A 57,671-nucleotide genomic window follows, 5' to 3' on the forward strand; every position below is an offset into this window, starting at 1 on the left:
GACCTGACCGGTGCAATCACTCACTACGCGCTGGAGCAGGCTTTTCTCAACCCCGGCGGTTTTGCCGAGGTGGGGCCGACAGCCATTGCCCTGGGCATGACCCGGCAGATCAGCAACGAAATCGACGAATTCGTGACCCCGGCCCTGCAACAAGGCTTGCTCGGTCAACCGCTGGACCTGGCGACCATCAACCTGGCTCGTGGTCGCGACTTGGGCCTGCCTACCCTGAACCAGGCGCGTCAGCAGATTCACGATGCGCTCATCGAGGAGAGGGCGTCACCGGCGGGCGCGCAGCATCACACGAACCTGATCGTGGATGGCTTGACGCCCTATATCAGTTGGAGTGACTTCGCCAACAACATGATTCACCCCGAGTCACTGGTGAACTTCATCGCTGCCTATTCATTTGATGGTGACGTGGCCCATGCCCAAGCCATCATCGATGCCGACACCTCAGGTGTTACCACCAACTATGCCGGTGGCAGCGTCACGGCTGAAGAGGCGGCCTATTTCCTTTCCGGTGCGGCAGATGCCAGCGGCAATCATGTGGCCGGTTACGACGGCTACAACGCGATTGATCTGTGGATCGGTGGCCTCGCGGAAAAACACGTCTACACCGGGCAACTGGGCACCACCTTCAACGCTATCTTCGAGGATCAGATGGAACGGTTGATGGATGGCGACCGTTTCTATTACCTGTTCCGCCTCGACCTCGGCTTGCCGGCGATGACCAACCTCAACGAACAGGTAGTGACCGAGCAATTCAAGGACATCATTGAACGTACCACCGATGCCCGGCACCTGGCCGGTGATGTATTCGGTTACGCCGACAGCTACATCGAACTGAGCAACACCGACTCCGGCGCCAGTGCGACGGCGTACAAGAGCGAGCACAAATACGGCACGCTGATTACGGCGAACCATGTCGGCGTTTACTCAACCGGTGGCGCGGGCGGGATTGGCGGTAACGGCTTGCTGGTCAGCCTGACCAATCCGGAAACGCATACCGCTCAAACCTATATCCGTGACTACCGTCCGGACCAGGGCGAGAACCCTGATGGCACTGCGGCAGTGGGCTACAACTCGCACGAAGTATTGTCTGGCACCGACTACAACGACTGGCTCGACGCTGGCGATGGCGACGATACGATCTATGGCGAAGGTGGCGATGACATCCTCGATGGCAAGGCCGGTGCCGACCATATCTATGGCGGTGACGGCAACGATGTGATCTACGGCGGTGATATCGAAGACTTCCTCGATGGCGGGGAAGGGGACGACACCATCTATGCCGGGACCAGCGCAGGTGCCCTCGATGTGGTGATTGGCGGTAACGGTAACGATCACCTCTACGGTGAAGCCGGGATCGACGAGTTGTTCGGTGGCGCTGGCAATGACTACATCGATGCCGGCGGCGACACTGATCTTGTGCATGGCGGTGACGGTAACGACGAGATCTACGGTGGCGACGGCCCGGACACTCTGTTCGGTGAGGACGGCGATGACATCATTTCCGGCGGTTCCACTGGTGACCAGGAGTTCGGAGGTGTCGGTGACGACATTCTGTTGCCTGGCCTGGGTGGCGCTCCGGGTCAAGGTGACGGTGATGAAGCCCTCGGTGACGTGGGGTTCGACATCGCGGCCTTCAGCGATGTGAACATTGCCCTGGATGCGGCGGCAGACCTTAACAATCAGAATATCGTGGCGGCGCCGGGCACCGCTGTGCTGTTCCAGCCGTTCAACGCCTTGCTGGCAGACATTGAGGGTTTGATCGGTTCACGCTTCAGCGATAGCCGTGCAAACACGACGACTGCGGCCAACCCTCTGGCGGGTCTGATCGGTAATGCCACAGAAAACTGGTTGATAGGCGGCAGTGGCGATGATGTTTCCCAAGGTAATGGCGCAAATGACGTAATAGTAGGCGATTCGATCAAACTCGCCGATCTGAATCACTTGCTCGCCAGTCAGGGGTTCGCTCAGCACTTTACTGGCCTGCAAGCGACCCGTCCGGACTTCATTTTGGGTGACAACCACGCAGCCCCAGGCACGGCCGACGGCGCAGCCGATGAAGCGCTGTACAGTGGCAATTTTGCCGACTACAGCATCACCAAGTTCACCGACACCCGGCCGGGTGGCGAGTTGATCACGGCGTTCAAAGTGGTGGATTTGCGGGGCGGCGCGGCGAATGTCGATGGCACCGATATCGTGACTGGCATGGAAAAACTGCGTTTCGCCGATCGCACAGTCAACCTGAACATCACCAACAATCTGCCAACCGGCAATGCGGTGCTGTCGGGGTTTGCCACTGCGCCGACCACACCTGGCCGTCCGGTGCCGGCTCAATACCGGCTGACCGCCAATACCTCGACCATACAGGACGCCGACGGCTTGCCTGGGCCAAGCGGGTTCACCTTCCAATGGCAAGCACTGGTGGGCGCGGCCTGGATCAGTATCGCTGGGGCGAATGCTTCGACCTTTGCGCCCACCTCGGCGCAGTTCGGGCAGCAGCTGCGAGTCATCACCACTTACACCGACAACAACGGCACAGTGGAACAACTGACGTCCGACCCTTCGGAAGCGGTAGGGCGCTTCATCGAAGGCACCAACTTCTTCGGCAACACGCTCAATGGCACCAACTATCAGGACATCCTGATGGGCTACTCGGGCAATGACGTCCTCAACGGCGGACTGGGTTCCGACTTGCTGGACGGCGGCAGCGGTAACGACACGATGCGGGGTAACGCCGGCAACGACACTTACATGGTGGATGCCAATGGCGATGCGGTTCAGGAAAATCTGAACGAAGGTACCGACACGGTCATGTCCTCGGTCAGCTACACCCTGGGTGCCAACGTCGAGAACCTGACCTTGCTGGGGGCGAACAACAGTAACGGCACGGGTAACGGGCTGGAAAACGTTATTCATGGCAACAGCGGTAATAACCAACTTAGCGGCCTGGCCGGCAACGACACCGTCTTTGGTGAGGCAGGCAACGATACGATGAGAGCATCGCTGAACGACGGCAACGACCACTATGACGGCGGCACGGGCACCGACACCTATGACTTGTCGGCCACATCGGCGCCGGCCACGGTCGATTTGCTCGTCGGCACGTCAACCAGCACCCAGACTGGCAACGACTCCCTGACCGGTATAGAGAACGTCACCGGTAGTTCTGGCGACGATCACATCCAGGGCGACGGCGTCAGCAACCTGTTGCAAGGCCAGGGCGGCAACGACTGGATGGACGGTGGCAGCGGTGACGATATCCTGATCGGTGGGCAAGGCCTGGACAGCCTGTTTGGTGGTCTTGGCAACGATACCTTCCGGGCGTCGGCCAATGACGGCAATGACAGCTACGACGGTGGTGGCGACACCGATACCTACGACCTGTCGGGGACCTCGGCCAACGCCACGGTCAACCTGTCTACTGGCCTGGCGAGCAGTTCGCAAACCGGTAACGACACCTTGAGCGGCGTCGAGAATGTCCTCGGCAGCAACGGCACCAACAGCTTGACCGGCGATAACGCCAACAATGCCCTGACCGGGCAAGGCGGCATCGACACCCTCAGTGGTGGAGGCGGTGCTGACACGCTGACCGGCAATGGCAACCGCGACATTTTGACCGGTGGGGCGGGGGCGGACATCTTTATGTTCAGCGCAATGAACGACTCCGGCACTTCGACCGCAAGCCGTGATGTGATCACCGACTTTGCGCAGGGAGCTGACCACATCGATCTGTCGCTGATCGATGCCCGGACCTCCGGCGCGGGTTCCGCCGGTAATCAGGACTTTGCCTTCCTCGGCGAGTGGAATGGCGTCGGCACTGAGTTCAGTAACCAAGCGCAATTGAAGTACCACTTCGCCAACGTCGGCGGGGTTGATCACACGTATGTGGAGGGCAATGTCAACAGCGGTAATGGCGCCGATTTCCAAATTGATCTGGTCGGGCATGTCGCCCTGACAGCGAGCGATTTCGTCGGCGTGGTGTAAGGCTTTAAACCAAAAACGGCGCCCTCCTTTGAAGAGGTGCGTCGTTTTTACTATGGAGGTGCGAGCTAGACCACTGCGCCAAACAAATATCCCTCCAGGCGGTATCGGTGGGGCGACCAAAACAAAGAGTACTCCTGCGGAGTCCTGGCCGCGCAAATCCCTGACGGACATCCGCAAGGCCCGCAACCAGGCCCGCGCGCTCATCGATGAGCAGAAGTTGCTGACCTGGGCATTCGTGTTTTCCGTAACCGAGCTTTCTTTCCCGAGCCACTGGATATCTTGAGTACCCGACGGTTCGGGATGCAGCGATGCCTACATTTGAGGCATACATTGGATGAGCTGTTGAGTAAGCGACGGGCGTTGGTGCGAGATATGTTGAGTGGCGCATCGGAGATCCTGGCTTTGGATTTTGAGGCGTTGCTGGGCACGCGGTGAGGAGTTTTTTCAGGAAGCGTTTCACCGATTCCTTACCGTGAGTTTGCCCAAGCGCAGATCGCCGCTGACCAAGTGATCTCCGGCAAGGTGTCAGATCCAACCGGCGGCGCTACTCACTGCTATGCGACCACGATGCCAAAAGCTCCGTCGTGGGCTGCTAGCGCTCAGAAGGCACTGGTGCTTGGCTGACACCTATTTTTCACTAATGTGCAGTGAGCCCAATTTGGCTTAACCGAACTGTGGGATGAGGCTGATGTGCCGACGATGGCTTGGCGGCGCATAGCCGTAAACCCATGAGCAGGCAAACAACTCAAAATGACTGGTTTCGTGCTGATGGATGATGGCAATTTGCCTCTCGAATGCGGATGGCTGCTTTTCTTTTTTTAGGGTAGCCGTTATTCTGAGAAATATTTTGAAAACTGTTGCTGTTCAAGCCAGGAACTACGTATGTATCGCGGAATTATTAATCCCATCGGCTTTGCATTGGCGCCTTTGTTGGCTCTTTGTTCATGGATTTCTTTGAACCCATATTTTCTGTGGGGGGCGCAGAGACATATGGCTTTTGCAGGGATGGTTTCCGGTGTTTTGGCGGTTGCCGCATTTGCATTGGGAGATCGGCCGCGTCGTAAGGAAGTAGTTGGTTTTGCTCTTATTGCCTTGTTTGTTTTTTATATCAGCGCGCTTCCAAAAGTAGATGGGACTTTGACCCGTTGGTATTTTGTTTTGCCAACGATGCTAGCTCTCGCTATTTATAGTGACGAACGGCGTAGAAAAGTATTGGAAAGTTTTTCTTGGATTTTCGCGATCAGCTTGGTACCGGGCATTGTGATGTCGATTGGCAGTATTGCTGCCCTACCGATAAATTTCGAGCACCTGCCTCTGGCAAACCCTGTAATGGCGGCGGCCAACGGCTATTACCTGCAGGTTCCCGGAGCACTATTATTGGGCGGCAATAGCACTATCCTGCCATGGGGTGGCGTATTGTATCGACTTTGTGCTGTTTACGATGAGCCTGGTATGGTGGGAACCATCGCAGTTCTATTGCTAGCAGCCAATCGGTTTCGATTGAGCTCTCCTGTATTTTTCGTGATCTTCATAGGCGGCGTACTTTCCTGTTCGCTTGCATTTTGCTTAATGGCGGTCGCTGGTTTCACCTTCAGATCGGTAGTTGCGAGGTCCTTTAAATCCTTAGTGCCATCCGGGGTTGCGGGTCTTGTAGGATTGTTGGTTGTCGGTTTTATTACTCTCCCACCTCCCCGCGCCCCCGAAATCCTTGGGCCGGATGCTCAGATAGAAGCGTTCCCTGTCACAGGTCTGACGGATTCTGAAATTCAGGGAGAGGCGATTCCTGGCGTAACCCCAAACTCATCTAGAGCTCGCCCGGAAGCTTGGCTCGAAAATACCCCAAGATCTAATGAGGTACAGTTAAAAGCCGCTCCCGATAAGATTCACCAAACGGAGAAAGTTAGTGTCCCAGACATCCCGCCTCCAGTGCTAAGACAAACAGAGCATATCAATAACCGTTCATTGCCGGAAATGCAAAAACTGGTCGCAAGGTACTGGGGATCAGACGTGAGAACGATTTTGTTCGGCGTTAGTTCAGACGCAAGCGTCGTGTATGGTGGAGTATCACAAGTCGCGACTCGATTACTCACAGATTTCGGATTGATCGGTGCGCTGCTTTTCGCGAGCGGTTTAATAAGTTTGGCCTTCGCTATTATGAAAAATGCAGAGTCTAGGTTGTGGGTGTTGCTGTTCTTTGCCTTGTTTGCACTGAGCATCTATCAGCGTCCAGTAGTCTGGATGCCATACGCTTTTACGTTCTTTATATGCTGCTCTACGTTTGCGGGTCTAAAATCTTTACGGTCAGCAAAAGTCAGTCCATCCTTCACCGCGCAGCTTAAATATTAAATTGAGATCAATAATGGAAAAAGCAACCTATGCGGTTTATGGGGTTTTTTAGTGTGTGATATGGGAATGACTTATTCACTGCATTTATCTGCCCGCGCGATTCAAGAGGGCGCTCTCAGCTGTTTGAAGCTCGACGATTCCCAACAAGATAAGTGCTTTGAAAAAATAGGTCGTCTCGCCGCCGGTCTCAAAATCGACGCCGTGACTATTTCTGTTCTATAAATGTTTTTAGCCCCCCTGCAAGCTTGGGGTGCTAGGGGTCGAGTGTTCGAATCACTCCGTCCCGACCATATTATTCAATGACTTAGGCCAATGTTCACAGCATTGGCCTTTTTCATGTGCGTGAGATTTACGTGACGCCTCGATTTTTCACGCTCGTTTCCTTTCAAGATTGTTAGCTGGCGGCTGCTAGTTTCCACGTAAGCGTCCAGCCAACACACCTTCCGAACTCCAGCATTAAGGGCGATGGTGTCCGCGTATTTTTAAGCGGACGCGATAGCCCTTAACGTCAGGATTTCCATGCGCCAACGAAGCGAAGCAGAGCAGAAAAACCTGGCACTGCAAACTGCCTTTATTCCGGTCAAGGCATCGCCGTCCACATCACCTCAAGCTCTCGCTGCCAATATCCGCATCGAAGTCCCCCACTTGAAGGGGGCGGTCGTTGTGAGTTGGCCGGCGGATAATGCAGCGGCGTGTACCGCTTTTCTCCGCGACTTACTGCGATGATCCGCATCGATTCGATCTGGCTCGCCACCGAGCCGATGGACATGCGCGCGGGCACTGCCACCGCAGTTTCCTCGCACGCTGATCCATCATGAACCGGACAACAGCCACTGCCAGTGCGGCTGCGCCCTGAAGCGTATCGGCGAAGATGCCAGCGAAAAGCTCGACTACACGCCCGGCGTGTTCACCGTCGAGCGCCACATCCGTGGGAAATGGGTCTGTGAACAATGCGAAACGCTGATACAGGCGCCGGTACCGGCGCACGTCATCGACAAGGGCATCCCGACAGCGGACCTGCTCGCCCACGTCATGGTGGCCAAGTTCGCCGACCACCTACCGCTGTATCGCCAAGAGAAAGCCTTTGGCCGCGCCGGGCTGCCCATCGCCCGTTCGACCTTGGCGCAGTGGGTGGGCAACTGCGGCGTGCAATTACAGCCGCTGGTTAATGCGCTGCGCGAAGCCGTGCTGACGCACGGCGTCGTCCACGCTGACGAAACGCCGGTACAAATGTTGACGCCTGGCGCGAAGAAAACTCATCGCGCTTACGTTTGGGCCTATGCCTCCAGTCAGTTCTCCGATCTGGCGGCGGTCGTTTACGACTTCAGCCCGAGCCGTGCTGGCGAACATGCTCGAAACTTCCTTGGCCACTGGAATGGGAAGCTGGTCTGCGATGACTTCGCTGGCTACAAGGCAGGCTTTGAACTGGGCGTCACGGAGATCGGTTGCATGGCCCATGCACGCCGAAAGTTCTTCGACTTGCATGCGACCAACAAGAGCCAGATCGCCGAAAAAGCGCTGCACTACATCGCGGCCTTGTACGAAGTTGAACGAGAGGCACGCAAGCTGGAACCGGGTGTCCGGCAGCGAATACGGCAGGAAAAAGCAGCGCCGATCATCGACGCACTTCATACCTGGATGATCGCCCAGAGGCAGCTTGTGCCTGAGGGATCGGCCATCGCCAAGGCGTTGGACGGCACTGGCTCGATATCTCGATGACGGTGCTGTGCCCATCGATAACAACTGGTGCGAGAATCAAATCCGGCCGTGGGCACTTGGGCGCTCGAACTGGCTGTTCGCTGGCTCGTTACGTAGCGGTAAACGTGCGGCGACGATCATGAGTTTGATCCAGTCGGCGCGGCTCAACGGGCATGATCCGTATGCTTACTTGAAGGAGGTTCTTACACGCCTGCCGACGCAGCGTGCGAGTGAGATTACCGAGCTGCTACCGCACAGGTGGGCGCCCGTTTAATCACGCAAGGTGTGTTAGGCGGACGCTTACTGATTGAGTAGTAATCACATCGGTGAATCCGAATGCGTTTTGGTTGCAACGAACTGCTCATCGGATTTTTAAGATGCTCACTTGATCTAGTGGCTAGTAGCCGCTATTCCTTAAGTCACTGACATGTGGACACTACAGGGAAAACCAATATGGCGAGATTCGTTGTTGTCCCCTCGATTCCAAAGGAAACCGGATCAACCCGTAGTGGGGCACGCTTCTACTGCACGACGGCGCCTATAGATTTCGACATCTACGATAATGAAGGTAAGTGCAGGCTAAAAATCTGCTATCCGACACGAATTGAGGCCAATGCAGAATGCGAACGGCTGAATTCGGAAATTCTTGAAAGCACGCTTGCTGAATACTCATGCGTTAACTAATCATGATCTTCGACACCCAGAGCAGCAACGGCGTCGCCAGAGTGAACGCTGTTCATGCCCGGCGCTTGTTCCCGATTATAGATCAGTGCTGTGCTAAAGCATCCACTTCATCAGGATATGAGAGGCGATCCAGGGTGAAGCCTCGGCTACGCACCATGCAATTGTTAGAGTGACAGACAAGTAAGCTGCGAAAAACTTGATCACTGCACGCGTTTCCATCGCCCTCATCCCCTTGATGCGATTCATTTCCGTTGGACGCAATTCAACGCTCGCGGTTCAATACCGGTCATCGCGGGAATTCGGGGCGTGCCTGATTCCATGTTCATCCGGTAAATGGCATCCGCTAAAGCGTCGCGAATTCGCAGAGGGGCACCTGCGTGGAATACAAGCGGGTAGGGGATAGGGAGTCCGAAAACAAAAAGCCCGCACATGGCGGGCCTTCTGTATGGGGTCAAATCCTTTTGTTTGCTCAATCTGCGCTCCATTATGTGAGCGCTTCGTGAAAAGTATGTCGCAGGAACGAAAAAGCCCGGCGCAGTCGCCGGGCTCTTCATGTACGTAGCCAAATCCTTTTGGCTGATCGCATTGTGCCGGGTGGATGTGACGACGGTGTGACAGGGTCAGAAATTGAGCAATTCGATCTGCGCCGCGAAACGAAACGACGTTGCCAGGTGCCTCTTCGGTAGATGCTGATCAGTCGGTGTCAAAACCAGCTGCGATCATCCTCCAGCTCCTCTCGGCACTGCTTGAGCTGCGCATCGAAGTTCTTTGACTGCTGCTCTACTTTGCGTGCCACCTGCATCAACCATGGCTTGCTGCGATAGGTGCCACGACGAAAGCCGCCACGCCCTTCATGGTAAGCCAGGTACTGGTTGTAGGCGTCCGCTTTGGAGATTCCAAGCTGGCTGTGGGTGCCAGTGGTGTACCAGCCGATAAACATGATCGCGTCATCATAGTTGTCCCGTGAGCCGCCATTGCCGGTCATATCCTTATACTCACCCCAGACAGGGTCTAAGGCTTGTGCATAACCATAGGCAGAACTGACTCGCCCCCAGGGAATCACTCCAAGCACGAAGTCACGGGGAGGCATTGCATCGGAGACGAAACTGCTCTCCTGCTTCATGATCGCCATCGCAACGTGTTGAGGTGTGCCCCATTCTTTTTGCATCTCTAGAGAGTCTTCGTACCAGTCAGGGTACTCACGATAAATATTGCACAGATTATTCTGATCTTTTGGCGGTGCCGTCGTGCAGCCCGTCAAGATCGCAAGTACTAGTAACAGTGCCCAAATTCGCCCTTGTTTCATCCATAGCCCTCAGAATAAGGGCGTTAGTAGCCCTCCGCTTGCAGCACAGAACCTGTGTAAAGCAGACCATTCGATGTCACGGCGCAATTGATAGGGCGCCAGCGAATGCCGACTGCCGGAATGGCAGATTTGCCAGTGGTGACGCGCGGCACGACAGGGCAAGTCCGGCGAGGATGATGGTCTCAGGGTGTGCGTTGAGCGACCCGCATGGCCGCTCAATGCAAGTTGGCGTTAAAAGAGAATAAAAGCAGAGGCCGTTGTTTGATTCAGGTTGATGTCACCGACCTCCAGTACTTCATATTCAGCGCGGATACCAATGTTGCGAAACACATCAAATTCAACACCGGCACCGTAGGTCAGATCCACCCCAGTGTCATCATCGCTGGCATTGCCGTCAGCATCCCAGGCATGAGCTCCGACGCTGCCGTAAAGGCGTATCCGGTCTCCCAGCGGAAAGCCGACATGGGCGCTGGCCTGGACAGATTTGCCATCGAAATCAAGATTCTTGTCTTCGAATTGGCCGAGATCAACGAAGGCGCCCTCGAAGGCCAGATAGCCGTTGAGACGATAGCCGGCAAAAATTTTATAGCTGGAGTCTTCATCGCTCAGATGGGATTTGTCGGTTTCAATGTTGCTTACGCCAGCTCCAAGATACAAACCTTTGTCATCCGCGAGTGCCTGAAAAGACAGCAACGAAAGCAGTGAAACGAAGCCAAGGTTTCGGAATAGCATGTGAGGTGGAGTCCTTCTACTGGTTGTCGATTGTGAGGTGTTCGCCGAGAATTTGAGTGATCGCGAAGACTGATAGAAGTCATTGATTTATATTTTTGAGTCACTTCAATCAGTGTGGGGACTGATGTTCGCTGGGAATTGAAAATACCGTCTTGCCAATGCACGAACAGGGAGCTCTTTGGAAAACAACCAGCCTTGCGCCAATAACACACCTTCTGAAGTCAAGTGCGGTAGTTGCTGTTGATTTCCGACGCCCTCGGCGACGACATTGATTTTTAGAGTCCTGGCGATTTTGGCAATATGTCGCCACAGAGCATCCTTGGCAGCGATGGTGTCGTGGTTGATGAATGTAAGATCTATTTTCAGTATGTCGACAGGTACTGATTCGATGAGCGAGAGGCGGAAGTAGTCGGAGCCGACTTTATCAATGGCAATACGATGCCCGCATGCTCGAAGTCTGTGCAACTGAGCCGATGCGATTTTTTGGTCTAACAAGACTTTTTCGGTAACTTCAAAGACGATGGCGGTGGCTGGCAAGTTGTACGCTGCCATGATGTTGGCCACAAAGTCTGGAAAGGTGGGATCGAGAATGTCTTGAGCGGAAAGACTGACTGTGATGTAGAAATCCTTGCACGCCCAAAGATAGGTGCAGTAATCCTCCGCAACCCGGCGTATGACCGAGCGCGTAAGCTCGCAGATCAAGTCGGACTGCTCTGCCGCCGCGATGAATACGTCCGCCGGAATGGTGGCTCCGTTAGAGTTCCAGCGAGACAGCGATTCGGCACCAACCAGGTTACCCGTCTGCAAATTAACTATAGGTTGGTAGTGAACATCCAGCTCATTCGCCCTTATGGCCTTGCGAAGCTGAATGGCGGTTGAGGTGTAATACCTTTCAATCTTCCGTGCACTGTAGAGCAATGCCCCCAGCATAAACGCCAGGGTAATGAATAACTTCCATCCGAGAGCCAGGTGCTCAGCAAGACTCCCGGTACAAAACCATGCGACCGAGCCCGCCGCAGCCGTTACGCATAAAGCTACCGTTTGCCCTCTAAGCAAAGCTTTATATGCCGCAATCATAAAAACTCCGAAACACATGGTTTCAACTTGGTGGGTGGTGGTCTGAGGGATTAAAGGTGCGCCTGTTAATAGTCAATCAACCAGGCCAGTGCCACACCACATAAATAGGCGAGAAGACAAAAGATGATTTTTTGCTTAAGCGGCAGTGAATTTAATCGATAACGCATGCTTACCCCCTTGAATTAGAAGTAAGCAATGTTGGTGGTTCAGATGGATGGATGAAAATTATTGATTGTTATTTTTGGGAATTACGTCGTCTAGGCGGTGCGCTTGTTGCAGTGAATGAAAAGCGCCTGCAGCACCCCGAATGAGTAGCGTCACCTTGCCATTTATAATACTCAGCAGTTGGGCGCCGCCAATTTTATAGCGTTGCGCCTGGTGGTTTCGGAGGGAGTCACTCCATAAGCATCCTGGTAGGCCTTGGAAAACCGACTTAGATGCTGGAAGTTCCAGTGCATTGCAGTTTCGGTAACCGTTGGCCATGTGTTACGGATCAAGTCTCGGCGGACATTGGCGAGTCTTAAATTTCGAATGTAAGCGATTGGCGAAATGCCAAATGTTTCGACGAATCCATGATGCAAGGTGCGAGTTGTAGTCTCAAGCTGTTTTACTAGCGCCTTCATGCAGAGCGCCTTTTTCAGGTTGTCATGAATGTATTCTATCGCTGCCATCGCGACCTTTCTTCTGGTCGGGATTTTTAGCGAGGAGCGACCAGCAGGTGTCAGTACCCGGAGTAGAGAAATCAGCAGCGCACTTTCAATGGCTGAGGTATCAGAGCGGTCGCGCTGTTCTAAAGGTGGATTATTGACGTCGTTAACACACGCGTTGATGGCTTGGATGGCAGATTGAATTAATTTGAAATTTGCAACCTGAAAGCGGTATTCCTTTCGCTTTGCAAGCACATCGATAGTTGAGTTTCTTTCCCGGCACTGTTTATAGTGATCTAAAGTTGTGGTGAGTGTGAAAAGAGTTTCATTCGGCTCGCAAGTGTAATGCACGGGCTCGTCGCTAGTCAGTACGATGATTTCGTTAGGTCGTAATTCATGATTATTTATAGTGGGTCGACCAACGGAAGCCTGTGAAATGGCAAAGATGACATAGCCATGAGGTACAGAGCTGATAATAGTCACCGCTGAATCAAACTCCAGTCGACTGCATTGGAGTTTGGGGCTATTAATGAGCTTATGCTGTCGAATGCTTGCTTCACGCTCTGATGGGACAAAGCTCATCACCCATCGGCCAATTGTTCTATGGGATTTGTCCGCAGGCGTAGAGGTTACACGAAAGACTTCATCGGGGATGCTCATGGAGTTGAACGCTCTTCAGCTAAATGGATAGTGCTAAGCAATGTGTGTCAACGACTGTGGTGTCGGCCGTTAATGCAAATCAGTCGGGAGAGTTTTACGAGCTATCCATTTGATCGCACCTTGGCAGTGACGTCCATAAAAAATAAGCGCTGAGTGTAACAACTCTTTTACTTCTAGATTTTCACATTCAGCGTATTGAATATGACGCAAACGCGCCTGACTCGACTGTAGCGCTGTTGTCATTTTTTTCTGTCAATGACTCCGGCATCAGCTCCAACGCCGCTGAAAAAACGTACACATCGCTCAATGGTATATCCAATAGGCTTTGAAGTTTGCACGGCGCTATTTTCGAACCAAAGATGGCCGTTTTTTGACTTGTTGGACCGATGGCTGCAGCATCAAAGGCAAACAAGTCATTGACACGATAGTTGGTGCAAATTTTATATCTGGCTTTTTCATCGCTCAGTTTTTTTTTGTTGCTTTCAATACGTGTCAGGTCGGCACTATGAGGTTCGTCTTCATAGGCCATGGCCTTGACAGAAAGCAATACACCAAACGATACGGTTGCGATGTTTTTTAGCTGCATTGACGTGCTTTCCTTATTAATGGCTTTTCAGGCAGAGCATAGTGTCAGCCGCATCACTGCCACGGCTTGGCCTGTGAATAGTCTCGCTCCAACGAGGCTTATCAAAGTCAAAAACTCATATTTTCGGAGTGGCCGCTCTATTTGCAGATGACGTAAGGGGCGGCTTTCACTGTATTGAGAGGCTACGCAGCCAGAAAAAATTATTATCAAAGTGGAATGAGTGAAAAATCTTGACGCTCATTAGTCGTATTTTGGGGTGGGGAGGGGCGGTGGTCGTTTGTCGCCTCCTCCTCCTCATGGAACTCATTTTCAGAGTAGATTTTCAGACGCGACAATTTTAGTTTCTCATTCGGACTCAATTCTATTTCATAAATCTCGATTTCCGCGCTACCGATAGAGTATTCATTGTGGGCAATCGAATGAAAGGGTATTGCAGCCAGAGATAGAGCTACCAGGATCTTGGGTATCATCGATTTTACGGCTCGCAAAAAAATGTTTGTTTTCATCTACCACCCCAGGAAAAGTTGTTTTGAAGGAGTATGAAGCTGAAACATAACTTTATAGACTGTCATGAAATTTATTTGGAGAAGCCGGGAGCCGGTTTTTGTGCTGAGAGATAGCAGGCACGGCTCCGGAACTATAGAGGAGAGACTTTGAAGGGAAAGGGCGCTTGACTCAAATTAGTAATTATTATTTTTTGTTTGAGTCGGCTTTCGCGACGCAAGGAGTATCAAGTCCTGTTGTCTGGCCGAATGTGCGTGACGTGATTGGCAACAGATGGTTTAGTGATTCATGCAGCGCAAGCGGCCAAAGTCGTGCACATAAAAGCATACGGTTTTTTTATCGTTGGTAGGGATTAATTCGTAGTTTAGAACAGCGCCTTCTTGCAGAGCGAATTGGCGTCTGAAAAAGAGATCGGGTGTTTTTTCAATGGCGAATAGCTCGTCATCCTGGCTAAGTTTGACGTTACTTACTTTTATCTGAACGTGATGATAGCTTTCTCGGATGACATCAGCCGTGATCGTAGCGTTGCGAATCTTTCCGTTCAGGCTTTCCAGAGTGGTTTGCGTAAGTCGACCGTGCCCGATGGTCAGATATTCTTCAGAGTTGAGTTGATTTAAATCTTCGAGCCATTGTCGAGTAATAGTTTGATAACTGGTATTTTCCATGTAATAAGATGGCGAATACATCAAAGAGAAAATACAGGCAGCGTTGATAATTCCCAACACTATCCAGTGAACAATTGAAGGTATTGTTAGCTTCATGGCGTTGCTTCCAAACATTGTTGGATCATCAAGGCGAGGTCTTTTTGGTCGCTATTTAACTGTAAATTTGCAGTGCTTAGGTCCGGACGAACGCACGAAACGGAATAGTTTGTTTTAAAGAGATTCAACCAAACCTGACCCTTTAAATTTGGCGAAAGCTGTTGAACCTGTTTAGCCGAAAGATCCCGCAGTGATTGAGCTTCTGCGACGCTGTTACCTACTGCATGGATGACTAATTCGTTCACTTGTACACTGGAAATTTCTATTTTTGGTGTGTCGAAGCCCGAATGGAAACCAGTGTAGGCGCATACTCCCAAGGTCAAGATATAAGCGACTGACAGGGATTTTTTAATGTAAGTTGATTTTATGGTTTTTCCTGAAGTCTCCAGGAGACCATCAAATTCGGTTGGCGGAAGCGCTTCAATGGCGGGCACAGAAGGTTGCACGGCTTCATCGGAAGGCGTCGGCATGTCTGTTTGTGCATCGACAACATAGTGACGGTTGAAGCAATAGCCTCTTCGAGGAACCGTCATCAAAATCTCGTGATCTCGACTGTCATTCAAAATGTTTCTAAGTGAGAAAACGGCCTGATTCAAACTGCCGGAGGCGACGACGCGGTCATTCCAGGTGTAGTCGATGATTTCCTCACGGCTTTTAGTCTGACCGGGTTCCATAAGGAGCAGGTCCAGTAGACGCGATTCAGCTCTACCTATCGTGGTGTTTTGCACATCTCCAAAGGGTGTCGTGATGGAAAGCAAGGCGGTGTCTGGGTCAAAAACGGCCATGGCACCATTTTTCAACTTGAAGGCGTAACGCATGAGAATCCTTCGTTCAGGTGGATCTGGCTGGCTATTAAGACAGTTTTGATAGGCTGGATTTGACGTAATACATATTTGTCAGGGGATGGGCTACGAGCGGGCATGAGCGGAAGGTGCAGAGAGAGCCACTAGACAATGCTGGGACAGCCTATCAAAAATCTCACTGGAATCAAGCAAGGGTAATCCACGGGGGTTCAATCGAGGTCCATGATGATGCTCGGTACGAATAATGTGCGCTATCCGAAAACTGCAAGGCAGGGGGGTTGAGACTGAGTTCTATTTGACACACAAGCCTGCGGTTTGGCTGAACTGATTCCCATTTGCTGTCGGGATGTTTTTGACCCTCAAGCAGATTGCAGCCATGCAGTTGAGTGAGATACAGGCGAGGGCAGGGGATAAGGGAAGTGAAGTGACTTCAGAGGCAGGGCGAACTTAAATTGTTGATCGCATAACTGGGTAATTACATCGGCACATCAATTAAGTTATCCGGGAAAATTGTCAGTTCGCAACGTTGATATCGGGGCATTCGAAGAAGAATAACCGTTGGGATCAAGGCAAAACGTTGTAGCCACGCTGTTGCAGGCAACTGCTGTACACCGAGTTGTTGGCGGTGATGCTTTGCTCGGTCGCTCCACTGTTTTGTCTGCGCTCCTGGCGTTGTCTTGATGCCCCGACCACCGCGCCAGCTACCGCTGCGCTGTGCGCACGGTTCTGGCGATAGTCTTGCTTGATATCGTCGTCGATCTGGTCATAGACGTTGTCATGTTGCCGGCCCCGAACTTCCGCTGCCGTGGCCCCGGCGACCGCCGCAGTGGTAGCGCCTTTGACTCGACCACCGGATGGCACTGTGTTTTGTATCGGGAATTGAGCATTGGCCTGTGATTGGCAAGTGCTGGTGTCTTGCTGAATTGTCTGGGACGTTTGCCCTTTTAGTGGAACCACCGTCACCGCCAACGCGCCAGAACTGGCGAGCAACACAAATGACGATAAGGTAAAGGTCAGTATTTTCATCAAGTCGGACTCTCGTTAGAAATCGTTACGTGGCCTAACCGTTTGTGTAGAGAGACGCGGCTCAAACCCCATGCTCGCGATGCAATCCCATGACAATGGATGGCAGGCAATTCAACGTTTGCAATGGGGTATAACGCGGTTATTACTGCTTGGAAAGCAGTGCCTGCATGTCGCTCGTCATCTCTTTGAGTGCGGCCTTGAAGTCATTGGCAGCTATTGGCTGGCTGGCATTATCCAATGTCTCGCCGAACACCTTGCGTACCACCTTGACGACCGGCAAACCGGTTTTTGCATCGATCAGGTCGGCTTCGATATACATTTCGGCTGTCTGATCGCGATGCCCGGTGGCTGCTTGTGTTGCCCCGACAATTGCAGAGATCGGTACGGCCTCATACCAATGCATGCCCTCGTTGGTGGCGCTGACTTCGGTGATCGCCGCATGCAAGATCAATGTCCGCGAAGCAGAGGGTGCTTGCTGTGCATCCGAGACGATTGTGTAGGTGGGGGCAAAGGCGCTCTTGACGCTGTTGCTGGCCATGGTCTGAACGTCTTGCAGGGTTTTCAGGTTGATGCGATCGCTCGGCTTCGGCGCTGGATACAGCTCTACCTGCTTGAACACGACAGTGGAATAAGCGTGGGGATCAAACCCTGGCTTTATCCAGCGCAGCACCTTTTTTTCGCTCGGCGTAGTTTGCTCTTCCAGTCCCTGATAATTGGCCAGGAAGCCTGAATATTGCTCCTGCTGCGTGACCTTCGAGACACAGCCGACCTGCAACACGCTACTCAAAGCAATACCCACAATCCATTTATTCGACATGCCCATGTGTTCTGTTCTCAAGTGATGAAAGTTGTTATTCAGTTTCCGACCTGGTCCCAGGTGCTGACCTGAGCTACGCAAAGCGCGAGCTTGTACGTCGGTCAATGCGGGGCGCATCCTGCCCGCAGTGGCTGGATAATCCGAATCAATAACCCTCAAAAACTATTAAACTGAACCGCCAGAGTGTGTCCGTCCCGCAGCCCCCTATGGCAGGCGGCTATTCGCGCAGAACGTATCGGTCTGCTGAGTAAGCCCTGATCGCAAAGGCGGCAGGTCATTGTTGCCGCATCATGTCCATTAATATCTGTTGACCAGCAATTCTCCTGTCAGGCGATGCCGCGCGCATTGATGCAGAGGCTGAACCACCATCGCCCGACCATCCGCCACAGGCATCCATATCTCGCAACACCGGGCCTCTGTCACGAAATGAAAAGCCATTGTCGTCTGATGAGAAGCGGCTCCAGAGGCAGCATCCTACAGTCCAATCAGCGCAATTCGACGCAGCAAGCCAACATTGCAGATTGGAGAATAAGAAATCATGGCCAAAGCCGTTCGCTTTTACGAAACCGGTGGTCGAAGTCCTTCGTTATGAAGACGTCGAAGTCGGCGATCCTGGTCCAGGCCAGGTTCGTCCTCGTCATGTAGCGGTTGGCCTGAACTATACCGACACCTACTTTCGCAATGGCACCTACCCGATCCCTATGCCAAACGGCATGGGCGTTGAGGCTTCCGGCGTGGTCCAGGCCATCGGCGAAGGCGTGACCAACGTTCAAGTGGGTGATCGCGTCACCTACTTACCAGAAGGATATTGCCCGGCTGGCAGGTGAGCATGTCAACGATTCGGTAAGTGAAACTGCGGTAGAGGTGAAGGTGTGAGTGGTCGTTTACGTATTGATGTGTTTTTCGATTTTATCTGCCCTTGGTGCTTGATCGGAAAACGCCAACTGGAGCGCGCTTGAGTTGCTGCGCTTGCAGCAACCGGAGGTGCTGGTGACCACGGTGTGGCATGGGGTGCAGTTGCTCCCACACATACCGGCACAGGGTGAACCGTTCGCCGAGTTCTACCTCAACCGTCTGGGCGCGGGTCGCGTTGCTTCTGCCGGTGATCGTCTGTGCGGCCATGGTTACGCGCATGCAGGGCGCCGACACCGCAGGCAAGCGACCGCCACTGCTGCCGTGGTTCGCCGTCGGTTTTCTGCTGCTGGCTTGCATCAACAGCACGGGATGGATAGCGCCCGCCGTGCAAGGCACGGTCAATGAACTATCGCGCTGGTGCCTGGTGGTGTCCATCAGTGCCCTGGGCATGAAGACTCAGCTCAAGGAACTGGCCTCCATCGGCATCAAGCCCATCCTCCTGATGGTGGGGGAGACGGTGTTCCTCGTCGTCCTGGTGCTGCTGTTGCTGCACTGGGGGTTCTGAGCCCGACCTGAATCGGTTTACGGCAGTGCCGCATCGCGTTTGACTCCTCAGCGCTTTTCGGCACTCGGTCGGTGTCACAAACACCGGCTTTTTGCGGCGACTGTACAAGCAGTCGCCGTTTTTTATGGACCGGATTCAGAAATAAAGACAGGACTTGAATGATGCCTTCCGGCGTCAGCCCCACATTCAGGGCTGCGCTCGGGTTGACGGTTAATTCAGGGGGATCGTTGATACGACCCGCTCAGAATTCTTTGGTGTTGGAGAGAGGTTTTGAGGTGGTTTGCTTTTGCGCGCGCCAAGTGGCAGGCGGCATGCCGAACTGGGTGATAAACCAGCGTGTGAAGGAACTCGCCATGGAATATCCGAGCATGTCGGCGATACGCCCCAGCGAATAATTCGGATTCTCCAGATAACGCTGGACCAGATCGCGGCGCACGTCGTTGATCAGGTCGTTGAAGGCGCATCCGTCGTCTTTCAGGCGACGTTGCAGCGTCCGCACGTTCATGCCCTGGGTCTGGGCGATCTGCTCAATGGTGGCGCGCCCCATTGGCAACAGCACGTAAATGGCTTTGCGCACCTCGAACAGCAACGACGGTCCTTCATCGCTCAGCAACGAGTCCAGGTAACTCTGCGCGTAACGTGCCATGGCCGGGTCAGCATGGGAGTTGGTCGCGGCCAGGCTGGCATTGGGGCAGACGATGCCGTTGAACTCGCTGCCGAACTCCAGCGTGCAGCCGAACAGGCGACGATGCAGTTGCAGATTGTCCGGAGGCTGGTGCGTGAAATTGACGCTGTAGGGATGCCAGTGCGCGCCGAGCAAGGCCGCGCACAAACGGAACATGACACCGATGGCCAGTTCGTTGGCTTGCCGGGAGGGCATGGGCGTGTCGGTCACCACCTCCTCGCGAATGATCACCATCTTGCCGGCCTCTTCAATGAAGATCGCCAGCGAGTCGTTCATCAAGTGACGGTAATGCACCACGACCTGCATGGCGTCCCGCAGCGTACGCTGGTGAGTGAGCAGCAGGCTGACCACCCCGAAATCCGAGAGGTGGCGCGACTCGGCCATGCTCAGGCCGAAGCTCTGGCAGCCACTGGCGGCGGCTGAGTCTTCCAGTACGCGCACAGCGGAATCGATGGGAATCCGATGTTCCGGTGCTAACAATTGAGCCCTGCTCAAGCCACTGGCTGCCAGTACATCGCGCGGGTTAAACCCCAGGTACTGGGTGACCTCCAGGTAGTTGGTCAAGACGGCGGCGCGAACAAGCTTGGTCATGCGTGGGTCTTCCCTGGGCCGCTGAAGGTGGAAATGAGCGTGGCGACTTTATCCAGCACGTCATGAAATGGAAAGTTGTTGCGTAAGCGCCGGCGAGCGCCCGTTGCTTCCTCTAATCGCCCCGTCTCATCGAGATAAAACCGCTCACGTATTGATTACAGTGGCCTTGGGCAAACCTGCTGTGGTTTTCGACCAGCGGGCACCTCATGTCGGCACCGTGAAATTTGTCATGAAAAGAAAAGTGACTGACGTCCAATGAAAAGCGCCACTTCCTGGAAAACCGCCAGTCGCTGCGTGGTTTGGGCAACTCGGTACGCGTGGTGGTGGAAAACACCCAGGGCGACATTTTCGACCCTGAATACCTGGACGTGCTCAAACAGGTCAACGATCAGTTGTTCCTCACCGAGGGCGTCGACCGGGCCTGGATGAAGTCGTTGTGGAGCCCGTCGGTGCGCTGGACCGAAGTCACCGAGGAAGGTTTCCAGGGTGGCTCGGTGATGCCCGACACCTACCAGGGCAACCCCGAAGAAATCGAGCAACTGCGCCAGAACATTTCCCGTGCCGGTATCGTCGGCAGCCTGGTGGCCAGCGACTTCAAATCCAGCATGTTGATCGTGCCGCTGATGGACAAGGCCTCGGCCACTGGCCAGAGCATCTACTACCATCAGTTCTCGCAGATGCTCGAAGAGCAGTTGCGCGACAAGATTGAATATGGCTGTGACAGTGCCGCGCGCAAGTCCGGTGAAGAAGGCAAGGGCCACTACAAGGTCCGGGTGATCGGTTTCGCCAAATTGATGGGCGACCTGATCGATGGCCTGATTCAGGTGATGATGTTCTTCGGCCTGGCCGTGATCACCTCGCTGATCATCATTTACGCCTAAACCCGTTGCGTGCACAGCAGCGATCCCCAAGCAGTTCAAATTCGTCGCCGAGATCCCCAAGACCAGCGTCGGCAAAATCAACAAAAAGCTGATTCAGGAAGGCGCGTCGAATTGAAGGTAGAAACCGCCGGATCCTGCCAGGTTCTGGCCGCCTCCTGAGGTAGAAAAACAAACGTGGCGTGAGGGAAACCTCACGCCACGTTTGCGTTTTGGCCGGCTTGTTGTTTGTTGATGCATATTTAAGGATTTTCCCTACAGGCATCGCCTACTTCTCTGACTTCTTTCCTGACTGATCCCCTGCAAAGTCTCGCGCGCCCCATTTTCTGCGCGAGGGATTGCTCATGTTCGACCCGATTTTTCACTCCACTCCATGCCGTTCGGTGCGTTGATGACCCACATCGCCCGCATCGAGCAGGAACTAGACAGTTTTCCGGACACGCTGACGCTTTACCGCGAACAGCTGAAGCATTGGTTTAACCAGAAGGCGGACCAAGCCAGTCGTGCGGCTGACTTACCGTCGCTGATGGGCATGGAGCGGGTGATAAAACTCGGTAATACGACGACTGCGGTGAGCAGTGGCGACGATGAATTTTTATCCAGTGTTGCGCGGTGTCCAGACGGCGGGATTCTGGAGATCGAGAGCAAGTTTGAGTCGGTTTATGACATTCCGTTGGGGAATATTTCGGTTGATGTGATTGCTGTTGATGGCGGCGAGAGCACACCGGTTTCGCTCGATGAAAACGGAAAAGGACAGTTCGAAGGGACTCCCGGCAAGTTCTACCGAATTCATGTTCACAGCGAAGTTACCCCGACGCAAATCGAAGACCTTTTCTCCTCTTATGACGGCCTGACCAAAGAATTGGACGGCTGGCTGCGCGGTGAGTGGGCAGGGTTTAAACCGCAGTGGTCGCAATCGACCTTTGCGGCCGCCGGTAACGGAATGCGCGCCGGGAGCTGGGCGGCGGTGGTCGGAGTGTGGGACAGCCTCAGCCTGCTCTCGGACATTCTTCAGGACCCTCGAAAGTTCGCTGAGCGGTTGGGCAGCGGTGCGGACCACTTGGCCGAACTGGCTGAAAAATTCCCGGCCGCGATGGAGAAGGTTCAGCTGCTGGCGAGCGACGAAGCGGCGCTGTGTTTGTTGTTGCGCACCGCCAGCCTGTGGCTGGAAATGCTGCCACCCAGCGAGGTCGCCGGTAAAACGGCCGAAGCGGTTTCAACGGCCGTGGTGCAGTTGCTCATCGATATTCTGATCGGGATTGTCCTGACTTTCGCCGGTGCGGGGGCGGGCGTTGCCTATCTGGGGATGCGTCTTGCCCACTATGGCGCCCGGATCGTCAGCGCCGTATTGGGTTTCGTCAAAGCGATCTTCACGATCATTAACAGCTTCATTTCCTACGTCGATCGTTACAAAACCGTCGCCGCGCGCGGTGTCGCATCGGGCCTCAAAAAAGGCCGCATGCAACTGCGCTGGGATGCCAAACGCAACACCACGCTCAAGCAAAACGAACACCACGACAACGTCCCGGATCAGGCGAAAAATCCCAACGGCGACAGCACCGACTTCGCTGCTAAAACCGCGACCAACAAATGCCCGGTGTCGATGGTCACCGGCGAAGAACTGCTGACCCTCACCGACGGTTCTCTGGACGGCGTCCTGCCGTTCGACTTCACCCGGCTCTATCGCACCAGTGCCGCCGAGATCGATTGCGGCCTCGGTTTCGGCTGGAGCCATTCGCTCTCCCATCACCTGGAAATCGACGGCGACAGCGTCATCTGGATCGACCACGAAAACCGTCGCACCACGTTCCCGCTGCCGTCCGCTGAACGCCCGGCCATTCACAACAGCTTGTCGCACGCAGCGATTTATCTCGGGGCTGAACCCGAAGAACTGATCCTCGCCCAGGCCGGTGACGACGCGCAGTTTTATCACTTTCGCAACGGTCGACTCACGGCGATCAGCGACGCCTACGACAACCGCCTGCGCATCAGCCGCGACCGCCAGGACCGCATCCAGCGCCTCGACAACGGCGCAGGCCGCGCCTTGTGTTTGCGCTATGAACGCAGCCATCTGGTCGCCATCGACTACCAGGTGTTTGTTCCGGCGCCGACCCTCGAGGCGTGCTGGAAGACCGAGCAAACCCTGGTCAGTTATGCCTACGACGAACGCGCGCAACTGATCGAAGCGAGCAACGCCGTCGGCGAAAGCGAGCGCTACGACTACGACGACCAACACGTCATCCTCCAGCGGCAACTGGCCGGTGGGGCGAGTTTCTTCTGGGAGTGGGAACGGTCCGGCAAAGCGGCGCGCTGCATCCGCCACTGGGCCTCGTTTGCGCAGATGGACGCGCGCTATGTCTGGGATGACGCGGGCAGTGTCACCGTGCACAACCTCGACGGCAGCGAAGAGGTTTACGTCCACGACGAGCGGGCGCGGCTGGTGCGCAAGGTCGAACTGGATGGCGGCGAACAGCTCAAGGCCTACGACGATCAGGGGCGGCTGGTTGCCGAACAGGATCCGCTCGGCGCCGTCACCGAATACCGTTACGACAAAGTCGGTCGCCTTGTCGCGCTGATTCCGCCAGAAGACGAGCCGACGGCCTACGAGTACCGCAACGGTTTCCTGCACGCACGCTATCGCGGTAAAGCGGTCTGGACCTGGCAGCGCAATGCTCAGGGGGACATCACCGAAGCAACTGACCCCGACGGCCAAATCACCCATTACCACTACGACGACAAAGGCCAGCTGCTGTCGATCCGTTATCCGGACACCAGTCGGCATGTCTTCGTCTGGAATGGCTTGGGGCAACTGCTTGAGGAAACGCTGCCGGACGGTGGGCAGCGGCGCTTTTCCTACGATGCCTTGGGGCGGCAGATTACCCGTCAGGACGAACACGGCGCCGTCACCAAGTCGCAATGGGATGCCGTCGGCCGACTGATCCAGACGATCCTTCCCACTGGGGCGAGCCGCGCCTACAGCTACAACGCCTACGGAAAAATCACCGACGAACGCGACGAACTCGGCCGCATCACGCGCTACGAATACCTCGACGATCTGCACCTGGTCAGCCGCCGGCTCAATGCCGACGGCACCCAGCTGCAATACCGCTACGACAACGCGCAGCTGTTACTCACGGAAATCGAAAACGAATCCGGCGAGCAATATCGGCTGGACTACACACCCGGGGGATTGATCCGACGGGAAACCGGTTTCGACGGCCAACGTACGGCGTACGCCTACGACCTCAATGGTCAGCTGCTGGAGAAAACCGAGTTCGGTGCTGACGGTTCGCAGCTGATCACCGCTTACGAGCGGGACCCGGCGGGGCGGTTGCTGTTCAAGACGCTACCCGACGGCATCAAGGTCGAATACCGCTACGACAGCCTCGGCCGTCTGATCGGTGTCGACGACGGCCATGACCATCCGCTGGAATTCGAATACGACCAACAGGACCGGCTGATCACCGAACATCAGGGCTGGGGCACCCTGCGCTATGGCTACGACGCCTGCGGCCAGCTCAATCGCCTGCGCCTGCCGGACGGCAGCAAACTCGACTACCACCACGCCAAGGGCGGCGCGCTCACCGCCATCGACCTCAACGGCGCGCGGCTTACCAGTCACCAATTTGCCTTCGGGCGTGAGCAGCAACGCCAACAAGGCCAGTTGCTCAGCGACTATGCCTACGACGATCAGGGGCGTCTGCAGGCTCACGCGGTCAGCCAACAGCAGCAACCGCTGTATCGCCGCGACTATGCCTACAGCACCAACGGCAACCTCGACAGCATCGCCGACACCCGCCACGGCCAGCGCAACTACATCTACGACCCGCTCAACCGCCTGACCCGCGTGCGCCACACCCGCGACACCCCACCGGAATCCTTCGCCCACGACCCGGCCGGCAACCTGCTGATGCAGGACCGCCCCGGCGCCGCGAAAGTGCAGGGCAATCGCCTGCTCATGCAAGGCGACCGCCACTACGACTACGACGCCTTCGGCAACCTCATCCGCGAACGCCGCGGCACCGGGCAAAAACTCGTCACCGAATACCGCTACGACTGCCAGCACCGCCTGATCGGCGTCACCACCCCGGATGGCCGCTGCGCCAGCTACCGCTACGACGCCTTCGGCCGCCGCATCGCCAAAACCGTCGACGGCCACACCACCGAGTTCTTCTGGCAAGGCGACAACCTCATCGCCGAAAGCAGCCGCGAACACCACCGCAGCTACGTCTACGAACCCGGCAGCTTCCGCCCGTTGGCGATGCTCGACGGCAAAGGCCCGCGCAAGGCCTGCCCGTTTTACTACCAACTCGACCACCTCGGCACGCCGCAGGAACTGACCGATTTTGGTGGCGAGATTGTCTGGTCGGCGAAGTACAACGCCTACGGCAAAGTCACGCATCTGGCGTTCGGCGGGGGCGAACAGCTTGAGCAGCCGCTACGGTTTCAGGGGCAGTACTTCGACGCCGAGAGCGGCCTGCACTACAACCGGCATCGGTACTATGATCCGCAGGTTGGACGGTACCTGACGCCGGACCCGATCAAGTTGGCGGGTGGGCTGAATCAGTACCAGTACACGCCGAATCCGACGGGGTGGGTTGATCCGTTGGGGTTGAGCGGGAATTGCCCGCCACCGAATAAGCCTGGGTGTAGGGCGCCGGATGATACGACTGGGGTTAAGGTTGATGAGGGTGAGACGCCGCTGCCGAAAATGGCGGCTGAGCAGCGACGAGCAAGAATTGATGAGTTATCAGAGTCGGTTTTTTATAGGCGCTTGAAGGAAATGGAAGAATCGATTGATGGTGCCCATTTTCAGCAGAAACATGGAGCACAAACAACCTTGCAATCCCAGTTTGATCGGGTGAAGGAGGGCAGAAATCCCACGACAGGCGAAATAGAAAGGTACGAGAAAGGAAAGAAAAAAGGCGAGCCCGTCATTCCTTCAGCCGCGACGCGTTTTCTCAGTCATCGTGATCAATTTAATGCAATACAACGTGCTCAGTTAATTTTTAGGCAAAGTGGTATAGATGCTTCACGACAACCTATTGATATGGGTAAAAAAATAGGTGAAGGGTTTAAAAGGGAGGGATTGCAGTATGGTGAGCAAACTAGAGCGGTCGTCATATTGGACAAAAATGGTAAAGCTAAAACTTCATACACGGAATTTGACTGATGAATAGGCCCTATACACTGTGGAGTATACGAGGTCTGCTTTTTGTTTTTGATATTGAAAATACGCATGATTTGGAGCGGGAAGAGATTATCGTTTCGAAGAATGTGAATGATGATAAAGAACTTGCCGAGCTTTTTGACGCCTTGCTACGCACGGAATTTTTTATTTATAGTGAGCAAGAGCGCATTTCATTAATCGAAACTTTGTCTTATTTTTTAGAGGTGGGTAATAGTTTTGATGAAATTTTTTCAAAAATGGACACGTATTTTGATGATGAGGTTAAAGATCAAAGGCGGTTTATGACAGTTCTCATTAATTGTTTGGAACGGTATCAAGATCAAGGAAGTGGCGATAATTAATTCCTAAAGAAAGAAAAAATATGGTGTCTGAACCGCTTTTTACCAAAGGGGACTGCGAAGGGGCGGATTTATTTTGTTGCCAGCTTCGAAGGTGTTGTTATAGATCAACAAATAAATCCGTCCCCTTTTTGCTATATTCCGGATGGAAAAGTAACTGGAACACCAAATCAGACTCCATCCAGGCTACCTAAGTAGATGCTAATGAAAAAACTATTACTCGATGGCCAATACATATACAACAAAACCCCGTGGCTAAACTGGGCTGAACTTCTCTATGGGTTCGAGCACGGATTTATAGATGAAAAAGGAGTTTCGGAATACGCATGCGAAGCCTTAACTACTGAATCCTCACAAGAAGCTATTGAGCTGGCCTCACTGCTACTTGAAGAAAAATATTTGGTAAGCAAGCTACTTAAATCAATGGTAAACAAAGAGCCGTCACCCAAAACGGAAGAACCTGCAAAGCCTTGGATTTTTTTATTGCTTTCGTTTCTATTTGAGCATCAAGATGAGTATGAAGATCCACTTGAAATAGTGGGGGAGCTGTACGCAGACTTCGATTATCCAGTAGAGGTCTCCTCTATAATTAGGTATATGCCTCCTCCTGAAGGACTAGAAGGATCTGAAGGGCAACTATTTGAAAATTGGAAAGAGGTTATTCTCACCTACAAAGTTTTTTTTGAACAACAAAATAGATTCACCTAGCAACGATAAATATAGAAAATGTAAATAAATCTGTCCCGTTATTTTTCAACACTAAATGAAGATCTGAATTGGTTTGAAGTTAAGTTCGATAAGAATAATGTGCTACGGCCTTTTACTGGTTTTCCTTCGGAGAGAAAATGATGTTGCGAGATCCATTTCTAAATGAAGAATTCCAACCCGGTTTGATGTGGTTTATTGGCGTCTTTGATGTTTATGATCGCGAGGAAACTCGGGGTGCGGAACTGGAAGTATTTAGTCCTAATGATCGCTTTGACAGAGCGGAGCTGATCAAAAGATACAGCTTGAATCTAGGTTATTTGTCCTATCGACATAAGCTCGTGCTACTGGATTTTCTAGCGGAAAAGCTAAGCGATGCGTCTTGTGATTTTCAGAGTTTGTTTGATATAGATGAAGAAGATGCAGGCAGTTGGCCGCGTGGTGAGTGGTATGCATTGGAGGATCCCCGCGGATTTCTTCAAGATGTCTATTTGTTGGCTCAGGAGATCTGGAAGGAAGATGTTCTTTTAGCGAGCGTTGAAGATCGGGCCAGTTGGTGATGGAGAAGGTGGCGCCTGTCAGTCTGGAATCCCACCCTTCGACATTCTCAATGACAATTGCCAGCACTACGGAATGTTTAAGTGTTGTGTAAAGACCTCGTAACTATTACGAAATTTCCGGGCAAGCTCATCGGAAGTTTCCTTCAAGTTGTGGCGGCTTCCATGAACTGGTGGGCGATGGGTTGCAGGGATAGTCTTTGGCTGTCACCGCGCAAGTGGTGGCAGGGTGTAGGAGCCCTCTCTCATGATGCAACAGCTCTGTCGTTTGATTGCGGCACTTAACTCGTGTCCATATGATCGTTCGCGGCGGCTGTGCGCGGGACACGCTTCGGCGTGACCGAGGTTCATGAGTGCTCGGTACTCCTACTCCTACTCCTGCGCATGGCTGCCACCCAAACCTGTAGGAGGGTGTGTTTGGCAGCTCATTTTCATACTCATGGAATTTACAAATGACGACGCTAACGCCAGATCCACCCTACGAAAAACCAATCCCCCACCCCAAAAACCGCTTCATGGCCCTCACCAGCAACTGCACCGATATGCCCACGCTGTTCGTCGATACCCACGCGCCGCTCGATGTTTTATACGACGCCGCCAACTATCGAATCCGCGCCGTCACGCAGGTACTGGAGAACATGTCGATGCGCGGTTCAGTCGAGTGCGAATCCTTCATCCTCAGCGACTTTGCGCTGCTGTGCGCCATTCCATTGCGCGATGGCTGTGATGTGCTCGATGTAATTGGGCGACGGTTGCGGGACCGGCCTTCGGAGTAACGCTGCAATGATCGTTCCCGCGCTCTACGTGGGAATGCAGCCCCTGACGCTCTGCGTCAAATCGGTGCCAGGCTCGACACTGGCGTTGTAGCTGAAACGCGGAGCGTCCTTTGAGGCATTCCCATGCGGAGCGTTGGAACGATCAACATGTAGGCGCGGACGGTCGCCACTTTAGTGATCGCGAAATGACGACTAGGCTTAGCAGTGAGGCTTTCAGTGAGGTAGGCATTATGGATACTTACATCGTTTCCCACGCGAAAAAGGACCATGCCGGCAAATTTGTCGAGTTCACATGGAAAAAGGTCGATGGACACATGCACGCGGTCGGAGCCAGTGAGGTAGTCAGCTTTGACGAAGTCTGCAAAGCCCTGGCTAAAGGCGATGAAGTATTTGTTCACGATACGCTTGGGGGCAATGGAACGCGGGCATTCCTTGGCAACAATGCTTCGGGTGAGACAACGATCGAGCTTGAAGCCGATGTATCGGAACTTGAGCAAATCGGCGATATGCCCAGGTTCTGAACCCGGGCGAATGTTTTTCTGATGCACTGCATCAGTGCGCAGGAAGTGGTCACCAACCGGTTAGTGCCACTCCTCGCCAAGCAGGCACAGTCAGAGCAAGTAACCCGGTGTCTGTCCCAGGTGGTTGTCCTGCGCCCCAGCGATCAAGTGCAATGGAATGTGCTGCTGGTGTTCTTCCATGACGGGCACTTCGAAGCTACCGACAATTTGAATCTGTCGCTCACTCAATCCGGTCGACTCTTGTGCCTGTAATTTAGCCATTCTCGCGTGGTTCGCTGCGATTTCACTGAGGGTTGACACGTTAAATCTCCGGTGACTCACCAAGCGTTTCGCTGGGGTCCTTGAATGTTGAGTTGAATGTCGCTGCGTCAGAATAATGTCGTTTCCGGGCGACTACGACCGGCCTTTGCAAACCCCACGCCAGACGCTTTGACCATTTCGTCAAAGATTTGCCTATACGACGAATGGTTGTAAGTATCTTCGCAACCTGGATAACTCATATTCTAAAAAGGAATAAATAGATAATTATTTATTCCTTTTGTTGTTTGTGCAGGTGGTGCACTTTGAGGGCCTGCGCATCCGCACGGATGCGTCCGCCACCAGACAGGAAGCCTCATCATGACCATCAAAGCGATCAACGTCCGCAACCAGTTCAAGGGTGTCATCAAGGAAATCGTCCAAGGCGAAGTGGTGTCCGAAATCGACGTGCAAACCGCCTCTGGAATCGTCACCTCAGTGATTACCACCCGCTCGGTGCGCGACCTTGAGTTGAAAGTGGGCAGCGAAGTGATTGCCTTCGTGAAATCCACCGAGGTCTCCATCGCCAAGCTCTGAAGCCGCCGGTTTGTCATCAATGATCAGCGGCCTCGGCCGCTTTTTTTCGGCGTCCCCGTCACCTTGAGGTTTTCATGACGACACCTTTCAAGCGCAGCGCATTGAACCTGTTGGCCACTTCCGTGGCGGCGCTGAGTGCGTTACTTAGTCCCGTCGTTCAGGCCGAAGGCACAATCAGCATTGCCCAGCAATTTGGTATCGGTTACCTGATTCTGGATGTGGTACGCGACCAGCAGCTCATCGAGAAACATGGCAAGGAGCAGGGCCTCGACATCAAGGTCGACTGGAACAGCATTTCCGGTGCAACAGCAATGAACGAAGCGCTGCTGGCCGGTGCGCTTGATGTGGTGTCGGCAGGCGTGCCGCCGATGTTGACGATGTTGACGATCTGGGACCGGACCGTGGGCAAACAAAACGTCAAGGCCATCGCTTCGCTGGGGTCGATGCCCAATTACCTGTTGACCAACAATCCGAATGTGAAAAGCCTCAAGGACTTCACCGAAAAGGACCGCATTGCGGTGCCGGCGGCGGGTGTCGGTTTCCAGTCGCGCACTTTACAGATCGAAACGGCCAAACAGTTTGGCGCGGACAATTTCAAAAAGTTTGACGACATCTCGATCAGCCTGGCCCATCCCGATGCGACATCGGCGCTGATTGCTGGCGGTTCGGAGATCAACTCAAATTTTTCCAGCCCGCCGTTCCAGTATCAGGAATTGCAAAGCCCCAACGTACACAAGGTGCTGAGTTCCTACGACGTACTGGGTGGCCAGGCCACGTTTAACGTGCTGTACACCACTGAGAAATTCCACGACGAAAACCCGAAAACCTACAAGGCGTTTTACGCGGCGCTGGCCGAGGCCGAGAAAATCATCAAGGCCGATAAGCCGGCGGCAGCCCAGACCTATATCCGCGTGGAGCAATCGAAACTATCCTTACCATTGGTTGAGAAAATCGTCGGCGACCCGGAAATCGACTTTACCGTGGTGCCACAGCGAACCTATATCTACGCCGAGAAACTGCAGGCGTTAGGTGTGCTGAAAAACAAGGCTGACAGTTGGAAAGATTACTTCTTTGAGGAAGCACATGGCGGTGCAGGCAGTTGAGAAAAAATCACACATCATGCAAACACCGACCTATCAACTGCTGGAAGTCGCCCACGGCAAACCGATCAAACTCTGGACCGAAGGCGTCCCGGTAGAAAACGAAGCCAGGCAGCAGTTGATCAACACCGCGAAGATGCCGTTCATCTTCAAGCACCTGGCGGTAATGCCAGACGTGCACCTGGGCAAGGGCTCCACCATCGGCAGTGTGATTCCGACGGTGGGCGCGATCATTCCGGCTGCCGTCGGGGTCGACATTGGCTGCGGCATGATCGCCGCGTGCACCACGCTGACCGCTGCTGATTTACCCGACAACCTGCATGGCTTGCGCTGCGCCATCGAGAAAGCGGTGCCCCACGGCCGCACCATGGGTCGTGGCATCCGGGACAAAGGCGCCTGGGACAGTGTTCCGAAACAGGCCAATCACGCCTGGGCCGCCCTGGATTCACGGTTCAAGGCGATCACCGCCAAGTACCCGAAACTCGCCAACACCAACAACCGCGTGCACTTGGGTACGTTGGGCAGCGGCAACCATTTCATTGAAGTGTGCCTGGATGAGACCAACCGGGTCTGGTTCATGCTGCACAGCGGTTCACGCGGGGTCGGCAACGCCATTGGCAACCTGTTCATTCAACTGGCTCAGGCCGACATGCACCAGCACCTCGCCAATCTTCCGGACCGTGACCTGGCTTACTTCAACGAAGGCAGCCGCCACTTTAATGACTACGTCGAAGCGGTGGGATGGGCTCAGGACTTTGCCAGACAGAACCGTGCATTGATGATGCAATCGGTGATTCAGGCGACACGCAAAGTGATCAGCAAGCCCTTTGGCGTAGCGCTGGAGGCGGTGAACTGTCACCACAACTACGTGCAAAAAGAGCGGCACTTTGGTCAGGACATACTCGTCACCCGCAAGGGCGCGGTGTCGGCGAAGAAGGGCGAGTTGGGGATCATTCCGGGATCGATGGGCGCGAAAAGCTTCATCGTCCGCGGGCTGGGCAATGAGCAGTCGTTCTGTTCCTGCAGCCACGGCGCCGGCCGCACCATGAGTCGCACCAAAGCGAAAAGCCTGTTCACTGTCCAAGACCAGATCCGCGCCACCGCCCATGTCGAGTGCCGCAAAGATGCGGCGGTCATCGATGAAATCCCGATGGCCTACAAGGACATCGACCACGTCATGCACGCCCAGCGCGAACTGGTGGAAGTGCTGCACACCCTTCGTCAGGTGGTGTGCGTAAAGGGCTGAGCCCTTTGGCAATAGTGAGTCAGGCCAGAAAGACCAGTCTTTTCAGGCTGCGCTTTTTCAGGCCTGACACGGTCACTGATCCTTCTCGCAATTGACCATCCACGACACACCAAACCGATCCACCAGCATGCCGAAACGCGCCGCCCAAAACGTCTGTTCCAGCGGCATTTGCACGGTGCCGTCTTCCGACAATGCAGTGAAGACCCGCTCCGCCTCCGCGATGCTGTCGACATTCAGCGATACCGAAAAACCGGCCATATCATCAACAGGACGATCCGGTGTGGTGTCGGACCCCATGATGGCTTGATCCCCCACGACGAGTCGGGTGTGAATGATCAGGTTGTGAAGATCCGTCGGCACGTGTTCGCCGGCCGGGGTCTCGCCGAAGGTCATCATGGCTTCGATCTTGCCGGGCAAGCTTTGGGCATAGAAGGTGAAGGCCGCTTTGCAGTCGCCGTTGAAGATCAGGTAGGGATTGATTTTCATGATTTGCTCCCGGTAACGAAGGAAGCCGAACGAGATTGGATTAACCGTCAGCTCCGCAGTGATTGGACGCCATTAGCAAAGTGTTAGAGGGAGTGATTGGCAAAATTTGTTTAGATGTTTTTTCTATTGAAACCCTGGGTTTTATGACGACCAGCGGCCTCGGAATGCTGACATTGCGTCAACTCCTCAGGCCACTGCACGCGGTGCCGAGGGCCGAAGCAGGCGCTCAATAGCCCCACTCACCAGGTTCTCCAGCAGTTCATCATGCTCATGTTCGTTCAGCGAATGTTGCATCAACCAACTGGGGGCGCTGTTGAGCAAGTTGGCGATGGCGTGTGCAGTGGCACGTTGCGCCTGTTCACCGACCCGGGATTTGGTGCCGATCATCAGCAGCAATCGCTGTTCGTATTGCTCGCGCAGTTGCCGGACGCGCGCTTGTTGCTCGTCATTGAGGCAACCGGCGTCACGCTCCGCCAGACGAAAATGCCATGGCATTTCCCGGTGCAGATTCAAATGCGCGCGGATCAGGCTTTGCAGTTTGTCGCGTTTGGCCGGGCCCTTTTGATCGAGGCGACCCAGGGTCGCCAGCAGTTCTTCGTAGAACTCCTCGATCAAGTCGAGCAGCAAGTGCTGCTTGCTCGGGTAATGGTGATACAACGAGCCCGAGGAGAGCCCCAGGCACGTGGCCAGCTCACGCATGCCGACCTGACCGAAACCCTTGCTGGAGAACAACTCCAGCACTTTGTCCCGGTACTCGGCAAAGCGTGAGCAACGTTCAGGCATAGGCATAGAATCCACGTCCTGTTTTGCGCCCCAGATAGCCGGCGGCGACCATTTCCTTGAGCAGTGGAGCAGGGCGGTACTTGCTGTCATTAAAGCCGTCGTGGAAGGCTTCCATAATGGCCAGCAGGGTATCCAGACCGATCAGGTCCGCCAGGGCCAGCGGGCCGATCGGTTGGTTGCAGCCCAGGCGCATGCCGGCGTCGATGTCTTCGGCACTGGCCAGACCTTCCTGAAACACCAGAACGGCTTCGTTGATCATCGGCACCAGAATCCGGTTGACCACGAAACCCGGGCGGTTACCGGCGGTGATCGCGGTTTTGCCCAGCGTCGTCGCCATGTCCAGGGCGAGGGCGTGGGTGCTGTCGCTGGTTTGCAGGCCGCGAATCACTTCAATCAGGCCCATCACCGGCACCGGGTTGAAGAAGTGCAGGCCGATGAAACGCTCAGGTTGGCTGACGCTGGCGGCGAGTTGGGTAATCGACAGTGACGACGTGTTGGAAGCAATCACGCACTCGGCACTGACCTGCGCGGCAATTTGTTGCAGCACGCGCAGTTTCAAATCGAGGTTTTCGGTGGCCGCTTCGATCACCAGTTGCGCGTTCTGCAGGCTATCGTATTGGGTGCTGGTGCGAATCTTGTCGAGGGCTACGTTCTTCTGCTCCTCGGTCAACGTTTCCTTGGCGACCTGCCGATCAAGGTTTTTGCTGACGGTTGCCAGGGCCTTTTGCAGGGCACTGTCGGAGATGTCGATCAGGGTCACGTTGAAGCCGGCCAGCGCACAGACCTGCGCAATACCGTTGCCCATGGTGCCCGCGCCGATCACGCCAATGTTTTGCAGATTCATGTTGCCGTCCTTCCGGTCATACCGTGCGATACCTTGGCCGTGACAACGGTCGAAGGCGTACTATTGGCCGCGAGTCTAGAACCGGCAGCCCGGTTGTCCTATGCCGCAACTGTTCAACGGTGCTGGCGTTTTTTGCCAGTTCAAGTGTTAGGGAGAGAAACGTTCATATGCGGGAAAACGACTCGGTTGCCGTTTATTTCGTGCAGGCAATGATCCATGCGCTGGCGCAAGATCCGCAGCGTCTTAAGGCTGCACTGGAACAGGCCGGCATCGCCCCGGCGTTGATGTCTGAGCCCACGGCGCGGGTGCCGGCCAGTGCGTTTGCCGAGCTGTGGCTGATTCAGATTCGCGAGTTGAACGACGAGTTTTTCCGCCTCGACTCCCACGGCATGCCGCCGGGCAGCTTCGCCTTGATCTGCCGCGCCTTGATTCAGGAACCCGACCTGCACAAAGCCATGCGCCAGTGCCTGGCCAATTTCGGTCTGTTCCTGCGCGACTTCCGCGGCACCCTGACCGTGCGCGGCAAGCGCGCATTCATCAGCCTGGACACCCACGCGCAAAACGACGAAGTCAGCCGTTTCGGCGAAGAGACATTCCTGGTGCTGATGATCAGTCTGCTGTGCTGGCTCGGCGGGCGACGCATCCCCATCGACCGCGCGGACTTCCGTCATGAACGCGTGTCCCTCAGCGACGACCGCCTGCTGTGGGGCCCCAACCTGACCTTCGGCGCCGAACGCACCGAAATCGAATTCGCCAGCCACTACCTGCGCCTGCCGGTGGTGCAAGACCTGGCCTCACTGAAAGTATTCCTGCGCACGGCCCCGCAATGGCTGGTGATCCGCTTCCGCAACCAGCATGGCCTGGCCTCGCAAGTCCACCAGCGCCTGCGCAACAGCGATTACAGCGAATGGCCGACCTTGCAGGACTTCGCCCTGGAACAACACCTGAGCCCCAGCACCTTCCGCCGCAAACTCGAGCGTGAAGGCTGCTCGTATCAGGAGATCAAGGACGAAGTACGGCGCGGCGTGGCCTTTGAGCAATTACGCCAGAGCAAGGCGAGCATCAGTGACATCGCCGAACAGCTGGGCTTTCAGGAACCGAGTGCGTTCCATCGGGCGTTCAAGAAATGGACGGGGGAGAGCCCGGGGCGGTATCGGGCGCGGTTTCAGGTGGAGTGTTCGGGGTGAGCCCCATGGTTGACCGCTTCACCGCCTTGTTCGACCAGGCCCGACGCGCCTTGCTGCTGGTCTGGAGCACCTCTCGCGGATTATTCCTTGGCCTGGTCCTGGCCACCCTGATTGCCGGCGTACTCCCGGCGCTGGCCGCCTGGATAGGTCAACGCATCGTCGACGCAGTGGTCAGTGCCATGCAGTTGCACTCGCAGCAAGGCAGTGCGCCGTTGTGGCCGGTGGTGCGTTATGTGTTGATGGAGGCGGGGGTGCTGGCGTTGTTGTCTGGTACTCAGCGGGCGTTGTCGGTTCAGCAGTCGCTGTTGCGGGTGCAGTTGGGGCAGAAGGTCAACACGATGATTCTGGAGAAAGCCCAGACGTTGTCGCTGGTGCAGTTCGAGAATTCCGAGTTTTACGACAAGCTGGTGCGGGTGCGGCGCGAGGCTTCGACCCGGCCGCTGGCGTTGGTGATGAAGTCGTTGGGGTTGATCCAGAACCTGATTGTGTTGATCAGCTTCGGCGTGTTGCTGGTGCACTTTTCGCCGTGGGCGCTGGTGCTGCTGGTGGTCGGTGCATTGCCGGTGTTTTTCGCCGAGGCGCATTTTTCCGGGGATGCTTTTCGGCTGTTCACCCGCCGGGCGCCGGAGAGCCGGCAGCAGAGTTATATCGAGACGCTGCTGTCCCACGAGGGGTATATCAAAGAGGTCAAGCTGTTCGGTTTCGCGCCGCTGTTGTTGAAGCGTTATCGCGACACGTTCGCGCGTCTCTACGCCGAAGACCGCCGGTTGACGTTGCGTCGCGATGGTTGGGGATTTGTCCTCGGCCTGCTCGGCACGGCGGCGTTTTACCTGGCGTATGCGTGGGTGGTGGTCGATACCGTTCACGGCAACATCAGCCTGGGGCAAATGACCATGTACCTGGTGCTGTTCAAGCAGGGGCAAACCGCGGTCAGCAGTAGCTTGAGCGCCATCAGCGGTCTCTATGAAGACGGCCTTTACCTGTCGAGCCTTTATGAATACCTGGCCGAACCGGTGGTGGCCGATTCCGGACATTTAACCGAGGGCGCGGTGCCCGGCGATGGTTTGCGTTTCGAGAACGTCAGTTTTCGTTATCCGGGTGCGAGTCGTGCGGCATTGGAAGGCATCGATCTGCACCTGGTTCCGGGGCGCAGCCTGGCGCTGGTGGGGGAGAACGGCTCGGGCAAGACCACACTGATCAAGTTGCTGACCCGTTTGTACCGTCCTGATCAAGGCCGTATTTTGCTCGATGGCAGCGATTTGCAGACCTGGAAGGAAGAGGTGCTGCGACAGCGCATCGGCGTGATTTTTCAGGATTACATCCGCTACCAATTCTCGGTGGGTGAAAACATCGGCGTCGGTGACACATTGGCGTTCAATGATGAACAGCGCTGGCAGGACGCGGCGGCGCAGGGCATGGCCGCGCCGTTCATCGAGCGTCTGGATCGCGGGTATGCCACGCAATTGGGGCGATGGTTTGCCGGTGGGCAAGAGCTGTCCGGCGGGCAGTGGCAGAAGATTGCGTTATCGCGTGCTTACATGCGTCGCGATGCCGATATCCTGATTCTCGATGAGCCGACGTCGGCACTCGATCCGGCGGCGGAAGCGGCGGTGTTCGAGCATTTCAGCGAGCACACCGAGGGTCGCATGACGTTGCTGATTTCCCATCGGTTTTCCAGCGTGCGCAATGCGGACCACATCATTGTGTTGGACCAGGGGGCGATCCTTGAGCGTGGCGATCACGACAGCCTCGTGGACGCGGGCGGGCGCTACGCGCAGTTGTTCAACCTGCAAGCCCGGGGTTACCGCTAGGTATTGCTTTCATCAAACCATCGATAGCCTGGCGATACTGGTTGCCACCCAGGCTCATGCTGTTGTTATGCGTACCGCCAGGCACCAGCAGCAGGCGCTTGGGTTGATTGGCGGCGTTGAATAACTGCTGGCTGAAGCGCGAGGGCATGAACGGGTCGGCCAGGCCGTGGACCACCAACAGCGGCATGTCGATGTCGACGATCTTGTCGATGGAATCGAATTTCTGCGACACCAGCCAACGCACTGGCAGCCATTTCACCGGCAGGTTGCTATCGGCCACTTGCGCCACGACATCGCCCAGCGAGGTGAACGTGGACTCGATCACCAGACCGCGCACTGGCACCGCGACATGCTGCTTTTTCGCCTGTGCGGCCAGGTCCGCCGCGAGGTCGATGGCCACCGCGCCGCCCAGGGAATGGCCGTAGATCAGACGTTTGCTGGCGTCCGGTTGCATCTGGATGAAGCGCTCCCAGGCGGCTCGGGCGTCTTCGTAAACGCTGGCTTCCGAGGGCAGATCACCTTGGCTTTGGCCGAACCCACGGTAGTCGATGGCCAGCACCGAGTAGCCCATGGCGCGTAACTGCTCGATGCGAAACGCCTGGCCTGTGAGGTTCCAGCGTACGCCGTGCAGGTAGAGGATCGACGGCGCATCACGGCGCGCGGCCGGCCACCACCAGGCGTGCAGATTTTGCCCGGCCTTGAAACTGGCGGGTTTGATGTCGAATTCCTGAACATCGTTCGGCAAACCGCGATACCAACCGGCCGTGCCCGGCTCGATGCGAAACAACAGCTCGCGCTCCTTGTACTTGAGCACACCGCAACTCACCGGCAGGCCGACGATCAATGTGGCCATGCACAGCAGCGGCAGCCAGCGGCTGCCTAAGCGGCTCATCAAATTCGACAACATGTGGCGGTCCGGGAGATCAGCGGGCAACGACGGTTTTTAACAGATGCGCAGCGGGGGCGGGAACAATTTCGACGGCCGTAGGAGGTTTTGTGGTGAATTTTCTGGCCCCATCGCGGGCAAGCCCGGCTCCTACAGTGGTTTTGTCAACACTGGAGATCCCCTGTGGGAGCCGGGCTTGCCCGCGATGGGGCCATTACGGCAAAAGCCAAATCCGGATCAATCCACCTTCAACACAATCTTGCCAACATGATCCCCAGCCTCCATCCGCACATGGGCCTGCGCCGCATCGGCCAGCGCATAAACCTTGTCAATCATCGGCAGGCAACGCCCGGCAGCAAGCACTGGCCAGACATACTCACGCAGTTGCTCCGCAATCGAGGCCTTTTCTTCGCGGGTGCGTGAGCGCAACAGGGAGCCGGTGATGATGGCGCGTTTGGCCATGATCGCCAGCAGGTCGACATCCTTGGCGTGAGCGCCGCCGAGAAAGCCCAGCATCACCAGTCGACCTTCCATACCAAGCGCCGCGATATTCGGATTCAGATACGAACCGCCCATGATGTCGAGGATCACGTTCACGCCTTTGCCGGCGGTTTTTTGCGTGATGACCTCGGCAAAATCCTCGTTGCGGTAGTTGATCGCCTCAGCCCCCAACTGACGGATCACCGCACACTTGTCCTCACTGCCCGCCGTGGCGAAGGCCTTGATCCCGAATTCGCGACAGAGCATCAACGCGGTGGTGCCGATGCCACTGGTACCGCCGTGAATCAGTGCGCGTTGGCCTTTGCTGGCGCCACCCATCTCGAACAGGTTGGCCCACACCGTGAAAAAGGTTTCCGGGACCGCTGCCGCCTGCACCCAATCCATTCCTTGAGGGATCGGCAGCGTCTGGCTGGCCGGCGCCACGCAATACTGCGCATAGCCGCCGCCGTTGGTCAGCGCACAGACGTTGTCACCCACGATAAAGTCGCTGACGCCAGCGCCAATGGCCACTACTTCCCCGGCCACTTCCAGCCCGGGAATCGGGCTCATGCCGGGTTTCATCGGGTACTTGCCCGCGCGTTGAATCACGTCGGGCCGGTTGACCCCAGCCGCGTGCACGCGAATCAGCACCTCGCCCGCAGCCGGGGTGGGTACCGGCACCTGGCGCGGCTTTAAAACCTCGGGGCCACCGGGCTCGGTGATTTCAATCAGGGTCATGGTTTGAGGCAACGTCATGTCGAAGTCCTGGGGTGAAGAAGTCATAAAGTGGGACCGCATCAAGGTGGCGGTGATTCAGTTCAAAACGCCGCAAAAGAACTCGAGATCGCCAACAGGCCAACGGCAATCGCCTGCACCACCAGCACCACGCGAATACTGACCTTCGCGCCGAGTTGATCCGCGAGAAAGCCATAACTCACCGGCCCGATGATCGCGCCAAGGCTATACATCACCTAAATCAGCGCGCCGACGTGCGGTCCGGCACCGAGCCCACGGGCCACGTAATCCACCAGGAACACCATCGCGGGCACCAGCCCGGCGGCCATGACGCGTATTGAGCGAACAGCAGGTAAACCCGTGGGTCAGTGGCTGTCTTAGATTCGGCGATGGCTGGCGCGACGGCGGCGTGGTGTGTCTCTGACGGCCAACCGAGCCAATTGGTGGCGGTCAGAATCAAGGACAACAGGCCAAGGCCGAACCAGGTCTGCTGCAAGCCAAGGCTCAGCAACGGACGCGGCCGGATAACCCGGACCTGATCGCGCGACGAATCGCCCGCTGGCCGGTGGGTCTTTTTGCGTCCCAGGCGTATGTGGACGCCCACGGCGTACCGGCGCCGGGTTCGGCGTTTGAGGGGCATGATCTGGTGGTGTATCAGCCGTACCTGCAAAGCCAAAAGGACATGACGCGGGTGTCGGAACCGTTGACTCGCGGGCGGATTGTGTCGAGCCTGAGCTCCAGCTTGTTGGTGCGTCGATCCATTGCGGCGGGCTTGGGGTGGGGGAAATTCCGTTGTACATGGGGGAGAGGGACGGGCTGGTCAGGCTCTGGCCGGAACGCACGCGACCGCTGCCCTATGACGTCTGGCTGGTGACCCATGCCGACTTGCGGCACACCGCGCGGGTGCGGGCGGTGATTGATGAAATTGTCGCGGGGTTTTCCGGCACGGGTGAGTGAAGGCAAAAAAACGCAGCTCCGACAGGTGTACGCAAAACCCTGTAGGAGCTGTCGAGTGAAACGAGGCTGCGAGCTCTTGATCTTATGGCATTTCAGGCAGTTCTTGCGGGCGCAGGTCGAACACCAGCACTTCGGCATCCACACCGTTGCTCAACGTCAGCACCTGCTCATCGCGAACCCGCACGCCATCGCCTTCCTGCAACTGCACACCATTGAGTTCGACACTGCCACGCGCCACGTGCACATAGGCATAACGATTTGCGGCCAGTTCCAGCGCAGCGCTTTCCTTGCCGTCGATCAGCGCGGCGTACACCCGTGCATCCTGGCGCACCTTCAGCGAACCCTTGTCCCCATCGGGGGAGATGATCAGTTGCAGACGACCGCGTTTCTTTTGCGTGCTGAAATGCTCTTGCTGATAGCGCGGTTTGGCGCCGCTCACTTCCGGCACGATCCAGATTTGCAGGAAGTGCACGGGCCGTGTCGCCGAGTGGTTGTACTCGCTATGGGCCACGCCACTGCCGGCGCTCATCAACTGCACATCGCCAGGGCGGATCACCGAACCGGTGCCCAGCGTGTCCTTGTGTTCAAGCGCACCGTCGAGCACGTAGGAGAATATCTCCATGTCGCGGTGCGGGTGCTGGCCGAAACCTTTACCGGCCGCTACGCGGTCATCGTTGATCACCAACAGGTCAGAAAAACCCTGCTCTTTCGGGTTGCGGTAGTTGGCGAAAGAAAAGGTATGGAACGACTTCAACCAACCGTGATTGGCCGCGCCGCGATCCGAGGCTTTGCGAAGGGTCAGCATGATGAAAGCTCCTGTTGGGACGTTGATTCGTCCGAGTGAGGAGAAGGTTAATGGTTACTGGTTGGTGCAATAAGTAGATGGAAATTGAAACACTGTCTCGCTCAAGTTGACAGTTGTGTGCGGACGATCACGTATTCATATCCGACGTTGACGCCACGATTGGCCATAATGCACAGCACCCTTATCGCCAGGCTCGCTCCCACAGGATTGGTGTTCAGCCGATGGATCTTCCTTTGACTTCAGTGATTTTTAACCCATGAAAACCGTCGCTATGGTGTTGTTTCCGGACTTTCTCCTGCTCGACATGGCGGGTCCCATGGAGGTGTTTTCCATCGCCAACCGATACCTGCCCGCGGCGGATCGCTACGAGCTGACGACCATCGGCACCGAGGCTGGCGCATTGCGTGCGTCCAATGGCGTCAAGGTTCAGGCCGATCTACACATTGATCAGGCGATTGAAGGTTACGATCTGCTGCTGGTGCCGGGCGGCCCCGGTGCCTATAACGAGAAATATCCGCCGCTGCTCGGCTGGCTCAAGGGCGCGGTGAATCGTGCCGGACGCTATGGTTCGATCTGCACCGGCGCCTTTTTGTTGGGGCACGCCGGTTTGCTCGATGGTTATCGCGTGACCACTCACTGGCATTACACCGAACGGCTGATCAAAGGCTTTCCCAAGGCCACGGTGCAGACCGATCAGATTTATGTGCAGGACCGCAATCTCATTACCTCCGGCGGGGTGACCGCGGGTATCGACCTGGCGCTGGCGGTGATCGCCGAGGACCATGGCAAAAAAGTCGCGCAGGACGTGGCCAAAGTGCTGCTGGTGGTGATGAAACGCCAAGGCGGGCAGGCGCAGTTCAGCCCGTTGATGGCCGCGGTCGCTCCCCATGAAACACCGATCACCCGACTGCAAAACCATTTGCTCGAAAATCTGGACGAAGCGTTTAGTATCGAACGCATGGCCAGCCTGGCAAACATGAGCACGCGCCATTTCACCCGGGTTTTTGCCCGGGAAGTGAACATGACGCCCATGGAGTTTTTGCAAAACGCACGCATCGATCGCGCCAGGAGCCTGCTGGAAACCAGTGAGGTGCCGCTCAAGACTGTCGCCTTCAAAAGTGGCTTCGGCAGTGTGCGGCACATGCGTTTTCTGTTCAGCGAAAAGCTCGGCCTGACACCCAGCCAATACCGTGAACAGTTCAGCTAGCGCGTTGTGTCCGTTGCACGCACCGTGATGGCCGGCACGCTCCCTTCGTGGCCGTTGAACCGTCACTGAGGTCTGCCAAGATACCTCTGAACTCTTTGCAATGGAGGTGCGGGAGCTTGGATGGCGAGTGCGATGGGGGTTAATGGCACTTTGCGCCGGACCAGGTTTTCAGCACGCGAACGTGCATGAACAGCCTCACAGATTTTCATAGCGAAGCGGTGCTGCATTTCGGTCCCTATGCGTTTCACCAGCGGCAACGGCTGATCCTGGAAGGTGATCGGCCACTGCGTATGGGCGGGCGGGCACTGGACATATTGCAGGTGTTGGTCGAACGTGCAGGGACGGTGGTCAGCAAGGACGAATTGATTGCCCAGGTCTGGCCAACGTCGGTGGTCGAAGAAATCAACCTGCGTGTACACATCGCCGCGTTACGCCGCGCCTTAGGTGATGGGCAGAACGGTCAGCGCTTCATCGTCAACATTCCACAACGCGGGTATAGCTTTGTTGCCCCGGTACAGCACGTGCCGGCGGGCGAGCCTGTGTCGATCCAGACGGTTCAAAAAGCGCAGCACAACCTGCCTGCACGACTCACGCCGGTGACCGGCCGTGACTCGATTGTCGGCAGTCTGGTCCGGCAATTGCCGGTGCGGCGTCTGATGACGCTGGTCGGTCCCGGGGGCATTGGAAAGACCACGGTGGCGTTGCGCGTGGCTGAACTGTTGTTGCAACACTATCAGGATGGTGTCTGGCAGGTTGATCTGGGGGCGATTGATGATCCCGCGCAAGTGCTTGACCACCTGACGCGCACCCTCGAACTGGATGTTGGGCCTCCCCTTGAGGTGTGGGCGCAACGCCACGCATTACTGGTGCTCGACAATTGCGAGCACCTGCTTGAGCGCTGCCGGACATTGGTCGAAAGCCTGCTGATCGCGGCACCTCGCTTGTCGATTCTGGCCACCAGCCGCGAACCGCTGCTGGCTGCGGGGGAAACGCTCGTGCGTTTACCGCCACTGGCAGTACCGCCCATCTGCGAACTGCAAAGTGTCGCGCAAGTCATGGGCTATTCGGCCGTGCAACTGTTCGTCAGTCGTGCCCGTGCCCGTCAACAAGGCTTTGCCCTGCGCGAACAAGACCTCAAGGTTGTGGGTGAAATCTGCCGCAGACTCGATGGTTTGCCATTGGCGATTGAGTTGGCGGCCGCGCAAATTGACGCGTTGGCGCTGGTGGGGTTGCAAGCCCAGCTCGATAACTGTTTTCAACTGCTGACCCAAGGCCGGCGCACCGCTGTCCCCCGGCATCAAACCTTGAAAGCCGCGCTGGACTGGAGCTATGAACGGCTGAGCCCGCTAGAGCAAACGGTTTTGCAGCGCTTGGCCGTGTTCAAAATGGCCTTCACCCCGGACGCCGCCATCGACGTGATCAGTTGCGCGGTACTGCTGCCTGGCCGCGTGATGGAAGCGGTGGAACACCTGGCGCTCAAATCACTGTTGTCGATGGAGCAGGGTAGTGGCGTGACCCGATACCGTTTCCTCAACACCACCCGCACATACGCTCTGACGTTACTCGAACACAGTGGCGAGGTACGCGACTTTGAAAGTCGTTATGCCCGCTACATCAGCCGGGCAGGTGGCGCTGCAATTCGTCGAGTAACCGACGCACTTTCATCAGGTCCGGTGTGGCAAAGCCTTCCGTGAACCGCTGGTAGATCGGCGCCAGCAACTCATGGGCTTGCTGATAGCGGCCCTGACGCTGCCAAAGTTTTGCCAGTGAGGTGGCGCTGCGCAGTTCCCAGGTGAGGGCTCCTTGGGTTCTGGCCACGTTCAGCGCCCTGATCAGTACGGCCTCGGCCGCCTCGGTTTGCAGCGGGCAATCCTTTGCCAGCAGCGTGTTCGCCCTGGCCCGCAGGATTTCTGCCGTGCTCCAGCCTGCGGTGCCGGTATCCGCTCGATGCAACAAGGCGTCATCGACGAAATCGCTGTCCAGCGTGACCATGATGTCCTTGATCAATCCGGTACTCGGTGAGGGCGGCAAATGCGCTTGCGCCGGGTCGATCACCTGCGCGTAATGGCGCGCCCACGTATAGAACAGCAACACCGAGTGTTTTTGCGCTTGCTCCAGCAGCAGGCGCAGCAGCTCGCGCGCGCTGCGGGTGTCGCCGTTGTAATGGGCGATCAGGCAGCCGGCCAGGGCCAGGGTGTAGCAAATGGAGGTGCCATGGTTGATCTGAATCGCGATGTCCAGCGCCTGCCGCGCGGTGCGCCAGGCCTGCTCCGGTTGGCCCCGTAACCACAGGATGCGCGCCAGAATCGTCAGGGCGGCCACGCTCTGATCGTATTGCACGCCAAAACCGTGGGTGAAGCGGTTGAGGTGGCCGCTCTGGGCCATGCGTTGGATCACTTGTTCAGCATCCGCCCCCGCTTGTTCCTGATCCCCGGCAAAGTGCAGGGCCAGCACCCGTAAGCGGTGAATACTCAGCGACAGCACGGCATCGTCTTGTGCGCCCAACCGGTCGAATTGCTGGCTCTGTTCCAGCGCCATTTGATAGTTGCCGCAACTGAGGTTGACCGCCATGTGCCCGGACACCGCCCGCTGCTGACCGGCCACGTCACTGCACTGTCTGGCCAGGTTTCTGGCGCTGACGAAGGCTTCGATGGTTTCCGGTGTGCCGCCCTGGGTGTGGTAAAAGGAGCTGCCGAGGGCGAGCTTGAGGGCCATTTTCAGATGAAGGCAGGGCTCGGGCGTCGCGTCGAGCAACGTCAGGGCCTTGCACACATACACGCCGTGCTCCTTGAGCAGCGACAGTTCCTGCCACAGCGGCGTGGACGTTGCGGCCAGGCGGATCGCCAGTACTTGCGACCCGTGTCCGTTCAAGCCCCAATCGAGCGCCGCGCGAATATCTTCCAGGCCACGGGCGTAACGCTCGATCCACAGACCGGTGGGGATGCGCTCCCAGTCGGCCTGGGCCTGATGCATCAAGGCCAGGCAATGTTCGGCATGGCGGATTTGCGTGTCCGCCAGGTCGGTGCTCTGGTCGAGTTTCTCCAGAGCATAGCTGCGTGTGGTGTCGAGCAGGCGGTAGAACACTTCTTCATCGCCCACTTCCACATTGAGCAACGACTTGGCCACCAGTTGGGTGATTGCGCCAAACACCTTGTCGGGGTCGAAGTGTTCACCGACGATCACCGCGGCGGCCGACTCCAGGGTGAATCCGCCCCTGAACACGCCCAATCGGCGCAGGCAGGTTTGCTCGCAGGCCGTCAGCAGTTCGAAGCTCCAGTCGAGCGTGGCACGAAGGGTCTGGTGCCGGCCCAACGCCGGCTGACACCCTTGGGTAAGCAGGCGAAAACTGCCTTGCAGCTGTTCCAGCAGTCCACCCAAACCAAAGCTGCCGACTTGCGCGGCGGCCAGTTCGATGGCCAATGGAATCCCGTCCAGACGGTGGCAGATGTCGATCAACAGTGGCAGCTCGCCGTCGCTCAATTCAAAGTTGTCGTGGCTGGCCATCGCCCGCTCCACAAACAATTGCAGCGCCGAAAACGTCATGGCCTGAGCGCGGTCCAGCACGGCGATGGGCGGTGGACAATCCAGCGATTCAAGGCGCTGAACGAATTCCCCTTCGGCCCGCAGGCTCTCGCGACTGGTGGCCAGAATGTGCACCTGCGGCGCGCCCCGCAGGAGTCCTTCGCAGAGCAGGGCAATGGCGTCGAGCAGGTGCTCGCAATTGTCGATCACCAGCAGCATCTGCCGGTCGCGCAGGAAGGTGGCGATTTCGCTCACGGGTTCGCCGTCGTACAGGGACAACTCCAGCAACGTCGCCAAATGCGTGGTGACCATCAGCGGGTCGTTGATCGGTGCGAGGTCCAGCAGGCGAATGCCGTCCCGGTAGTACCCGATCAGTTGTTCGGCAACGCGCAGAGCCACGGTGGTCTTGCCAATGCCGCCGGGGCCGACGAGGGTGATGAAACGCTGGCGTGCCAGTTGCGTCACCAGCGTGTCGACCAGGGACTGGCGACCGATCAGGCGAGTGCGGCGTACGGGCAGGTTATGGCCGTTGGGCACCGGCGCTTCGGTGTCGGGGTGTTGGTCGATCAGTTCCAGCGAATAGGGCGCAACAAAGCTATAGCCCCGCTGCGCCACGGTGACGATGTAGCGCTGGCCGGCCTGGCCATCGCCGAGGGCTTTGCGCAGTGCCGCCATGTGCACCCGCAGGTTGATGTCCTCCACCACGCTTTTGGGCCAGACCGCCGCGATCAGTTGCTGTTTGCTGACCACCTGGCCGGCGTGCTCCAGCAGGATCAACAGAATGTCCATGGCACGTCGGCCAAGGCGCAGGGGCTGGTCAGCCTCCATTACCAGGCGTTGTCCGGGGTAGATCCGGTAGGGGCCGAAATGCACAGCCTGCTCGGGGGAAAGGGTCAACGGGTCACTCCAGCTTGCATCCGTCAAGGACGCGGGTTTCGAGCATATTCCTCAGGTTTTTCCGTCAACGCAACGCGGGTTCGGGTGACTTTTGGGGCGCGCTACGACTGCCGGTGCCCTGCACCCGCAGCAGGTGCCGTGTTTACGGTAGCAAAAGCAGCGTCAGGGTTTTTGGCGCGCCATGGAAAATTAACAACGTTTAACTCGTCCTGCGTCCGGTTTACGCCCAAAACTCTGTTCTTCAACGTCCACCGGTTAATCGTAGTGCGATTCCTGTGGGATTGCAGTCAAGCAGGGATTCATTGTCATGAGGACACCGGAATGAGCAACGTGGTGGTGGTCTATCACAGCGGCTACGGGCACACCCGGATCATGGCGCAGGCCGTCGCCCAAGGGGTGGAACGGCACTTGGGCAGCACCTGCCAATTGATTGCTGTCGAAGAAGTGGAAGACCACTGGGACCGATTGCACCGCGCCGACGCCATCATCTTTGGCGCGCCGACCTACATGGGCAGCGCCTCGGCACCCTTCAAAGGATTCATGGAAGCCTCCGCGGCGTTTTACCTGGCCCAACCCTGGCGCGACAAGTTGGCGGCCGGGTTCACCAACTCCGGCAGCCTGTGCGGCGACAAGCTCAACACCTTGTTGCAGATGGCAGTGTTCGCCGCCCAACACTCAATGATCTGGGTTGGTCTGGACGTGCTGCCGGCGCGCTCCGGCACCGGCGTGTTCGATGGGCAGATGAATCGCCTGGGCAGCTCGCTGGGTGCCATGTCCCAGTCAAATGTCGAGCAACCTCCCGAACTGGCCCCGCCGCCCGAAGACCGCTGCACCGCTGCGCATCTGGGCGAGCGGGTGGCCCGGCTGGCCGAACGCATGATCCACTCACCGCTTTGATTCACCCCAACCCTCGCTAAGGAGATATCGCATGAGTACGTTCACCACCCGAGACGGCACCGAGATTTACTACAAGGACTGGGGCACCGGTCAGCCCATCGTCTTCAGCCATGGCTGGCCGTTGAATGCCGACAGCTGGGAGTCGCAGATGATGTTCCTGGCCTCTAAAGGCTACCGTGTCATCGCACATGACCGTCGTGGTCACGGGCGCTCCAGCCAGCCGTGGACCGGCAATGACATGGACACCTACGCCGATGACCTGGCGCAGTTGATCGAGTTGCTGGACCTGCAAAACGCCGTGTTGTTCGGCTTCTCCACCGGCGGCGGTGAAGTGGCGCGCTACATCGGTCGCCACGGCACTGGCCGTGTGGCCAAGGCCGGGCTGATCTCTGCGGTGCCGCCGCTGATGCTCAAGACCGAAGCCAACCCCGGTGGTCTGCCCATCGAGGTGTTCGATGGCATTCGCCAGGCATCACTGGTCGACCGCTCGCAGCTGTACATCGACCTCGCTAGCGGGCCGTTCTTCGGTTTTAACAAACCGGACGCCAAACCGTCACAAGGCATGATCGACTGGTTCTGGGTGCAAGGTATGGCCGCCGGCCACAAAAACGCCTACGACTGCATCAAGGCCTTCTCCGAAACCGACTTCACCGAAGACCTGAAGAAGTTCGACATTCCCACCCTGGTGGTGCATGGCGACGCCGATCAGGTGGTGCCGATCGAAGCGGCGGGCATCGCCTCGGCAGGATTGGTCAAAGGCTCCACGCTCAAGGTCTACCCGGGCGCTCCCCATGGCTTGACGGATACCCACAAGGATCAACTGAACGCTGATTTGCTGGCGTTCCTCAAGGGTTGACGTGCCACGATGCTGCCTCGCAAGCTCGACAGCTGCGAGGCGTGCAGCGTCGGGCTTTATTGTTCGTGAACTTGCGTGGTGGAGGTGTGGCGATGGGGTTGTGAGCGCACTGTACGGCAGCGCCAGGCAAACGGATTGATGCCTTCGCTGCGGGTGAAGATGTGGCAAAAGTGTGCCTGATCGCAGAAACCGCATTCGAGACTGATTTGCGTCAGCGTCAGGTCGGTGTTCTGGATCAGCTGCTTGGCTCGGGCAATGCGCTGATGACGAATCCAGTCTTGCGGCGAGAGACCGGTGCTGCATTTGAATGCGCGGGAAAAATGACTGCGCGAGAGGGCGCAGGCCCGTGCCAGTTCGGTGACCTCGACGGTTTCATCGAGACGTTCCAGGATCAGTTGTTTCGCCAGGCTTTCGCGCCAGGGGGTCAAGCCGCCAGCGGTCTTCTTTGGCGATTCAGTGACTGCCGCGAGCGCAGCGTTTTGCTGAGAATGAGCCATGACAAATGTCCGTGTCGGTGAGCTTCATTCTTCGTCGCGGGGCGTTGGCAGGCGAGTTAAACGTTGTTAATTCCGCCCGTGCGCAACACCGCAAAAGGCGCTAACTCAGCACATTGCTGCAATTTCTTTGGGCGCGGTCCTTGCAGAATCTGCGTCATCCGCCGGCGCACTTGCCGTTTCCGGACATCGGCTACATCGCCGCCGAGGGCAAGCATTTCCAATGGGTGCCGGTCGTATGCGGCCCCTACAATCGTGCGGCCAACGTACCGCTGATCGAGTAAAGTCCTACCGTTTCGTATCTGGCTATCACACAAGGGAACCGTGCCTATGAACCGTAACGATCTGCGCCGCGTCGACATGAACCTGCTGGTGATTTTCGAGGCCCTGATGTTCGAAAAGAACCTGACCCGCGTCGCGGAAAAACTGTTCATGGGCCAGCCCGCTGTAAGTGCGGCGTTGGGGCGGTTGCGCGATTTGTTCGATGATCCGCTGTTGCTGCGCAACGGGCGCGGCATGGAGCCGACCGGGCGAGCGCTGGCGATTCTCAAAGAATTGCAGCCGGCGATGGATACGATCTCGGGCGCGGTCAGCCGTGCCAAGGAGTTTGATCCGGCGACCAGTTGCGATGTGTTTCGAATCGGGCTGTCGGACGATGCCGAGTTTGGTTTGTTTCCGCCGTTATTGCGGCAACTGCAAGAAGAGGCACCGGGGATTGTGGTCGTGGTGCGTCGAGCCAACTACCTGCTGATGCCGGCGTTGCTGGCCTCCGGGGAAATCTCCGTGGGCGTCAGCTACACCACCGACTTGCCGGCCAACGCCAAACGCAAAAAACTGCGGGACATTCCCTGCAAAGTGCTACGCGGGGACAAGCGACCGGGCACGCTTACTCTGGATGAATACTGCGAACGGCCCCACGCCATGGTGTCGTTCTCCGGCGACCTGAGCGGCAACATCGACCTTGACCTGGCCAAGCTCGGACGCAGTCGACGAGTAGTGTTGGGAGTACCCCAGTTCAGCGGCTTGCGCGCATTGCTCGCTGGCACCGAAATGATCGCCACCGTGCCGGACTATGCCGCATGCGCGCTGGTAGAGGGCTGTGGGTTGCGGGCTGAAGATCCACCGTTTCCCATCGATGCGGCGCAATTGTCGATGGCCTGGAGCGGGGTGCATGACAATGACCCGGCGGAGCGCTGGTTACGGTCGCGCATCAGCGAATACATGTCCGCGCCTTTGCCGATTCCGGCTTGAACACGGCGGTCTCCCAGCCAGATATTCACCGAGCCCTGTGGGAGCTGGCTTGCCTGCGATGACGCCCTCCCAGTCGACCAGTCTATGCCAGATTTACCCAGTCCAACTGTGAGAGCGAGCCTGTGAGTTTGTATGTCATCGACTGCCTACAGGCTATGGCTGATCGCAATTTGTTCTAAAAAACTGTCAGTTGTAACAGTGCATTGATACGCGAAACTCTAACACCATTCCCGCTGACACATCCTTTTGTCGAAGATCAAGAAAAACTCGCATTCCCTTGGAGGCGCCATGTCATCGTCCATCGTAAACCCATCAAGCTCCAGGAAAAGTACTCCGGTTGAACAATCCTGCCATTTTGAAACGCCCGAGTTTGACTTTAAGGCAACTCAACTCACAGTGGTTTTTTTGGAAAATAGCGACTGGATTATTAATGCATTTGGGGAGGGGAAATATGAAGGCTGCCAATTCAGGGTGGAGGGGGTTGGCGTCATGAATGGCAAGTTCGACTTCTCCGGTACACAAGGAAAGGCGCGAGCGACATTTACCACGCCCGAAGGAAATGAATACGTCTCAAGAGTGGGAACGATCAACATGCGTGCAAACAAAAAAGCCAAGACAATCTCAGGCCGTTTTTTGTTTGTCGCGAGTGGCCCGGAATCTCCGGACGTACCGTTTTCCGGAAAGCTAAACGTTGCAAATGATAAACCTCAGGCTGTTATCCGACCCAGGGTTATTGAGTATCAAACTGGTGGCGCACTGAGTTGGGATTGATGAAGTAAAGAGGAGTGATTCATCACTCAATGTAAAACCCTTTGGCATACCAATTCCCCTGTGGGAGCCGGGCTTGCCCGCGATGGCGGTGGGTCAGCCAACATCACTGTTGTCTGAATCACCGCCATCGCGGGCAAGCCCGGCTCCCACAGGGATCTTCGCAGCTATGTGGATCCACGCTCATTCACAAAAAGAGCACACCCATCCAATTTTTCCCGTCTCCACACCGGCACTATCGAATGATGTTCCGGTGCTTGACTGCCGGTGGTTTTTCATTTGTGCAGGTAGCCCATGGACACATTGCAATGGGATGAACGAGCTCAGGACCTGGGGCTGCTTTTTTTGCGGGTCAGCAGCAGTTTGTTCCTCTTGTGGGTGCACGGTTTGCCGAAGCTGCTTAACTACAGCGCTCAACTGCAAATCATCGAAGACCCTTTCCACTGGGGCGCGAACGTCACGCTGATGCTGGCAATTTTCGCCGAGGTGTTGTGCCCGTTGCTGATCATCGCCGGGGTGCTGGTGCGTTTGGCGTGCCTGCCGATTTTGTGTGTGTTGTGGGTGGCGTTGTTGGTGGTGCATGCGCAATGGAGTCTCGAAGAAGGGCAGTTCGGTTGGCTGCTGTTGATTCTGTTCACCAGCATTTTCATCGCCGGGCCGGGACGGCTGGCGTTCAATGTCCGATTCGCCGGAGCGTTACGGTATGCCTGAGTCCAATCGTTTTGAGGAAGTCGTGACCCTGGTCATCAAGCACCGGGTGAAGGCGGGATTTGAAGTGCCTTACGCCGCCTGGCTACGCAACATTGTCAGCATCGCCGGGCAGCAGGAGGGGCACTTGGGGGTCGACGTGATGCACGGTAATAGCGCCGGCCTCGACATGTACACCTGCGTGTTGCGCTTTTGCACCACCGAGGCGATGCAGCAATGGCTCGATTCGCCGCAGCGGCTGGAACTGGTCCGCGAAGCCACGCCGATGCTCGCCGATGGGGACCAGACCGAGGTTAACCCGGTCAAGGAATTCTGGTTCGCGCCGCAAGCCGACACCGCGTCGCCACCGCCGCCGCGCTGGAAACAGGCCGTGGTGACGCTGTTGGTGATTCTGCCGCACACCTTGCTGGTGCCACTGATCTGGGGGCCGCTGCTCCAGCTCAATGCCTTCCTCTCCAGTTACGTGGTCGCGACGTTCCTGATCACGCTGACCATCGTGGTGTCGGTGGTGTACCTGTTCATGCCGATGGCGACGCGCCTGTTCGCGCCCTGGTTATCTCCTCCCACTCAGCCCAAGGAAACGCGATGAACGCCGATCTGGTTCTATTCAATGGCCAATTTCATACCGTTGACCGTGAAAATCCGCTCGCCAGTGCCGTCGCCATCAGCGACGGTCGTTTCGTTGCGGTCGGCACCGATGCCGAGGCCATGGCCCTGCGCGGGTCGGGTACACAGATCATCGACCTCAGGGGCCGCTGCGTCATCCCTGGCCTTAACGACTCGCACTTGCACCTGATACGTGGCGGTTTGAATTACAACCTCGAACTGCGTTGGGAGGGTGTACCGTCGCTGGCCGATGCCTTGCGCATGCTCAAGGATCAGGCCGACCGCACGCCGACGCCGCAATGGGTGCGGGTGGTCGGTGGCTGGAACGAATTCCAGTTCGCCGAAAAACGCATGCCGACCCTCGAAGAATTGAACCAGGCCGCGCCGGACACGCCAGTGTTTGTCCTGCATTTGTACGATCGTGCCTTGCTCAACCGCGCCGCGTTGCGCGTGGCCGGATACAACCGCACGACGCCGAACCCGCCGGGTGGCGAGATTGTGCGTGATGCCAACGGTGAGCCGACCGGCATGCTGGTCGCGCGGCCCAACGCGATGATTTTGTACTCGACGCTGGCCAAGGGGCCGAAGTTGCCGCTGGAGTATCAGGTCAACTCGACCCGTCAATTCATGCGCGAACTCAATCGTCTGGGCCTGACCAGCGCCATCGATGCTGGCGGTGGTTTCCAGAATTACCCGGACGATTATCAGGTGATCGAGCAACTGGCCAAGGACCAGCAACTGACCATTCGCATCGCCTACAACCTGTTCACCCAGAAGCCGAAAGAAGAACTCACCGACTTCAAGAACTGGACCAGCAGCGTGACCCTGCACCAGGGCGACGATTACCTGCGGCACAACGGTGCCGGGGAAATGCTGGTGTTCTCGGCAGCGGATTTCGAGGATTTCCTTGAACCGCGTCCGGACCTGCCCAAAACCATGGAAGACGAGCTGGAACCGGTGGTGCGCCACTTGGTGGAACAGCGCTGGCCGTTCCGTTTGCACGCCACCTATAACGAATCGATCAGCCGCATGCTCGACGTGTTCGAGAAGGTAAACCGTGACATTCCGTTCAACGGGCTGCCATGGTTTTTCGATCACGCCGAAACCATCACCCCGCAGAACATCGAGCGGGTGAGGGCGCTGGGCGGCGGCATTGCGATTCAGGATCGGATGGCGTTTCAGGGCGAATACTTTGTCGAGCGTTACGGTGCCAAAGCCGCTGAAGCGACGCCGCCGATCAAGCGTATGTTGGCCGAAGGTGTACCGGTTGGCGCTGGCACCGACGCCACGCGAGTGTCTAGCTACAATCCATGGACCTCGCTGTACTGGATGGTCAGCGGCCGCACCGTGGGTGGGCTTGAACTGCACGCCGAGGGCTTGTCTCGGCAGACTGCGCTGGAACTGTTCACTCACGGCAGCGCCTGGTTCTCTTCCGAGCAGGGCAAGAAAGGCATGATCAAGGTCGGCCAACTGGCGGACGTCGCAGCGCTTAGCGCGGACTTTTTCAGCGTCGACGAAGAAGCGATCAAGTGGATCGAGTCGGTGTTGACGGTGGTTGGCGGCAAAGTGGTGTACGCCGCCGGTGACTTCGAAAAACTTGGGCCGGCCAGTGTGCCGGTGCTGCCGGACTGGTCGCCGGTAGTGAACGTGCCGGGCCACTGGCGTCCAACTTCGCCGATGCAGACGCAGGTTCACCATTGCAGCGGACCCTGCGGCGTACATTCACACAGCCATGAAAAGGCACGTTTGTCGAACGCCCCGGTCAGCGATTTTGCGGGTTTCTGGGGCGCTTTTGGCTGCTCGTGCTTCGCGTTCTGACGATCACATAAAAAAGCGCCGGCCGCGTTGGCCGACGTCCTGAGCGACAAACATCCACCGAGGAGTTTCACATGAGCAACGTTCCGTACAAACGCCTGAACAAAGACGATGCCGTTGTCCTGTTGGTCGACCACCAGACCGGCCTGATCTCACTGGTTCAGGATTTCTCACCCAACGAATTCAAGAACAACGTGCTGGCCCTCGCTGACCTGGCCAAGTTCTTCAAGCTACCGACCATCCTCACCACCAGCTTCGAAAACGGCCCGAATGGCCCGATGGTGCCAGAGCTCAAGGAGCTGTTCCCGGACGCGCCGTACATCCCGCGTCCAGGCCAGATCAACGCCTGGGACAACGAGGACTTCGTCAAAGCCGTCAAAGCCACGGGTCGCAAGCAGTTGATCATCGCCGGTGTGGTGACTGACGTGTGCGTGTCCTTCCCGACACTGTCGGCGCTGGCGGAAGGGTTTGAAGTGTTCGTCGTCACCGACGCCTCGGGCACCTTCAACGAAACCGTGCAGCAAGCCGCCTGGGCACGAATGTCGGCGGCCGGTGCGCAACTGGTGAACTGGTTCTCGGTGGCCTGCGAACTGCAAGGTGACTGGCGTAATGACATGGAAGGCCTGGCGAACCTGCTGTCGCAGCGCATTCCGAACTACCGCAATTTGATGAACAGCTATTCGGCGCTGACTGCCAAGTAAGTCCTGCCGCAATGAAAGATGCCCGCTAATACGCGGGCATTTTTTTGTCTGACGAATGAGCTTTTGTCGCGAGCTGAACGCAAGATCAACAGGGTGTCGATAAGCGTAAAAGCGGCTATAAAGTGTTTGACTGTCAACCAGAGAATGACAATGAATCCGTTCGAAGACATGCGTATTTTTTGCCAGGTCATGGAATCCGGTAGCTTCACCGCGGCGGCTGATCAATTGGGGTTGTCCAAGCAGTTCGTCAGCCGGCGTTTGATGCAACTCGAAGAGCGCCTGGGCGTGCGCTTGCTCAATCGCTCGACACGGCGGCTGGACGTCACGCCGCTGGGGCAGAGTTATTACGAATCAGCCTTGCGCCTGCTGAGTGAGGTCGAGCAAGTAGAGCAGGGTATTGCCGGGCAGACCACTGAGCCACGCGGCACCCTTCGCATCAGCGCACCATTGTCGTTTGCGGTGGCGCATTTGGGTTGCCTGCTGCCGGTGTTCTTGCAGCGTTATCGTGACGTCACCGTGGAAGTGGACCTCAGCGATCGCCCGGTGGATTTGCTCGGTGAAGGCTACGACCTGGCCTTGCGCATCGGCATTCTGGAAGACTCGACGCTCATCGCCCGACGCATCGCGTCGATCCAGCGCGTGTACTGCGCCAGCCCGACGTACCTGGCCGAGCGCGGTACGCCGCTCAAACCCGAAGACCTGCATAACCATGACTGCCTGCCCTATGGCCACGGTCGTCAGGTGCAATGGCGGTTCGACGGGCAGGGCAAACCGTTGATCGTCAATGTCACGGGCAGGATGCGGGTCAACAACGGTGAGTTGCTCAAGGACGCGGCGATTGCCGGGATGGGGATTACTTACTTGCCGACGTTTATTGTCGGTTCAGCGCTGAAGGATGGCAGGCTGGTGCCGGTGCTGGATGCGTTTCGGCCTGAGCCGTTGACGTTGTCGGCGGTGTATCCGCAGCACCGTCAGAGTTCGCGACCGGTGCAGGCGATGATCGAGTTTTTGCGCGAGCGGCTGGATCAGACAGAGGGTGTGCGCTAAGCCTCGTACACAGATGCCCCTGTGGAAGCGAGCCTGCTCGCGATGGCGGAGTGTCAGACGACATCAATGTTGAATGACAAATGGCTATCGCGAGCAGGCTCTCTCCCACAGGAGATTTTTGGGGTTCCCGTGTTTAGCGGTTATCAGCTCCTCTTGTCATCGCCGACTTCGCCATTGGCATGTACGCCACGGTCATCGCCGACTTCGCCGTTGGCATGAACGCCACGGTCGTCGCCGATTTCGCCATTGGCCTGAGCGCCATTTTGGTTATGGGACACTTCACCGGAGCGATGAACGCCATTTTGGTTATGGGACACTTCACCGGAGCGATGAACGCCATTTTGGTTATGGGACACTTCACCGGAACGATGAACACCATGGTCATCGCCTGCTTCGCCGTTGGCATGAACGCCATGATCGTCGCCAGGTTCGGCGTGCGTGCCACTGCGCCCGGAGTTGGAGGAGGCTGTATTACCGGCATTGCCCGGGCCATGGTCGCTGCCGCTGTGGCTGCTGCCGCTATTGCCGCTATTGCCGCCGCTGCCGCTGTTGCCGCCACTGCCGCCACTGCCGCCACTGCCGCCACTGCCGCCACTGCCGCTTCCGCCGTGACCGCCGCTGTTGCCGCCACCGCCGCCGCCATTTCCGCCGCCACCACCACCATTGCCGCCGCCACCACCGCCATTGCCACCGCCGCCACCACCATTTCCGCCGCCGCCGCCGCCACCGCCATTGCCGCCGCCACCACCGCCACTGCCGCCCCCCCCGCCGCCACCCCCGCCGCCACTACCATCCTTGGCCTGAGCGGTCGACATACTGGACAAACTGTCCGGTATCAATACGGTGGACGCCGACAAGACCGCGCCAATAGCTACTGCAAGTAAAAGCTTGTTGATGTGCATGTCGTTCTCCGTCTTCTTCAGGGTTGGAACGTTGATGAACAATGCAACTTGCTGCTCGATTCAATAGGTGAACACCCCAGGGTTCGGATTTATTCAGTTGGAACGTCGATAAAAATGCCTCGCAGCGCTCGGCCCCGTTCCAGAGCCTTAGTGAATGCTCGAGGCAAGCTCGAAAATCGGCATGTACATCAAGATCACGATGACCCCGATCAACAATCCGATAAACGTCATGAGCAGCGGTTCGAACAGCCTTACGAACCATTCGAGCCAGCGACTGATTTCTTCGTCGTAGAAGTCGGCGCTGCGTTCCATCATTTGCCCGAGGTTGCCGGACTGCTCGCCAGCGCGTAGCAAACGCAGGGATACCGGGGTCACGAGGTGATTGAGCTCAAGCGCGGCCGACAGCGACTGACCTTCGCGCACCCGTTCGCAGGCTTCATCCAGACGTGTACGGGAGGCTACGGTGAGCAGGCCACGCACCATGCCCATGGCCGTGACAAGGGGAATGCCGCCTTGCAGCAAAATTCCCAGCGAGCGGTAAAAG

At 56.6% G+C, this 57,671-nt stretch carries 47 protein-coding genes and 8 pseudogenes (2 of these 55 running past the window's edge); 32 read left to right on the forward strand and 23 right to left on the reverse strand.

Going from position 1 to position 57,671, the window contains the following annotated elements:
* The 4 genes and pseudogenes from ACA048_RS10645 to tnpC form a co-directional block, all read left to right on the forward strand.
* Positions 1 to 3,993, forward strand: the 3' portion of a protein-coding gene (locus ACA048_RS10645) for a peroxidase family protein (protein WP_497629062.1). The gene continues 1,953 nt to the left of window position 1, outside the view; the window shows 3,993 of its 5,946 coding nt (coding positions 1,954–5,946); the start codon falls outside the window, past its left edge; the stop codon is at positions 3,991 to 3,993.
* Positions 3,994 to 4,449: 456 nt separating this feature from the next.
* A pseudogene (locus ACA048_RS10650) lies at positions 4,450 to 4,617 on the forward strand (cell wall hydrolase); the annotation flags it as partial.
* 258 nt (positions 4,618 to 4,875) lie between these two features.
* Positions 4,876 to 6,339, forward strand: coding sequence for a hypothetical protein (locus ACA048_RS10655; protein ID WP_497629063.1), 1,464 nt, complete (start codon positions 4,876 to 4,878; stop codon positions 6,337 to 6,339).
* Between the two features lie 780 nt (positions 6,340 to 7,119).
* Positions 7,120 to 8,311: pseudogene (gene tnpC, locus ACA048_RS10660) on the forward strand (IS66 family transposase); the annotation flags it as partial.
* A gap of 1,113 nt (positions 8,312 to 9,424) precedes the next feature.
* On the opposite strand, the gene ACA048_RS10665 reads toward tnpC, so the two are convergent.
* From ACA048_RS10665 to ACA048_RS10710, 10 genes are all read right to left on the reverse strand, one after another.
* Positions 9,425 to 10,027 carry a transglycosylase SLT domain-containing protein gene (locus ACA048_RS10665; RefSeq protein ID WP_497629065.1) on the reverse strand — a complete coding sequence of 201 codons (603 nt, stop codon included), beginning with the start codon at positions 10,025 to 10,027 and terminating at the stop codon, positions 9,425 to 9,427.
* 231 nt (positions 10,028 to 10,258) lie between these two features.
* Entirely contained in the window at positions 10,259 to 10,759 is a 501-nt protein-coding gene (locus ACA048_RS10670; RefSeq protein ID WP_497629066.1) for an outer membrane beta-barrel protein, read from the reverse strand.
* 105 nt (positions 10,760 to 10,864) lie between these two features.
* Positions 10,865 to 11,836 carry an EAL domain-containing protein gene (locus ACA048_RS10675; protein ID WP_497629067.1) on the reverse strand — a complete coding sequence of 324 codons (972 nt, stop codon included), beginning with the start codon at positions 11,834 to 11,836 and terminating at the stop codon, positions 10,865 to 10,867.
* Positions 11,837 to 12,174: 338 nt separating this feature from the next.
* Positions 12,175 to 13,143: a helix-turn-helix domain-containing protein gene (locus tag ACA048_RS10680; RefSeq protein ID WP_497629068.1), complete on the reverse strand. Its 969-nt coding sequence runs from the start codon at positions 13,141 to 13,143 to the stop codon at positions 12,175 to 12,177.
* A 187-nt stretch (positions 13,144 to 13,330) separates the two neighbouring features.
* Positions 13,331 to 13,729 (reverse strand): hypothetical protein, encoded by a 399-nt coding sequence (locus tag ACA048_RS10685; protein WP_497629069.1) that lies wholly within the window; start codon positions 13,727 to 13,729, stop codon positions 13,331 to 13,333.
* Between the two features lie 206 nt (positions 13,730 to 13,935).
* Positions 13,936 to 14,235 carry a hypothetical protein gene (locus tag ACA048_RS10690; protein ID WP_497629070.1) on the reverse strand — a complete coding sequence of 100 codons (300 nt, stop codon included), beginning with the start codon at positions 14,233 to 14,235 and terminating at the stop codon, positions 13,936 to 13,938.
* 276 nt (positions 14,236 to 14,511) lie between these two features.
* A complete protein-coding gene (locus ACA048_RS10695; protein ID WP_497629071.1) occupies positions 14,512 to 14,994 on the reverse strand; it encodes a hypothetical protein in 483 nt (160 codons plus the stop codon).
* Positions 14,991 to 15,812 carry a winged helix-turn-helix domain-containing protein gene (locus tag ACA048_RS10700; RefSeq protein ID WP_497629072.1) on the reverse strand — a complete coding sequence of 274 codons (822 nt, stop codon included), beginning with the start codon at positions 15,810 to 15,812 and terminating at the stop codon, positions 14,991 to 14,993. The genes ACA048_RS10695 and ACA048_RS10700 overlap by 4 nt, the downstream gene beginning before the upstream one ends.
* 549 nt (positions 15,813 to 16,361) lie before the next feature.
* Entirely contained in the window at positions 16,362 to 16,823 is a 462-nt protein-coding gene (locus ACA048_RS10705) for a hypothetical protein (protein WP_497629073.1), read from the reverse strand.
* A 142-nt stretch (positions 16,824 to 16,965) separates the two neighbouring features.
* Entirely contained in the window at positions 16,966 to 17,646 is a 681-nt protein-coding gene (locus ACA048_RS10710) for a DUF3313 domain-containing protein (RefSeq protein ID WP_497629842.1), read from the reverse strand.
* A gap of 532 nt (positions 17,647 to 18,178) precedes the next feature.
* Here ACA048_RS10710 and ACA048_RS10715 point away from each other — a divergent pair.
* From ACA048_RS10715 to ACA048_RS10725, 3 pseudogenes are all read left to right on the forward strand, one after another.
* A pseudogene (locus ACA048_RS10715) lies at positions 18,179 to 18,434 on the forward strand (alcohol dehydrogenase catalytic domain-containing protein); the annotation flags it as partial.
* A gap of 78 nt (positions 18,435 to 18,512) precedes the next feature.
* Positions 18,513 to 18,720 (forward strand): annotated as a pseudogene (locus ACA048_RS10720) (DsbA family oxidoreductase); the annotation flags it as partial.
* Position 18,721: 1 nt separating this feature from the next.
* Positions 18,722 to 19,060, forward strand: a pseudogene (locus tag ACA048_RS10725) (putative sulfate exporter family transporter); the annotation flags it as partial.
* 241 nt (positions 19,061 to 19,301) lie between these two features.
* Here the strand turns inward: ACA048_RS10725 and ACA048_RS10730 are convergent.
* Positions 19,302 to 20,336 carry an AraC family transcriptional regulator gene (locus tag ACA048_RS10730; RefSeq protein WP_497629074.1) on the reverse strand — a complete coding sequence of 345 codons (1,035 nt, stop codon included), beginning with the start codon at positions 20,334 to 20,336 and terminating at the stop codon, positions 19,302 to 19,304.
* A gap of 263 nt (positions 20,337 to 20,599) precedes the next feature.
* On the opposite strand from ACA048_RS10730, the pseudogene ACA048_RS10735 reads away from it, so the two are divergent.
* The 7 genes and pseudogenes from ACA048_RS10735 to ACA048_RS10765 all read left to right on the forward strand — a co-directional run.
* A pseudogene (locus tag ACA048_RS10735) lies at positions 20,600 to 21,214 on the forward strand (RND family transporter); the annotation flags it as partial.
* Between the two features lie 391 nt (positions 21,215 to 21,605).
* Positions 21,606 to 26,387 (forward strand): RHS repeat-associated core domain-containing protein, encoded by a 4,782-nt coding sequence (locus ACA048_RS10740; RefSeq protein ID WP_497629075.1) that lies wholly within the window; start codon positions 21,606 to 21,608, stop codon positions 26,385 to 26,387.
* The gene (locus tag ACA048_RS10745; protein ID WP_497629076.1) at positions 26,387 to 26,746 is read left to right on the forward strand and encodes a hypothetical protein; all 360 of its coding nucleotides are present in this window, start codon (positions 26,387 to 26,389) and stop codon (positions 26,744 to 26,746) included. Before ACA048_RS10740 ends, ACA048_RS10745 begins: the two co-directional genes overlap by 1 nt.
* A gap of 201 nt (positions 26,747 to 26,947) precedes the next feature.
* Entirely contained in the window at positions 26,948 to 27,451 is a 504-nt protein-coding gene (locus ACA048_RS10750; protein WP_497629077.1) for a DUF2247 family protein, read from the forward strand.
* A 137-nt stretch (positions 27,452 to 27,588) separates the two neighbouring features.
* Positions 27,589 to 28,008 carry a hypothetical protein gene (locus ACA048_RS10755; protein WP_497629078.1) on the forward strand — a complete coding sequence of 140 codons (420 nt, stop codon included), beginning with the start codon at positions 27,589 to 27,591 and terminating at the stop codon, positions 28,006 to 28,008.
* Positions 28,009 to 28,457: 449 nt separating this feature from the next.
* The gene (locus ACA048_RS10760) at positions 28,458 to 28,781 is read left to right on the forward strand and encodes a hypothetical protein (protein ID WP_497629079.1); all 324 of its coding nucleotides are present in this window, start codon (positions 28,458 to 28,460) and stop codon (positions 28,779 to 28,781) included.
* 230 nt (positions 28,782 to 29,011) lie between these two features.
* Positions 29,012 to 29,302, forward strand: a complete 291-nt coding sequence (locus ACA048_RS10765) for a hypothetical protein (protein ID WP_497629080.1) — start codon at positions 29,012 to 29,014, stop codon at positions 29,300 to 29,302.
* Positions 29,303 to 29,392: 90 nt separating this feature from the next.
* On the opposite strand, the gene ACA048_RS10770 is transcribed toward ACA048_RS10765, so the two are convergent.
* A complete protein-coding gene (locus ACA048_RS10770) occupies positions 29,393 to 29,602 on the reverse strand; it encodes a hypothetical protein (RefSeq protein WP_497629081.1) in 210 nt (69 codons plus the stop codon).
* 318 nt (positions 29,603 to 29,920) lie between these two features.
* Between ACA048_RS10770 and ACA048_RS10775 the strand changes: the two genes are divergently transcribed.
* From ACA048_RS10775 to ACA048_RS10785, 3 genes are all read left to right on the forward strand, one after another.
* Entirely contained in the window at positions 29,921 to 30,136 is a 216-nt protein-coding gene (locus ACA048_RS10775; protein WP_027921432.1) for a TOBE domain-containing protein, read from the forward strand.
* Between the two features lie 74 nt (positions 30,137 to 30,210).
* A complete protein-coding gene (locus tag ACA048_RS10780) occupies positions 30,211 to 31,239 on the forward strand; it encodes an ABC transporter substrate-binding protein (protein WP_497629082.1) in 1,029 nt (342 codons plus the stop codon).
* 16 nt (positions 31,240 to 31,255) lie between these two features.
* Positions 31,256 to 32,482 (forward strand): RtcB family protein, encoded by a 1,227-nt coding sequence (locus ACA048_RS10785; RefSeq protein ID WP_497629083.1) that lies wholly within the window; start codon positions 31,256 to 31,258, stop codon positions 32,480 to 32,482.
* Between the two features lie 72 nt (positions 32,483 to 32,554).
* On the opposite strand, the gene ACA048_RS10790 is transcribed toward ACA048_RS10785, so the two are convergent.
* The 3 genes from ACA048_RS10790 to ACA048_RS10800 all read right to left on the reverse strand — a co-directional run bounded on the left by ACA048_RS10790 (position 32,555) and on the right by ACA048_RS10800 (position 34,595).
* Positions 32,555 to 32,968 carry a VOC family protein gene (locus ACA048_RS10790; RefSeq protein WP_497629084.1) on the reverse strand — a complete coding sequence of 138 codons (414 nt, stop codon included), beginning with the start codon at positions 32,966 to 32,968 and terminating at the stop codon, positions 32,555 to 32,557.
* A 186-nt stretch (positions 32,969 to 33,154) separates the two neighbouring features.
* Entirely contained in the window at positions 33,155 to 33,757 is a 603-nt protein-coding gene (locus tag ACA048_RS10795; RefSeq protein WP_497629085.1) for a TetR/AcrR family transcriptional regulator, read from the reverse strand.
* Positions 33,744 to 34,595 (reverse strand): 3-hydroxybutyryl-CoA dehydrogenase, encoded by an 852-nt coding sequence (locus tag ACA048_RS10800; protein WP_497629086.1) that lies wholly within the window; start codon positions 34,593 to 34,595, stop codon positions 33,744 to 33,746. Before ACA048_RS10800 ends, ACA048_RS10795 begins: the two co-directional genes overlap by 14 nt.
* 167 nt (positions 34,596 to 34,762) lie before the next feature.
* Here ACA048_RS10800 and ACA048_RS10805 point away from each other — a divergent pair, with 167 nt between their 5' ends.
* Both ACA048_RS10805 and ACA048_RS10810 read left to right on the forward strand, forming a co-directional pair.
* Positions 34,763 to 35,782: an AraC family transcriptional regulator gene (locus ACA048_RS10805; RefSeq protein ID WP_497629087.1), complete on the forward strand. Its 1,020-nt coding sequence runs from the start codon at positions 34,763 to 34,765 to the stop codon at positions 35,780 to 35,782.
* Positions 35,783 to 35,787: 5 nt separating this feature from the next.
* Complete coding sequence (locus ACA048_RS10810) at positions 35,788 to 37,593, forward strand: ABC transporter ATP-binding protein (protein WP_497629843.1); 1,806 nt, start codon at positions 35,788 to 35,790, stop codon at positions 37,591 to 37,593.
* Here ACA048_RS10810 and ACA048_RS10815 read toward each other — a convergent pair.
* The 3 genes and pseudogenes from ACA048_RS10815 to ACA048_RS10825 form a co-directional block, all read right to left on the reverse strand.
* Positions 37,565 to 38,500 (reverse strand): alpha/beta hydrolase, encoded by a 936-nt coding sequence (locus ACA048_RS10815; RefSeq protein WP_497629088.1) that lies wholly within the window; start codon positions 38,498 to 38,500, stop codon positions 37,565 to 37,567. The genes ACA048_RS10810 and ACA048_RS10815 overlap by 29 nt on opposite strands.
* A gap of 216 nt (positions 38,501 to 38,716) precedes the next feature.
* Entirely contained in the window at positions 38,717 to 39,715 is a 999-nt protein-coding gene (locus tag ACA048_RS10820; protein ID WP_497629089.1) for an NAD(P)H-quinone oxidoreductase, read from the reverse strand.
* Between the two features lie 68 nt (positions 39,716 to 39,783).
* Positions 39,784 to 40,208 (reverse strand): annotated as a pseudogene (locus ACA048_RS10825) (YbfB/YjiJ family MFS transporter); the annotation flags it as partial.
* Here ACA048_RS10825 and ACA048_RS10830 point away from each other — a divergent pair.
* A pseudogene (locus ACA048_RS10830) lies at positions 40,197 to 40,651 on the forward strand (LysR substrate-binding domain-containing protein); the annotation flags it as partial. The pseudogenes ACA048_RS10825 and ACA048_RS10830 overlap by 12 nt on opposite strands.
* 82 nt (positions 40,652 to 40,733) lie before the next feature.
* On the opposite strand, the gene ACA048_RS10835 reads toward ACA048_RS10830, so the two are convergent.
* Positions 40,734 to 41,456: a pirin family protein gene (locus ACA048_RS10835; protein ID WP_007947050.1), complete on the reverse strand. Its 723-nt coding sequence runs from the start codon at positions 41,454 to 41,456 to the stop codon at positions 40,734 to 40,736.
* Positions 41,457 to 41,712: 256 nt separating this feature from the next.
* Between ACA048_RS10835 and ACA048_RS10840 the strand changes: the two genes are divergently transcribed.
* Positions 41,713 to 42,663 carry a GlxA family transcriptional regulator gene (locus tag ACA048_RS10840; protein ID WP_497629090.1) on the forward strand — a complete coding sequence of 317 codons (951 nt, stop codon included), beginning with the start codon at positions 41,713 to 41,715 and terminating at the stop codon, positions 42,661 to 42,663.
* A 185-nt stretch (positions 42,664 to 42,848) separates the two neighbouring features.
* Positions 42,849 to 44,357, forward strand: coding sequence for an ATP-binding protein (locus ACA048_RS10845; protein ID WP_497629091.1), 1,509 nt, complete (start codon positions 42,849 to 42,851; stop codon positions 44,355 to 44,357).
* Here ACA048_RS10845 and ACA048_RS10850 read toward each other — a convergent pair.
* Positions 44,278 to 47,082, reverse strand: a complete 2,805-nt coding sequence (locus ACA048_RS10850; protein ID WP_497629092.1) for an ATP-binding protein — start codon at positions 47,080 to 47,082, stop codon at positions 44,278 to 44,280. The genes ACA048_RS10845 and ACA048_RS10850 overlap by 80 nt on opposite strands.
* A gap of 321 nt (positions 47,083 to 47,403) precedes the next feature.
* Between ACA048_RS10850 and ACA048_RS10855 the strand changes: the two genes are divergently transcribed.
* Together ACA048_RS10855 and ACA048_RS10860 are read left to right on the forward strand one after the other, a co-directional pair.
* On the forward strand, positions 47,404 to 47,979 hold the full coding sequence (locus tag ACA048_RS10855; protein WP_497629093.1) for a flavodoxin family protein: 576 nt from the start codon (positions 47,404 to 47,406) through the stop codon (positions 47,977 to 47,979).
* A gap of 31 nt (positions 47,980 to 48,010) precedes the next feature.
* A complete protein-coding gene (locus ACA048_RS10860; RefSeq protein ID WP_497629094.1) occupies positions 48,011 to 48,835 on the forward strand; it encodes an alpha/beta fold hydrolase in 825 nt (274 codons plus the stop codon).
* A 56-nt stretch (positions 48,836 to 48,891) separates the two neighbouring features.
* On the opposite strand, the gene ACA048_RS10865 is transcribed toward ACA048_RS10860, so the two are convergent.
* A complete protein-coding gene (locus ACA048_RS10865) occupies positions 48,892 to 49,332 on the reverse strand; it encodes a helix-turn-helix domain-containing protein (RefSeq protein ID WP_497629095.1) in 441 nt (146 codons plus the stop codon).
* Between the two features lie 140 nt (positions 49,333 to 49,472).
* Between ACA048_RS10865 and ACA048_RS10870 the strand changes: the two genes are divergently transcribed.
* The 8 genes from ACA048_RS10870 (at position 49,473) to ACA048_RS10905 (ending at position 56,225) form a co-directional block, all read left to right on the forward strand.
* Positions 49,473 to 49,613, forward strand: a complete 141-nt coding sequence (locus ACA048_RS10870; protein WP_497629096.1) for a hypothetical protein — start codon at positions 49,473 to 49,475, stop codon at positions 49,611 to 49,613.
* Between the two features lie 46 nt (positions 49,614 to 49,659).
* Positions 49,660 to 50,580 (forward strand): LysR family transcriptional regulator, encoded by a 921-nt coding sequence (locus ACA048_RS10875; RefSeq protein ID WP_497629098.1) that lies wholly within the window; start codon positions 49,660 to 49,662, stop codon positions 50,578 to 50,580.
* A gap of 288 nt (positions 50,581 to 50,868) precedes the next feature.
* Complete coding sequence (locus ACA048_RS10880; protein WP_497629099.1) at positions 50,869 to 51,351, forward strand: DUF6252 domain-containing protein; 483 nt, start codon at positions 50,869 to 50,871, stop codon at positions 51,349 to 51,351.
* 291 nt (positions 51,352 to 51,642) lie between these two features.
* On the forward strand, positions 51,643 to 52,059 hold the full coding sequence (locus ACA048_RS10885) for a DoxX family protein (RefSeq protein WP_497629100.1): 417 nt from the start codon (positions 51,643 to 51,645) through the stop codon (positions 52,057 to 52,059).
* Positions 52,052 to 52,645, forward strand: a complete 594-nt coding sequence (locus ACA048_RS10890; protein ID WP_497629101.1) for an antibiotic biosynthesis monooxygenase — start codon at positions 52,052 to 52,054, stop codon at positions 52,643 to 52,645. Before ACA048_RS10885 ends, ACA048_RS10890 begins: the two co-directional genes overlap by 8 nt.
* Positions 52,642 to 54,480, forward strand: coding sequence for an amidohydrolase (locus ACA048_RS10895; RefSeq protein ID WP_497629102.1), 1,839 nt, complete (start codon positions 52,642 to 52,644; stop codon positions 54,478 to 54,480). Before ACA048_RS10890 ends, ACA048_RS10895 begins: the two co-directional genes overlap by 4 nt.
* 71 nt (positions 54,481 to 54,551) lie before the next feature.
* The gene (gene ycaC, locus ACA048_RS10900) at positions 54,552 to 55,178 is read left to right on the forward strand and encodes an isochorismate family cysteine hydrolase YcaC (RefSeq protein ID WP_497629103.1); all 627 of its coding nucleotides are present in this window, start codon (positions 54,552 to 54,554) and stop codon (positions 55,176 to 55,178) included.
* Positions 55,179 to 55,328: 150 nt separating this feature from the next.
* Complete coding sequence (locus ACA048_RS10905; protein ID WP_497629104.1) at positions 55,329 to 56,225, forward strand: LysR family transcriptional regulator; 897 nt, start codon at positions 55,329 to 55,331, stop codon at positions 56,223 to 56,225.
* A 143-nt stretch (positions 56,226 to 56,368) separates the two neighbouring features.
* Here the strand turns inward: ACA048_RS10905 and ACA048_RS10910 are convergent, their stop codons facing one another.
* Positions 56,369 to 57,127, reverse strand: coding sequence for a hypothetical protein (locus ACA048_RS10910; protein ID WP_497629105.1), 759 nt, complete (start codon positions 57,125 to 57,127; stop codon positions 56,369 to 56,371).
* A gap of 147 nt (positions 57,128 to 57,274) precedes the next feature.
* On the reverse strand, positions 57,275 to 57,671 hold the 3' end of the coding sequence (locus ACA048_RS10915) for a type II secretion system F family protein (protein WP_497629106.1). Its footprint extends 791 nt past the window's final position; 397 of the gene's 1,188 nt are visible here — the last part of the coding sequence; its start codon lies beyond the right edge, outside the window; its stop codon occupies positions 57,275 to 57,277.

The sequence above is a fragment of the Pseudomonas sp. LBUM1659 genome (assembly GCF_059716045.1).

What these genes read in the sequence shown, in the direction of transcription:
- ACA048_RS10820 (WP_497629089.1), bottom strand. Translation starts at nt 39,715, where the DNA reads ATGACGTTGCCTCAAACCATGACCCTGATTGAAATCACCGAGCCCGGT.
- ACA048_RS10665 (WP_497629065.1), bottom strand. Translation starts at nt 10,027, where the DNA reads ATGAAACAAGGGCGAATTTGGGCACTGTTACTAGTACTTGCGATCTTG.
- ACA048_RS10705 (WP_497629073.1), bottom strand. Translation starts at nt 16,823, where the DNA reads ATGAAAATACTGACCTTTACCTTATCGTCATTTGTGTTGCTCGCCAGT.
- ACA048_RS10700 (WP_497629072.1), bottom strand. Translation starts at nt 15,812, where the DNA reads ATGCGTTACGCCTTCAAGTTGAAAAATGGTGCCATGGCCGTTTTTGAC.
- ACA048_RS10855 (WP_497629093.1), top strand. Translation starts at nt 47,404, where the DNA reads ATGAGCAACGTGGTGGTGGTCTATCACAGCGGCTACGGGCACACCCGG.
- ACA048_RS10810 (WP_497629843.1), top strand. Translation starts at nt 35,788, where the DNA reads ATGGTTGACCGCTTCACCGCCTTGTTCGACCAGGCCCGACGCGCCTTG.
- ACA048_RS10675 (WP_497629067.1), bottom strand. Translation starts at nt 11,836, where the DNA reads ATGATTGCGGCATATAAAGCTTTGCTTAGAGGGCAAACGGTAGCTTTA.
- ACA048_RS10895 (WP_497629102.1), top strand. Translation starts at nt 52,642, where the DNA reads ATGAACGCCGATCTGGTTCTATTCAATGGCCAATTTCATACCGTTGAC.
- ACA048_RS10835 (WP_007947050.1), bottom strand. Translation starts at nt 41,456, where the DNA reads ATGCTGACCCTTCGCAAAGCCTCGGATCGCGGCGCGGCCAATCACGGT.
- ACA048_RS10885 (WP_497629100.1), top strand. Translation starts at nt 51,643, where the DNA reads ATGGACACATTGCAATGGGATGAACGAGCTCAGGACCTGGGGCTGCTT.
- ACA048_RS10785 (WP_497629083.1), top strand. Translation starts at nt 31,256, where the DNA reads ATGCAAACACCGACCTATCAACTGCTGGAAGTCGCCCACGGCAAACCG.
- ACA048_RS10890 (WP_497629101.1), top strand. Translation starts at nt 52,052, where the DNA reads ATGCCTGAGTCCAATCGTTTTGAGGAAGTCGTGACCCTGGTCATCAAG.
- ACA048_RS10750 (WP_497629077.1), top strand. Translation starts at nt 26,948, where the DNA reads ATGAAAAAACTATTACTCGATGGCCAATACATATACAACAAAACCCCG.
- ACA048_RS10680 (WP_497629068.1), bottom strand. Translation starts at nt 13,143, where the DNA reads ATGAGCATCCCCGATGAAGTCTTTCGTGTAACCTCTACGCCTGCGGAC.
- ACA048_RS10755 (WP_497629078.1), top strand. Translation starts at nt 27,589, where the DNA reads ATGATGTTGCGAGATCCATTTCTAAATGAAGAATTCCAACCCGGTTTG.
- ACA048_RS10860 (WP_497629094.1), top strand. Translation starts at nt 48,011, where the DNA reads ATGAGTACGTTCACCACCCGAGACGGCACCGAGATTTACTACAAGGAC.
- ACA048_RS10875 (WP_497629098.1), top strand. Translation starts at nt 49,660, where the DNA reads ATGAACCGTAACGATCTGCGCCGCGTCGACATGAACCTGCTGGTGATT.
- ACA048_RS10790 (WP_497629084.1), bottom strand. Translation starts at nt 32,968, where the DNA reads ATGAAAATCAATCCCTACCTGATCTTCAACGGCGACTGCAAAGCGGCC.
- ACA048_RS10685 (WP_497629069.1), bottom strand. Translation starts at nt 13,729, where the DNA reads ATGCAGCTAAAAAACATCGCAACCGTATCGTTTGGTGTATTGCTTTCT.
- ACA048_RS10815 (WP_497629088.1), bottom strand. Translation starts at nt 38,500, where the DNA reads ATGTTGTCGAATTTGATGAGCCGCTTAGGCAGCCGCTGGCTGCCGCTG.
- ACA048_RS10780 (WP_497629082.1), top strand. Translation starts at nt 30,211, where the DNA reads ATGACGACACCTTTCAAGCGCAGCGCATTGAACCTGTTGGCCACTTCC.
- ACA048_RS10865 (WP_497629095.1), bottom strand. Translation starts at nt 49,332, where the DNA reads ATGGCTCATTCTCAGCAAAACGCTGCGCTCGCGGCAGTCACTGAATCG.
- ACA048_RS10840 (WP_497629090.1), top strand. Translation starts at nt 41,713, where the DNA reads ATGAAAACCGTCGCTATGGTGTTGTTTCCGGACTTTCTCCTGCTCGAC.
- ACA048_RS10710 (WP_497629842.1), bottom strand. Translation starts at nt 17,646, where the DNA reads ATGGGCATGTCGAATAAATGGATTGTGGGTATTGCTTTGAGTAGCGTG.
- ACA048_RS10905 (WP_497629104.1), top strand. Translation starts at nt 55,329, where the DNA reads ATGAATCCGTTCGAAGACATGCGTATTTTTTGCCAGGTCATGGAATCC.
- ACA048_RS10775 (WP_027921432.1), top strand. Translation starts at nt 29,921, where the DNA reads ATGACCATCAAAGCGATCAACGTCCGCAACCAGTTCAAGGGTGTCATC.
- ACA048_RS10880 (WP_497629099.1), top strand. Translation starts at nt 50,869, where the DNA reads ATGTCATCGTCCATCGTAAACCCATCAAGCTCCAGGAAAAGTACTCCG.
- ACA048_RS10695 (WP_497629071.1), bottom strand. Translation starts at nt 14,994, where the DNA reads ATGAAGCTAACAATACCTTCAATTGTTCACTGGATAGTGTTGGGAATT.
- ACA048_RS10690 (WP_497629070.1), bottom strand. Translation starts at nt 14,235, where the DNA reads ATGAAAACAAACATTTTTTTGCGAGCCGTAAAATCGATGATACCCAAG.
- ACA048_RS10800 (WP_497629086.1), bottom strand. Translation starts at nt 34,595, where the DNA reads ATGAATCTGCAAAACATTGGCGTGATCGGCGCGGGCACCATGGGCAAC.
- ycaC (WP_497629103.1), top strand. Translation starts at nt 54,552, where the DNA reads ATGAGCAACGTTCCGTACAAACGCCTGAACAAAGACGATGCCGTTGTC.
- ACA048_RS10795 (WP_497629085.1), bottom strand. Translation starts at nt 33,757, where the DNA reads ATGCCTATGCCTGAACGTTGCTCACGCTTTGCCGAGTACCGGGACAAA.
- ACA048_RS10730 (WP_497629074.1), bottom strand. Translation starts at nt 20,336, where the DNA reads ATGACCAAGCTTGTTCGCGCCGCCGTCTTGACCAACTACCTGGAGGTC.
- ACA048_RS10760 (WP_497629079.1), top strand. Translation starts at nt 28,458, where the DNA reads ATGACGACGCTAACGCCAGATCCACCCTACGAAAAACCAATCCCCCAC.
- ACA048_RS10745 (WP_497629076.1), top strand. Translation starts at nt 26,387, where the DNA reads ATGAATAGGCCCTATACACTGTGGAGTATACGAGGTCTGCTTTTTGTT.
- ACA048_RS10670 (WP_497629066.1), bottom strand. Translation starts at nt 10,759, where the DNA reads ATGCTATTCCGAAACCTTGGCTTCGTTTCACTGCTTTCGTTGCTGTCT.
- ACA048_RS10845 (WP_497629091.1), top strand. Translation starts at nt 42,849, where the DNA reads ATGAACAGCCTCACAGATTTTCATAGCGAAGCGGTGCTGCATTTCGGT.
- ACA048_RS10740 (WP_497629075.1), top strand. Translation starts at nt 21,606, where the DNA reads ATGACCCACATCGCCCGCATCGAGCAGGAACTAGACAGTTTTCCGGAC.
- ACA048_RS10910 (WP_497629105.1), bottom strand. Translation starts at nt 57,127, where the DNA reads ATGCACATCAACAAGCTTTTACTTGCAGTAGCTATTGGCGCGGTCTTG.
- ACA048_RS10765 (WP_497629080.1), top strand. Translation starts at nt 29,012, where the DNA reads ATGGATACTTACATCGTTTCCCACGCGAAAAAGGACCATGCCGGCAAA.
- ACA048_RS10655 (WP_497629063.1), top strand. Translation starts at nt 4,876, where the DNA reads ATGTATCGCGGAATTATTAATCCCATCGGCTTTGCATTGGCGCCTTTG.
- ACA048_RS10805 (WP_497629087.1), top strand. Translation starts at nt 34,763, where the DNA reads ATGCGGGAAAACGACTCGGTTGCCGTTTATTTCGTGCAGGCAATGATC.